Annotated in this window: 49 protein-coding genes and 3 pseudogenes (1 of these 52 only partly in view); 24 read left to right on the top strand and 28 right to left on the bottom strand. The window is 60.3% G+C overall.

Annotation, left to right across the window (positions count from 1 at the left end; translation table 11 throughout):
* The 3 genes from ABX75_RS20315 to fabF form a co-directional block, all read left to right on the top strand.
* Positions 1-786: the 3' portion of an efflux RND transporter periplasmic adaptor subunit gene (locus tag ABX75_RS20315; protein ID WP_047882547.1), read on the top strand. Its footprint begins 324 nt before the window's first position; only the last 786 of its 1,110 coding nucleotides appear in the window; the start codon falls outside the window, past its left edge; its stop codon occupies positions 784-786.
* The gene (locus ABX75_RS20310; RefSeq protein ID WP_034097293.1) at positions 783-3,866 is read left to right on the top strand and encodes an efflux RND transporter permease subunit; all 3,084 of its coding nucleotides are present in this window, start codon (positions 783-785) and stop codon (positions 3,864-3,866) included. Before ABX75_RS20315 ends, ABX75_RS20310 begins: the two co-directional genes overlap by 4 nt.
* 96 nt (positions 3,867-3,962) lie before the next feature.
* Positions 3,963-5,258 (top strand): beta-ketoacyl-ACP synthase II, encoded by a 1,296-nt coding sequence (gene fabF, locus ABX75_RS20305; protein ID WP_047882546.1) that lies wholly within the window; start codon positions 3,963-3,965, stop codon positions 5,256-5,258.
* 217 nt (positions 5,259-5,475) lie between these two features.
* Here the strand turns inward: fabF and ABX75_RS20300 are convergent, their stop codons facing one another.
* Entirely contained in the window at positions 5,476-6,264 is a 789-nt protein-coding gene (locus tag ABX75_RS20300) for an SDR family oxidoreductase (RefSeq protein WP_047882545.1), read from the bottom strand.
* 137 nt (positions 6,265-6,401) lie between these two features.
* On the opposite strand from ABX75_RS20300, the gene ABX75_RS20295 reads away from it, so the two are divergent.
* Positions 6,402-6,980 carry a TetR/AcrR family transcriptional regulator gene (locus tag ABX75_RS20295; RefSeq protein ID WP_047882544.1) on the top strand — a complete coding sequence of 193 codons (579 nt, stop codon included), beginning with the start codon at positions 6,402-6,404 and terminating at the stop codon, positions 6,978-6,980.
* Between the two features lie 112 nt (positions 6,981-7,092).
* Here ABX75_RS20295 and ABX75_RS20290 read toward each other — a convergent pair.
* Both ABX75_RS20290 and ABX75_RS20285 read right to left on the bottom strand, forming a co-directional pair.
* A pseudogene (locus ABX75_RS20290) lies at positions 7,093-7,278 on the bottom strand (general stress protein); the annotation flags it as partial.
* A 199-nt stretch (positions 7,279-7,477) separates the two neighbouring features.
* Positions 7,478-7,630 (bottom strand): annotated as a pseudogene (locus ABX75_RS20285) (general stress protein); the annotation flags it as partial.
* A gap of 344 nt (positions 7,631-7,974) precedes the next feature.
* On the opposite strand from ABX75_RS20285, the gene ABX75_RS20280 reads away from it, so the two are divergent.
* The 4 genes from ABX75_RS20280 to ABX75_RS20265 all read left to right on the top strand — a co-directional run bounded on the left by ABX75_RS20280 (position 7,975) and on the right by ABX75_RS20265 (position 9,731).
* Positions 7,975-8,196, top strand: coding sequence for a PLD nuclease N-terminal domain-containing protein (locus tag ABX75_RS20280; RefSeq protein WP_040267916.1), 222 nt, complete (start codon positions 7,975-7,977; stop codon positions 8,194-8,196).
* Between the two features lie 7 nt (positions 8,197-8,203).
* Complete coding sequence (locus ABX75_RS20275; protein WP_034097305.1) at positions 8,204-8,722, top strand: hypothetical protein; 519 nt, start codon at positions 8,204-8,206, stop codon at positions 8,720-8,722.
* Between the two features lie 9 nt (positions 8,723-8,731).
* Entirely contained in the window at positions 8,732-9,175 is a 444-nt protein-coding gene (locus ABX75_RS20270) for a DUF421 domain-containing protein (protein ID WP_047882542.1), read from the top strand.
* 64 nt (positions 9,176-9,239) lie between these two features.
* Positions 9,240-9,731 (top strand): CinA family protein, encoded by a 492-nt coding sequence (locus tag ABX75_RS20265; RefSeq protein WP_034137781.1) that lies wholly within the window; start codon positions 9,240-9,242, stop codon positions 9,729-9,731.
* Positions 9,732-9,808: 77 nt separating this feature from the next.
* Here the strand turns inward: ABX75_RS20265 and ABX75_RS20260 are convergent, their stop codons facing one another.
* From ABX75_RS20260 to ABX75_RS20245, 4 genes are all read right to left on the bottom strand, one after another.
* Complete coding sequence (locus ABX75_RS20260; protein ID WP_047882541.1) at positions 9,809-11,152, bottom strand: cytochrome c; 1,344 nt, start codon at positions 11,150-11,152, stop codon at positions 9,809-9,811.
* A 16-nt stretch (positions 11,153-11,168) separates the two neighbouring features.
* On the bottom strand, positions 11,169-13,406 hold the full coding sequence (locus ABX75_RS20255; RefSeq protein ID WP_047882540.1) for a molybdopterin cofactor-binding domain-containing protein: 2,238 nt from the start codon (positions 13,404-13,406) through the stop codon (positions 11,169-11,171).
* Positions 13,406-13,864 carry a (2Fe-2S)-binding protein gene (locus ABX75_RS20250; protein ID WP_047882539.1) on the bottom strand — a complete coding sequence of 153 codons (459 nt, stop codon included), beginning with the start codon at positions 13,862-13,864 and terminating at the stop codon, positions 13,406-13,408. Before ABX75_RS20250 ends, ABX75_RS20255 begins: the two co-directional genes overlap by 1 nt.
* Positions 13,865-14,062: 198 nt before the next feature.
* Positions 14,063-14,962 carry a LysR family transcriptional regulator gene (locus ABX75_RS20245; RefSeq protein ID WP_047882538.1) on the bottom strand — a complete coding sequence of 300 codons (900 nt, stop codon included), beginning with the start codon at positions 14,960-14,962 and terminating at the stop codon, positions 14,063-14,065.
* A 70-nt stretch (positions 14,963-15,032) separates the two neighbouring features.
* Here ABX75_RS20245 and ABX75_RS20240 point away from each other — a divergent pair, with 70 nt between their 5' ends.
* Positions 15,033-16,427 carry an MFS transporter gene (locus tag ABX75_RS20240; RefSeq protein ID WP_371264002.1) on the top strand — a complete coding sequence of 465 codons (1,395 nt, stop codon included), beginning with the start codon at positions 15,033-15,035 and terminating at the stop codon, positions 16,425-16,427.
* Entirely contained in the window at positions 16,424-17,698 is a 1,275-nt protein-coding gene (locus ABX75_RS20235; RefSeq protein WP_047882536.1) for a glucarate dehydratase family protein, read from the top strand. The genes ABX75_RS20240 and ABX75_RS20235 overlap by 4 nt, the downstream gene beginning before the upstream one ends.
* Positions 17,699-17,729: 31 nt before the next feature.
* Here ABX75_RS20235 and ABX75_RS20230 read toward each other — a convergent pair whose 3' ends face one another.
* The gene (locus ABX75_RS20230; protein WP_047882535.1) at positions 17,730-18,026 is read right to left on the bottom strand and encodes a hypothetical protein; all 297 of its coding nucleotides are present in this window, start codon (positions 18,024-18,026) and stop codon (positions 17,730-17,732) included.
* Between the two features lie 198 nt (positions 18,027-18,224).
* Between ABX75_RS20230 and ABX75_RS20225 the strand changes: the two genes are divergently transcribed.
* Entirely contained in the window at positions 18,225-19,001 is a 777-nt protein-coding gene (locus ABX75_RS20225; RefSeq protein WP_047882563.1) for an ABC transporter substrate-binding protein, read from the top strand.
* Positions 19,002-19,274: 273 nt separating this feature from the next.
* Here ABX75_RS20225 and ABX75_RS20220 read toward each other — a convergent pair whose 3' ends face one another.
* The 4 genes from ABX75_RS20220 to ABX75_RS20205 all read right to left on the bottom strand — a co-directional run bounded on the left by ABX75_RS20220 (position 19,275) and on the right by ABX75_RS20205 (position 22,972).
* Complete coding sequence (locus tag ABX75_RS20220) at positions 19,275-19,901, bottom strand: transcriptional regulator (RefSeq protein ID WP_034097321.1); 627 nt, start codon at positions 19,899-19,901, stop codon at positions 19,275-19,277.
* The gene (locus ABX75_RS20215) at positions 19,901-21,034 is read right to left on the bottom strand and encodes an FAD-binding oxidoreductase (protein WP_047882534.1); all 1,134 of its coding nucleotides are present in this window, start codon (positions 21,032-21,034) and stop codon (positions 19,901-19,903) included. Before ABX75_RS20215 ends, ABX75_RS20220 begins: the two co-directional genes overlap by 1 nt.
* The gene (locus tag ABX75_RS20210) at positions 21,031-21,966 is read right to left on the bottom strand and encodes an ornithine cyclodeaminase family protein (protein WP_047882533.1); all 936 of its coding nucleotides are present in this window, start codon (positions 21,964-21,966) and stop codon (positions 21,031-21,033) included. Before ABX75_RS20210 ends, ABX75_RS20215 begins: the two co-directional genes overlap by 4 nt.
* 67 nt (positions 21,967-22,033) lie before the next feature.
* Positions 22,034-22,972 (bottom strand): LysR family transcriptional regulator, encoded by a 939-nt coding sequence (locus ABX75_RS20205; protein WP_047882532.1) that lies wholly within the window; start codon positions 22,970-22,972, stop codon positions 22,034-22,036.
* A 108-nt stretch (positions 22,973-23,080) separates the two neighbouring features.
* Here ABX75_RS20205 and ABX75_RS20200 point away from each other — a divergent pair, with 108 nt between their 5' ends.
* A complete protein-coding gene (locus tag ABX75_RS20200) occupies positions 23,081-24,580 on the top strand; it encodes a CoA-acylating methylmalonate-semialdehyde dehydrogenase (protein ID WP_034097329.1) in 1,500 nt (499 codons plus the stop codon).
* 75 nt (positions 24,581-24,655) lie between these two features.
* On the opposite strand, the gene ABX75_RS20195 is transcribed toward ABX75_RS20200, so the two are convergent.
* From ABX75_RS20195 to ABX75_RS20175, 5 genes are all read right to left on the bottom strand, one after another.
* On the bottom strand, positions 24,656-25,654 hold the full coding sequence (locus ABX75_RS20195) for an HEXXH motif-containing putative peptide modification protein (RefSeq protein ID WP_047882531.1): 999 nt from the start codon (positions 25,652-25,654) through the stop codon (positions 24,656-24,658).
* Positions 25,655-25,667: 13 nt separating this feature from the next.
* A complete protein-coding gene (locus ABX75_RS20190) occupies positions 25,668-26,582 on the bottom strand; it encodes an acetamidase/formamidase family protein (RefSeq protein ID WP_047882530.1) in 915 nt (304 codons plus the stop codon).
* Positions 26,569-27,177 carry an ATP-dependent Clp protease proteolytic subunit gene (locus tag ABX75_RS20185; protein ID WP_034112971.1) on the bottom strand — a complete coding sequence of 203 codons (609 nt, stop codon included), beginning with the start codon at positions 27,175-27,177 and terminating at the stop codon, positions 26,569-26,571. Before ABX75_RS20185 ends, ABX75_RS20190 begins: the two co-directional genes overlap by 14 nt.
* 22 nt (positions 27,178-27,199) lie before the next feature.
* A complete protein-coding gene (locus ABX75_RS28645) occupies positions 27,200-28,108 on the bottom strand; it encodes an FkbM family methyltransferase (protein ID WP_177329700.1) in 909 nt (302 codons plus the stop codon).
* Between the two features lie 510 nt (positions 28,109-28,618).
* A complete protein-coding gene (locus ABX75_RS20175) occupies positions 28,619-28,927 on the bottom strand; it encodes a DUF6124 family protein (RefSeq protein ID WP_034112974.1) in 309 nt (102 codons plus the stop codon).
* Positions 28,928-29,544: 617 nt separating this feature from the next.
* Here ABX75_RS20175 and ABX75_RS29760 point away from each other — a divergent pair.
* Genes ABX75_RS29760 through ABX75_RS20165 form a run of 3 tightly spaced genes read left to right on the top strand, consistent with a single transcriptional unit; the run spans position 29,545 to position 31,316 of the window.
* On the top strand, positions 29,545-29,790 hold the full coding sequence (locus tag ABX75_RS29760) for a hypothetical protein (protein ID WP_236238502.1): 246 nt from the start codon (positions 29,545-29,547) through the stop codon (positions 29,788-29,790).
* 33 nt (positions 29,791-29,823) lie between these two features.
* The gene (locus tag ABX75_RS20170; RefSeq protein ID WP_236238503.1) at positions 29,824-30,393 is read left to right on the top strand and encodes an EamA family transporter; all 570 of its coding nucleotides are present in this window, start codon (positions 29,824-29,826) and stop codon (positions 30,391-30,393) included.
* Positions 30,393-31,316, top strand: coding sequence for a LysR substrate-binding domain-containing protein (locus ABX75_RS20165; protein WP_034137796.1), 924 nt, complete (start codon positions 30,393-30,395; stop codon positions 31,314-31,316). Before ABX75_RS20170 ends, ABX75_RS20165 begins: the two co-directional genes overlap by 1 nt.
* 1 nt (position 31,317) lies before the next feature.
* Here the strand turns inward: ABX75_RS20165 and ABX75_RS20160 are convergent, their stop codons facing one another.
* The 4 genes from ABX75_RS20160 to xylA all read right to left on the bottom strand — a co-directional run bounded on the left by ABX75_RS20160 (position 31,318) and on the right by xylA (position 36,499).
* Complete coding sequence (locus ABX75_RS20160; RefSeq protein WP_034097340.1) at positions 31,318-32,454, bottom strand: sugar ABC transporter permease; 1,137 nt, start codon at positions 32,452-32,454, stop codon at positions 31,318-31,320.
* Positions 32,455-34,011, bottom strand: a complete 1,557-nt coding sequence (xylG, locus tag ABX75_RS20155; protein WP_047882528.1) for a D-xylose ABC transporter ATP-binding protein — start codon at positions 34,009-34,011, stop codon at positions 32,455-32,457. It lies immediately after the preceding gene.
* Entirely contained in the window at positions 34,008-35,009 is a 1,002-nt protein-coding gene (gene xylF / locus ABX75_RS20150; RefSeq protein WP_034097344.1) for a D-xylose ABC transporter substrate-binding protein, read from the bottom strand. Before xylF ends, xylG begins: the two co-directional genes overlap by 4 nt.
* Before the next feature lie 173 nt (positions 35,010-35,182).
* Complete coding sequence (gene xylA / locus ABX75_RS20145) at positions 35,183-36,499, bottom strand: xylose isomerase (RefSeq protein ID WP_047882527.1); 1,317 nt, start codon at positions 36,497-36,499, stop codon at positions 35,183-35,185.
* Between the two features lie 139 nt (positions 36,500-36,638).
* On the opposite strand from xylA, the gene ABX75_RS20140 reads away from it, so the two are divergent.
* Positions 36,639-37,835 (top strand): DNA-binding transcriptional regulator, encoded by a 1,197-nt coding sequence (locus ABX75_RS20140; protein WP_047882526.1) that lies wholly within the window; start codon positions 36,639-36,641, stop codon positions 37,833-37,835.
* Positions 37,836-37,987: 152 nt separating this feature from the next.
* Here ABX75_RS20140 and ABX75_RS20135 read toward each other — a convergent pair whose 3' ends face one another.
* From ABX75_RS20135 to ABX75_RS20125, 4 genes and pseudogenes are all read right to left on the bottom strand, one after another.
* A complete protein-coding gene (locus tag ABX75_RS20135; protein ID WP_047882525.1) occupies positions 37,988-40,396 on the bottom strand; it encodes a glucose/quinate/shikimate family membrane-bound PQQ-dependent dehydrogenase in 2,409 nt (802 codons plus the stop codon).
* A 175-nt stretch (positions 40,397-40,571) separates the two neighbouring features.
* Entirely contained in the window at positions 40,572-41,339 is a 768-nt protein-coding gene (locus ABX75_RS30075; RefSeq protein ID WP_371264003.1) for a methyl-accepting chemotaxis protein, read from the bottom strand.
* A gap of 93 nt (positions 41,340-41,432) precedes the next feature.
* Positions 41,433-42,515 (bottom strand): annotated as a pseudogene (locus tag ABX75_RS30070) (cache domain-containing protein); the annotation flags it as partial.
* Between the two features lie 144 nt (positions 42,516-42,659).
* Positions 42,660-43,550 (bottom strand): bestrophin family protein, encoded by an 891-nt coding sequence (locus ABX75_RS20125; RefSeq protein WP_034097352.1) that lies wholly within the window; start codon positions 43,548-43,550, stop codon positions 42,660-42,662.
* A gap of 238 nt (positions 43,551-43,788) precedes the next feature.
* On the opposite strand from ABX75_RS20125, the gene ABX75_RS20120 reads away from it, so the two are divergent.
* The gene (locus ABX75_RS20120) at positions 43,789-44,247 is read left to right on the top strand and encodes a metallophosphoesterase family protein (RefSeq protein ID WP_034097353.1); all 459 of its coding nucleotides are present in this window, start codon (positions 43,789-43,791) and stop codon (positions 44,245-44,247) included.
* A 6-nt stretch (positions 44,248-44,253) separates the two neighbouring features.
* On the opposite strand, the gene ABX75_RS20115 is transcribed toward ABX75_RS20120, so the two are convergent.
* A complete protein-coding gene (locus ABX75_RS20115) occupies positions 44,254-44,553 on the bottom strand; it encodes a helix-turn-helix transcriptional regulator (protein WP_047882561.1) in 300 nt (99 codons plus the stop codon).
* A gap of 90 nt (positions 44,554-44,643) precedes the next feature.
* Between ABX75_RS20115 and ABX75_RS20110 the strand changes: the two genes are divergently transcribed.
* Both ABX75_RS20110 and ABX75_RS20105 read left to right on the top strand, forming a co-directional pair.
* Positions 44,644-45,735, top strand: a complete 1,092-nt coding sequence (locus ABX75_RS20110; protein WP_034097355.1) for an NADH:flavin oxidoreductase/NADH oxidase — start codon at positions 44,644-44,646, stop codon at positions 45,733-45,735.
* 194 nt (positions 45,736-45,929) lie between these two features.
* A complete protein-coding gene (locus ABX75_RS20105) occupies positions 45,930-48,065 on the top strand; it encodes a TonB-dependent siderophore receptor (protein ID WP_034097357.1) in 2,136 nt (711 codons plus the stop codon).
* Positions 48,066-48,973: 908 nt separating this feature from the next.
* Here the strand turns inward: ABX75_RS20105 and ABX75_RS20100 are convergent.
* The gene (locus ABX75_RS20100) at positions 48,974-49,696 is read right to left on the bottom strand and encodes a FadR/GntR family transcriptional regulator (RefSeq protein WP_047882524.1); all 723 of its coding nucleotides are present in this window, start codon (positions 49,694-49,696) and stop codon (positions 48,974-48,976) included.
* 48 nt (positions 49,697-49,744) lie between these two features.
* Positions 49,745-51,481, bottom strand: coding sequence for an IlvD/Edd family dehydratase (locus tag ABX75_RS20095; RefSeq protein ID WP_034112990.1), 1,737 nt, complete (start codon positions 51,479-51,481; stop codon positions 49,745-49,747).
* 194 nt (positions 51,482-51,675) lie between these two features.
* On the opposite strand from ABX75_RS20095, the gene ABX75_RS20090 reads away from it, so the two are divergent.
* The 5 genes from ABX75_RS20090 to ABX75_RS20070 form a co-directional block, all read left to right on the top strand.
* Positions 51,676-52,998 (top strand): MFS transporter, encoded by a 1,323-nt coding sequence (locus ABX75_RS20090; protein WP_047882523.1) that lies wholly within the window; start codon positions 51,676-51,678, stop codon positions 52,996-52,998.
* A 16-nt stretch (positions 52,999-53,014) separates the two neighbouring features.
* Complete coding sequence (araD1, locus tag ABX75_RS20085) at positions 53,015-54,007, top strand: AraD1 family protein (RefSeq protein ID WP_040267945.1); 993 nt, start codon at positions 53,015-53,017, stop codon at positions 54,005-54,007.
* A 10-nt stretch (positions 54,008-54,017) separates the two neighbouring features.
* Positions 54,018-55,598 (top strand): aldehyde dehydrogenase (NADP(+)), encoded by a 1,581-nt coding sequence (locus tag ABX75_RS20080; RefSeq protein ID WP_034096885.1) that lies wholly within the window; start codon positions 54,018-54,020, stop codon positions 55,596-55,598.
* Between the two features lie 27 nt (positions 55,599-55,625).
* Positions 55,626-56,489 carry an SMP-30/gluconolactonase/LRE family protein gene (locus tag ABX75_RS20075; protein WP_047882522.1) on the top strand — a complete coding sequence of 288 codons (864 nt, stop codon included), beginning with the start codon at positions 55,626-55,628 and terminating at the stop codon, positions 56,487-56,489.
* A 36-nt stretch (positions 56,490-56,525) separates the two neighbouring features.
* Positions 56,526-56,907 (top strand): substrate-binding domain-containing protein (locus ABX75_RS20070; protein WP_047882521.1); only part of this gene is annotated, 382 nt, incomplete at its 3' end.

Below are 56,907 nucleotides of genomic sequence, written 5' to 3'. Positions count from 1 at the left end.
ATCGCCGCCAAAGCCCGAGCCAAGCAGACAGCCGATGACGAGGCGCGATACCGCAGCCTGGTAGCCGCAGGCGCTATTTCTGCATCGGCCTATGACCAGATCAAAGCCTCAGCAGATACCGCAAAGGCGCAGCTTAGCGCCGCTGAAGCGCAGGCTGACGTTGCCCGCAATGCTTCAGGCTACGCAGTGTTATTTGCCGACTCCGACGGTGTCGTGGTGGAGACGCTCGCCGAGCCCGGGCAAGTCGTCAGCCCGGGGCAGCCTGTGGTTCGACTGGCGCGCGCAGGTCAGCGCGAAGCCATCGTGCATCTGCCCGAGACGTTGCGTCCTGCCCCAGGTTCCACTGCGCAAGCGACGCTTTATGGAGATACCGCCAACGCAGTGACTGCGAAGCTGAGGCTGCTTTCCGACTCTGCCGACCAAGCCACGCGCACGTTTGAGGCGCGGTACGTGCTGGAGGGCGCGCTGACCAATGCGCCGATAGGTTCGACGGTTACCCTGCGCATCGCAGAAGGCGCCGCGCAAGCGCAGGCTTTACGAGTGCCCATCGCGGCCCTTTATGACCCAGGCAAAGGCACAGGCGTGTGGGTGATCGCCGGCTCACCGGCAAAAGTTTCTTGGCGCCCTGTTCAAGTGCTGGGGTTGAGCGACGATGCCGCGCGCGTGGCAGGCGATCTCAAGGTCGGTGAGCAGATCGTAGCGTTAGGCGCCCATCTGTTGCGCGATGGCGAAGAAGTGCGAGTGCCCTGGCAGGATCAAGCCAACGTTGCCGGGAGCCATCCATGAGCGAAGGCCGCTTCAATATTTCAGCGATCGCCGTTCGTGAGCGATCTATCACGGTATTTCTGATCTTTTTGATCGCGGTGGCAGGCACCCTGGCGTTCTTCAAGCTGGGGCGTGCGGAGGATCCGCCGTTTACGGTCAAGCAGCTGACAGTCATTACCGCGTGGCCCGGCGCAACCGCGCAGGAGATGCAGGACCAGGTAGCCGAGCCCCTTGAAAAGCGGTTGCAGGAATTGAAATGGTACGACCGCACGGAAACCTACACGCGGCCGGGTCTCGCTTTCACCATGGTGTCGCTGCTCGACAGCACGCCGCCGTCGCAAGTGCAGGAGGAGTTTTACCAGGCGCGCAAAAAACTCGACGACGAGGCCACCAAGCTACCGGCGGGTGTGATCGGGCCATTGGTCAACGATGAGTATTCGGACGTGACGTTCGCGCTGTTCGCTCTCAAAGCCAAAGGCGAGCCGCAGCGCCTGTTGGTGCGTGATGCGGAGTCGTTGCGTCAGCAACTCTTGCATGTGCCGGGCGTGAAGAAGGTCAATATCATCGGCGAGCAGGCCGAGCGCATTTTTGTGTCTTTCTCCCACGATCGGTTGGCCACTTTGGGCATTGCGCCTCAGGAGATCTTTGCCGCGTTGAATGATCAGAACGTACTGACGCCGGCCGGTTCGATCGACACCAACGGGCCGCAAGTCTTCCTGCGCCTGGACGGTGCCCTCGATAAGCTGGAGAAGATTCGCGATACGCCGATTGTGGCTCAGGGGCGCACGCTCAAGCTTTCCGATGTGGCGACTGTCGAGCGTGGTTATGAAGACCCGGCCACCTTTGTGGTGCGCAATAACGCAGAAGAGGCCCTGCTGCTGGGGGTCATCATGCGCGAAGGTTGGAACGGCCTGGATCTGGGCAAGGCGCTGGACGCCGAGACCCGCAAAATCAATGAGCACATGCCACTGGGCATGACCCTGACCAAGGTCACCGATCAAGCCGTCAACATCGACTCGGCCGTAGGCGAGTTCATGGTCAAGTTTTTTGTCGCGCTGCTGGTGGTGATGCTCGTTTGCTTCCTCAGCATGGGCTGGCGTGTGGGCGTGGTGGTCGCCGCTGCCGTGCCATTGACACTGGCGATCGTGTTTGTGGTGATGGCGGCCACCGGAAAGAACTTCGACCGTATTACCCTCGGGTCATTGATCCTGGCGCTCGGGTTGCTGGTAGATGACGCGATCATTGCTATCGAAATGATGGTGGTGAAAATGGAGGAGGGCTACGACCGCATCAAGGCCTCGGCGTATGCCTGGAGTCATACGGCCGCGCCGATGCTCTCCGGCACACTGGTAACGGCGGTTGGCTTCATGCCCAACGGTTTTGCCCAGTCCACTGCCGGTGAATACACCAGCAATATGTTCTGGATCGTGGGCATTGCGTTGATTGCGTCCTGGATTGTCGCAGTGGCTTTCACCCCTTACCTGGGCGTGAAGTTGTTGCCAGAGATCAAGCCGGTCGAGGGTGGGCATGCTGCTATCTACAATACTCCCCGCTACAACCGCTTCCGCCGGGTCCTGACACGGGTCATCGCCCTCAAGTGGCTGGTGGCTGGCACGGTTATCACGTTGTTTGTTGTAGCCGTTCTGGGCATGGGGCTGGTGAAGAAGCAGTTCTTCCCGACGTCGGACCGTCCCGAGGTGATGGTCGAGGTGCAAATGCCCTACGGAACCTCCATCGAACAGACCAGTGCCACCGCGGCAAAAGTCGAGGCTTGGCTGCAACAGCAGGAAGAGGCCAAAGTCATCACCGCCTACATTGGCCAGGGCGCGCCGCGCTTCTTCCTGGCGATGGCGCCCGAACTGCCGGACCCATCGTTCGCCAAGATTGTGGTGCTCACGGCCAGTCAGGAAGCGCGCGAAACCCTCAAGGTTCGTTTGCGTGAGGCTGTGGCTGCAGGGCTCGCCCCAGAGGCCCGTGTCAGGGCGACGCAAATTGTGTTCGGTCCGTATTCACCTTTCCCTGTCGCTTACCGAGTGATGGGGCCTGACCCGACCAAGCTGCGCGAGATTGCCGGGCGCGTACAAGCGGTCATGCAAGCGAGCCCGTTGATGAGGACGGTCAATAGCGATTGGGGCCCACTGACACCGACTTTGCATTTGCGCTTGGATCAGGATCGCTTGCAGGCGGTAGGGCTGACCTCCAGCGCAGTCGCCCAGCAGTTGCAGTTCTTGCTGACCGGCGTGCCGATCACAGCGGTTCGTGAAGACATTCGTTCAGTGCAGGTGGTGGGGCGCGCCGCGGGTGACATCCGCCTGGATCCGGCTCGGATCGAGGGGTTTACAGTGGTGGGCGCGGCGGGCCAGCGTATCCCTCTGTCCCAGGTCGCAGAGGTGGATGTGCGTATGGAAGACCCCATTCTCCGGCGCCGTGACCGTACACCGACGATCACCGTGCGCGGCGATATTGACGAAGGTCTTCAACCACCCGATGTGTCGGGTGTGATCGTCAAGCAATTGCAGCCGATTATCGACACGCTTCCCAACGGCTATCGGATCGAGCAAGCGGGTGCAATCGAGGAGTCGGGCAAGGCCGGCCAGGCGATAGTGCCGTTGCTACCCATCATGATTGCCCTGACGCTGCTGATCATCATCGTTCAGGTACGTTCGATCTCGGCAATGATCATGGTGTTTTTTACCGCACCGTTGGGCCTGATTGGCGTAGTACCGACCCTGCTGATGTTTCATCAACCGTTTGGTATCAACGCCCTGGTTGGTCTCATCGCGCTGTCGGGCATCCTGATGCGTAACACGCTGATTTTGATTGGGCAGATCCATCACAACGCCCAGGAAGGCTTGGATCCATTTCACGCCGTCATCGAAGCCACCGTGCAGCGGGCTCGTCCGGTACTGCTGACGGCGATGGCAGCGATCCTGGCATTCATCCCGCTGACCCATTCGGTGTTTTGGGGCACCCTGGCCTACACGCTGATCGGAGGCACGTTAGTCGGCACCGTTATGACGCTGGTATTCCTGCCGGCGATGTACGCCATTTGGTTCAAGATCCGTCCTGACAATGCAGGTCAAACCGAGCCAGCGAATTAAGTAAGCAAACCCAGTGGATGGGGCGCCATCCCGTCCTCTCGTCGTGCACCTCATCGCTGTAGCGTGGGTGGCGACTGAAAAAATGAAGAGGGTTCAATGAGTAATCTCGAAGCTCAAAAGCGAATCGTGGTCACCGGCGTCGGCATTGTCGGGCCTTTGGGGTGCGCAGTAGAGGAAGTCTGGAAGAGATTGCTGGCCGGGCGTTCTGGTATCCGCAACCTGCCCGACGACATTACTGAGGGTACGGGCATCGCAGTGGGCGGCCAGGTGCCGTCTCTCGAAGAGGATGCCATCGCCGGTTACGACCCGGAGCGCATCATCTCGGCCAAGGATCGCAAAAAGATGGATCGCTTCATCGAGTTTGCATTGGTGGCAGCGCACGAAGCGCTGGAGCAGGCCGGCTGGCATCCAACAGAGGTCACCGACCAAGCGCGGACGGCCACGATCATTGCGTCGGGCGTGGGTGGCTTCGGCGCGATTGCCGACGCAGTCCGCACCACCGATGCGCGTGGTCCTCGCCGACTGTCGCCATTCACTGCACCGTCCTTTCTCGCCAATATGGCGGCCGGGCACGTCTCCATCCGTCACGGCTTTAAAGGCCCGCTCGGCGCTCCCGTCACGGCCTGCGCCGCAGGGGTACAGGCCATCGGCGACGCGGCCAGAATCATCAGAGCCGGTGAGGCGGATATCGCGATATGCGGCGGTACCGAGGCGGCGATAGACCGTGTGACCCTAGGCTGTTTCGCAGCGGCCCGCGCGCTATCCACGGGGTTTGCCGAGCACCCGCAGGCAGCCTCGCGACCGTTCGATCGTGATCGCGATGGCTTCGTCATGTCCGAAGGTGCCGGTTTATTGGTGATCGAGTCACTGGAGCACGCCCTCAGGCGTGGGGCCAAGCCCCTGGCGGAGTTGGTCGGCTATGGTACCAGTGCGGACGCGTATCACCTGACGGCCGGTCCGGAGGACGGCAGCGGCGCACGTCGCGCCATGGAGCAGGCGCTGCGCCAGGCGGCGGTGAGCCCGGCCGACGTTCAGCACATCAACGCGCATGCAACCTCCACCCAGGTCGGCGACAAAGGCGAGTTGGCAGCGATTCGCTCGGTTTTCGGGAGCGGCGCCAGTGTCGCGATCAGTTCGACGAAGTCCGCCACCGGGCATCTGCTTGGCGCAGCTGGAGGTATTGAAGCGGTGTTTACGGTGCTAGCGCTTCGCGACCAAGTGGTGCCACCCACGCTCAATCTCAATCATCCCGATGAGGCAGCCGACGGCCTTGATCTGGTCGCCCTGAACTCGCGACAGTTGCCAATTACCCATGCGCTCTCGAATGGGTTCGGATTTGGCGGTGTGAACGCCAGCGTGCTGTTTCGCCGCTGGGCGCCGGAGGTTGAATAATGAACGCGGCGTGACGTGGCGAGGGTTTTGTCCAGTGGGCCGAAGCGATCTGGCCGCCGGGTTTGAGCACCCCGCGGCTTTTTCACGCCCTCATAGCCGCTCAGCACCTGTTCAAAGCCAATATCCGGGGCTTTGCCGTAGCGTTTGAAGGCCAGTGCTTTCAAAACTGCCTTGGGCCCGATGCCATTGAAGGAAATGAGCGGCTAATGACGTTTGCTCAGGACTGCGCCTGATACCGCTCGGCGGCGCGCGCCTGGCGGATATCCGAGAGCAGCCCCTGGCGCGCCTGATCCAGTTGGTCCCAACGACCTTCGACGTGCAGCGGCGGGATGGTCACTGGCTCGCGGCGGTCAAACCCCAGCAGCGCCGCGTCCACCAGCTCATCCACGTCCATCACTTCCGGCAGTGCGTTAATGTCGATGCCGGCGCGTTCCCAGATTTCGGTGCGGGTGGCGGCGGGCAGAACGGCTTGGATGTACACGCCCTTGGCGGCCAATTCCACGGTCAACCCTTGGGACAGGAATAGGACGAATGCCTTCGTCGCGCCATACACCGACATGCCGAACTCAGGCGCAAAACCCACCACCGAGCCCAGGTTGATGATCGAACCGCTGCCGGTCTGCGCAAAGCGCGGTGCCACGGCGGCGGCCAGACGCGTCAGCGCCACCACGTTCAGCGCGATCAATTGGTCGAGCGCCTGGGCACTCTGGTCAACGATGCCACCGGACTGCGCCATGCCTGCGTTATTGATCAGGATGCCGATACGGGCGTCCTCTCGCAGACGAGTTTCCAGCGCAGCGAGGTCGGCGGCCTGTGTCAAGTCGGCCTGAAACACCTCCACGGCCACGCCGTTTTCCTCGCGCAGTTGCGCGGCCAGTTTTTCCAGGCGCGCGTTGTCGCGAGCCACCAGCACCAGGTCATGGCCACGGCGGGCGAAGCGCTTGGCATAGGTAGCACCGATGCCGGAGGAGGCGCCAGTGATCAGAACAGCGGGGAGCGAAGTCATGGTGAGTATCCTAAGGAATGCCGCAGTGATGGAAAGTGTGCTAATGATTACGACTGAAATCTAAAAAAGTCAACGTTTTGATGTTGGTCGACATCAATGTATGCTTGCGGCCTGTACGGATAAGTTTCAGGTGGACGATGAAAGTCTCTAAACAACAGGCCCAGGCCAATCGCGCGCGCATCGTGCAAACTGCGTCCGCGCTGTTTCGCGAGCGTGGTTATGACGGTGTGGGCATCGCTGACTTGATGGCAGCGGCAGGGTTTACCCAAGGTGGGTTCTACAAACACTTCGAATCCAAGGCCGACCTGATGGCGCAAGCGTCGGCGTGCGGCCTGGCAGAGTCCGCCGCCCGCACAGCGGGGGCGTCAACCGAAGCATTCGTGAACCTTTACTTGTCGCGTGAACACCGCGATCAGCGCGCTACGGGGTGCACACTGGCGGCGTTATGCAGTGACGCGGCACGCAAAGAAGACGAGGTTCGCGCTGCATTTGCCGCCGGCATCGAGGCCCAACTGAGCGCGATGCACGCGGCAAAAGCCGACGGTGAAGAACAAGACCCGGCGACGACGCGTGCCGCCAACCTTGCGTTGATGGCACAGGTGCTGGGTGGGTTGATCATGTCACGGGCCTGCCCGGACGACTCGGCGCTGGCCGATGAAATCCTGGCGGCGTGTCGTGCAGACATCCAAGGGCACCAAGACGAGGAGCAATCCTGAGGACTAACCCCGGGCGCGCTGTTGCAGCGTGCTGAGCCGTTAGAGCCCGGCGTCAGCACACAGGCTTAGAGAAAAAAACAGGGGAGCGGCGTGGCTCCCCTGTATTGGCGCCTCAACTGCTGCGCCCGCCACCGTGGCTGTGTTCCCCTCCTTTACGTCCGGCTTGGGAGGCTTTTTCACGGTCGTTGGCAAAGTTGCCACCGCTGTGTTGGCCGCCTTTACTGCCGGCTTCGGCGGCCCGTTGTGGATCGTTCTTGAAGTTCCCTCCACTGTGTTGGCCGCCTTTGCTGCCCGCTTCGTTAACGCTTGTTTGGCCTTTTTTATCCTGAGTGCTCATTGTCATTTACCTCATGGTTATAAAGGTTATGCAGCTTTCATTAGTGAAGTTGCCTTTGGCGCACGCTAATCAGTTAAGCGTGCTGTTCAGTCTTGATGTATAGGCAAGCTTTAGAACGTCACGAAAGTTGCATTTGTATCGCGCCCGTGTGCTGGCGAACTTACGACGTGCGGCCGCCGCCATGGCTGTGCTGTCCGCCTTTGCGGCCAGCTTGGGCGGCTTTTTCGCGGTCGTTGGCAAAGTTGCCGCCGGACGCCTGGCCGCCTTTACGCCCGGCCTCGGCTGCGCGTTCATGATCATTGGCGAAGTTGCCAGGGTTTTTATTACTGGTAGGCATGATGCATCTCCACTATTTAATCAAGGTTGGTTATTTGAGTGCCCATCGCAACAACGGGCATTAACTCCGATAACGGCACTGACGGGAATGTTTGAAGAATTTTTGAAAATGGCGATGAGCGGTAGTTGCTCAAAATAACTTGTACAAAATGGTCTTTTTAATGCCGCTTCGTATAAGTTTTTAATGTGTCGGTGTGGTCTTTGATATTGAACTGATAGCTGTTATGCCGCTTCGCTTAGTTGCCGCTTCGCTTGCATTTAGAGTGAACCTGTACACTCGGTGCAGGGCCTAAACGTGCATCACTGAATAGGAGGTGCCGTATGCAAACCACTTATTTCTGGGCAGGCGTGGCCGTCATTCTGGTATTGCTCGACCTGTGGATCATCAACAGCGTCTGGCGCAGCAGCAAAACCTCGCGCACTAAGCTGGGATGGACCGCATTGGTGATCCTGCTGCCGTTTGTCGGTGCGGTTATCTGGAGCATTGCCGGTCCGCGGGGTGTGACCAAGGGGCCGTCGTCACCCGAACACAGCAAAGGTTGATAACGACATGGAGAGCGGAGAGCCTCAGGGCGAACTGTGCAGTCGCCGTGACCCGGTGCGCGAAGACATGGCTCTTCAGCGCAAAGTCTGGCGCTTCGAGCGTTGGGGCTGGTACGGGTTGCTGCTGTTGGTGGCGTTGACCTTGGGCGGCTTGTTTTCAAAAGGGCCGCTCAGTGAGGCCCAGGTGCACAGTGCCGATAGTCAGGTGCGCGTGGAGTATCAACGCTTCCTGCGTAACGGTGCATCCGACACGCTGGTGATCCACTTACGCGGTCAACCCAACACCGCGCTTGAGGCGCGCATCGAAGGCGAGTTGCTCCAAGGGTTCAACGTCGAGATGCTGCAACCACAACCGCTCAAGGCCAGCGCGGCGGGTCAGGGGGTCAAGCTGTGGGTACTCAGCGACGCAGATGGCCAGGCAGTTTTGCGTCTGAATCTGCGCAGTGACGGCGTAGGCCGTTTCGACACTCAAGTGGCGCTGGGCGCAGGGGCGGCGCTGCAATTTTCTCAGTTCATTTATCCCTAGGGGGTACACATGGATTCAGTGTTGCGCGCCGCCGCCATTTACCTGGTACTGATGGTGCTGTTCAAAATTGCCGATCGGCGCTCCCTGGCCGAACTCACCACCTTCGATCTGGTGCTGCTGATGGTCATCGGCGAGGCCACCCAGCAAGCCTTGTTGGGCGATGATTTTTCCCTGACCAATGCGGTGTTGGTGATTGCGACACTGATCGCCATCGACATCGGGTTGTCCCTGATCAAACAACGGTTCACCTGGTTAGCCCGGGTACTCGATGGCGGGCCAACGGTGCTGGTGGAGCATGGCCGTTTGCTGCCCGAACGCCTCAAGCGTGCCCGGCTGGATGCCGAGGATGTATTGGAGGCCGCGCGCTCTGCCCAGGGCATCGTCGAACTGCGGCAGATCCGCTTCGCCATTCTTGAACGCAACGGCAAGATCTCCGTGATTCCTTATGAGTGACGCCGTCTAGCTCTATCAGCGCACGCAGTGTGCGGGCCGAAGACTTTTGCAAGGAGGAAAGACCATGTCCATCGCCGCAGCCACCATTGACTGCCTGAAACAACACCGCTTGCTGCTCACCACCGCCGAGTCGTGCACGGCCGGCAAGATCATTACGTTGCTGTCCCAAGTCGAGGGCAGTGGTGCATGTATCGAGTGCGGGTACGTGGTGTATTCCGAGGAGGCCAAGCAACGCTTATTGGGCGTCAGTGCCTACACCATCAAGACGTTCAACCTCACCAGCTGCGAAGTGGCCCGCGAAATGGCCCAGGGCGCCTTACGCGACAGCCCTGCCCAGGTGGCTGTTGCCACTACCGGCCTGCTGGGGCCTGACAGCATCGACGGCATTCCACCGGGCACCGTGTGCTTTGCCTGGGCTTATCACCTCAACGGCGCGGTCAAGGTATTCAGCCGCAAGGAACGCTTCATCGGTTCGCGCGAACAGGTGCAGGTGCTTGCCGCTGAATACGCGTTGAAAGGCGTGGTGCGTTTTCTGGATGAGGCAGTAGGCCGTTAGGCGCGGCAGTGCTGCGGCCTTGGCGGGCAAGCTTTGCATCTGCAGAGCTTGCCCGCTCGTTGGTGTGACGCCGCAGATCAGCGCATCTGCAAGATGATCGGCGTGCTGCTCGCCGGATCGGTGTGCTCGCGCAGTTTGCCCACGTCCTTGGCCTCGACCGCGCTGCCGTGGTTGCCCCAGGTGCTACGCACGTAGGTCAGCACTTCGGCGATGTCCTGGTCGGACAGTTGCTCGCGGAAGGCCGGCATGCGATAGGCGTCCGGAACGCCGGCGGCTACTACGCGCTGGGCGCCGTTGAGGGTGATGTTGATGGCCGAGGCGGTTTCTGTGGCCAGGGCCGAAGTGGCGCCCGCCAGTGGCGGCATCCAATCGGGCTGGCCTTTGCCGTCCAGGCCATGGCAGGAGGCGCAGCGGGTGGCGTAGGTGTGGGCTCCGGGAGCATCCGGGCGGGCGTTGGCGGCCACGGCCTGATAGGCCCAGGGTGCGCCGTCGCGCTGTGGGTCGCCAGGCAGTGACTTGAGGTAGCGGGCAATGGCCGCCAGGTCGTCGTCGCTCATAAACTGAGTCGAGTTGTTGAACGCTTCAGTCATCGAACCGTACACCACCGCGTGCTGGTTGCGGCCGGTCTTGAGGAACTGCACGATCTGCGCCTCGCTCCAGCGGCCCAGACCGGTGTTAGGGTCCTGGCGCAGACTGGGGGCGTACCAGCCGTCGAGCAAGGCGCCGGCGAGGAACGGCTTACCGGCTTCGTCCAGCGCTTTCTCATTGAAGGCCAGGCCGCGCGGGGTGTGGCAACTGCCGCAATGGCCGGGGCCCTGGACGATGTAGGCGCCACGGTTCCACAACGCATCCTGGGCCGGTTTGGCCGCATAGGGGGTGTTTGGCGCGAACAGCCCGTTCCACAGCGCAATCGGCCAGCGCATATTCAGCGGCCAGGGGATGTCGCTGGGGAGGTTGGCCTGGTTGGCCGGTTGTACGCCCTTCATAAAGAAGGCGTACAGCGACCGCACATCATCGTCACTGAGCTTGGCATAGGAGGGGTAGGGCATGGCCGGATACAGCCGCCGCCCGCCCGGCGCTACGCCGTGACGCACCGCGCGGTCGAAGTCGGCGAGGCTGTAACGGCCGATGCCGTGGGTAGGGTCCGGGGTCACGTTGGTGGCGTGGATATTACCCAGCGGCGTGGCCATTTCCAGGCCGCCGACGAACGGTGCCTTGCCGGGCAGGCTGTGGCAGGCCACGCAGTCGCTCAGGCGCGCGACGTACTCGCCACGGCTGACCAGGGCAGGGTCAAATTCGGCGGCTGGCGCCTGCTCGAACGCGGTAACAGGTTGGCGGGTGACATACCACGCCAGCGCGCCGGCGGCGACCAGGCAGGGCACGGCCAACCAGCCGAGGGTTCTTGCGAATCGGTTATTCATGGGCGGTCTCGGTCGGTCAGCTGAAAGTGTGTCGGCTCAATGGCAGGCTGCGCACGCGCTGGCCAGTCAGTTGCGCCACGGCATTGACCACCGCTGGCGCCACCGCCGGTAGCGGAGGTTCGCCGATGCCGCCCATTTTTTCGCCGCTTTCCACGATCTTCACATGCACCTGGGCCATCCGCGAAGGTGGCAGGATCGGGTAAAGGTCGTAATTGCGCGCCCGTGGCTTGCCGTCCACATACACCGCTTCTTCCAGTAAGGTTTGCGACAGGCCCAGGGCCACGGCACCGTTGACCTGCGCCTCGACGATGGCCGGGTTGACGATGCTGCCCGGATCGATGGCTTCCCAGATGTGATGGACCTTGACCTGGCCTTTGTCGATCGACACCTCGGCGATCACCGCCGCATGGGAGCCGAACGGCGAAGCCATGGCCACGCCCCGCGCGCGGCGGGTGCCGTCTTCGGCGGTGTAGGGGCCGCGCTTCCAGCCGCCGGACAACTCGGCCACCGCCTTGAGCAGCGTGGTCAGGCGCGGATTGTCACGCAGCAGGTGCAGGCGCAGGTCGTACGGGTCGCGGCCGCCTTTGTCGGCCAGCTCGTCGAGGAACGCTTCGTAGAAGAAGTCGTTGAGGGAATTGCCCACCGAACGCCAGTAGCCGAGCATGGCCGGGCCTTTGACGTAGATCTGCGCGATGCGCTTGTTGGGGATCGCGTAACTCTTGCCTGACAACCCTTCGAGCGCCGTGGGGTCGAGTTTGTCGCCCTGTTTGCCGGCAATGGCTTCAGTAGGGCCTTCGGTGGCACTCACTGCTTCGATGGCCACGGGCAGGCCGTCGGCGTCCAGCGCGGCGCGGAACTTGACCACCGCCACCGGGCGCAAGACATCGCGCAGGAATTCTTCCTCACGGCTCCAGATCAACTTAACCGGGCGACCCACCGCCTTGGCCAGCGCGATGGCCTGGGGGTACGGGCTGGCCGAGTCATACAGGAAGTGCCGACCGAAGAAACCGCCCAACAGCGGCGAATGCAGATGAATGCGCTCCGGCGCCAGGCCGGTGCGTTTGGCAATGTCAGCGCGGAACATGTCTGGCGCCTGGTTGGGCAGCCAGATATCCAGCGAACCGTCCGGGTTGAAGCGCGCCAGCGCCGACGGCGGCTCCAGTTGCGCGTGGTTGACATATTGGTTGTGGTAGGTCGCTTCGACCTTGGTTTTGGCGCTGGACAGCGCGCCGGCCACATCGCCTTCGTTTTCATCGTCACGGGCCGGGCCTTGCTGGGCCGCGAGGAAATCACGGTAAGCGTCGCTGGAAAAATCCGCCGGCATCGCTCGCACCGTTGAGTCGGCAGTCGGTTCCTGCCAGTCCACTTGGATCGCTTCCACCGCGCGCTTGGCATGCCACCAACGCTCGGCCACCACCGCCACCGCGCCGGGTAATTGATGCACGGAATGCACGCCCTTCATGGCCTCCACCTGAGCCTGGTTGCGCAGGCCGCCGACCGTCATGCCCAGGCGCGGCGCGTGCTGCACGGCGGCATGGAGCATACCGTCGACTTTCAGGTCGATGCTGTACTGGGCCTTGCCGGTGGACTTGTCATAGGCGTCCACGCGTTTGACCGGTTTGCCGATCCAGCGGAATTGGCTGGGGTCGCGCAGGGTGACGCTGGCCGGGTCGGGCACCGGCATGTCCAGGGCGCGGCCGGCCAACTCGCCGTAGCCCAGCGAGCGGCCGGACGCGGCATGCACCACGCGGCCTGGCTGGGTGGTCAACTGTGCCACCGGCACGCCGAGCTGTTCGGCGCCGGCCTGCAGCAACATGGCGCGGGCGAGGGCGCCAAGGCGGCGCATGGTCGGGTAACTCATGCGCACCGACATGCTGCCGCCGGTGATGCGCATGCCGTTTTCCATCACCACATAGGCGTCGCCGGGTGGCGCGGCTTCGACGATGAAAGTGGCGGGGTCGGCGTCCAGCTCTTCGCCGACGATTTGCGCCATGGCGGTATGGGTGCCTTGGCCGCCTTCCATGAACGGGCTGAGCAGGCGCACGCTGCCGTCGGGGCGTATCTCCAGAAACGCCGGCACCTGGGTGCCGCGCTCGGTGCTTGCGCCGGCAGCGGCCTGGGCTCTGGACGCGCCCAGCGGCAGGCCGAAACCAATGACCAGCGCGCCGACGGCGGTACTGGCCAGAAAACGCCGGCGGGACAGGTTGATCGGTTCGCCGAGGGGCAGGCCGGGGATCAGTTCAGGCGTGTTCATCAGGCGTGCTCCTTCCCGGTGGCCAGGTCCTGCACGGCGGCGTGAATGGCGTTATAGGTGCCGCAGCGGCACAGGTTGACCATCGCCGCATCGATCTGCTCCACCGTGGGCTCCGGGGTGTGCTTGAGCAGCGCCGTGGCGGCCATCACCTGCCCGGACTGGCAGTAACCGCACTGCGCCACTTGATGCTCGACCCAGGCGCTGACCACGCGTTTGCCGACCTCATCGGCTTCGATCGCTTCGATGGTAGTGACCTCACGGCCCACTACCCCGGCCACCGGCGTCACGCACGCACGCACCACGTTGCCGTCCACCAGCACCGAGCAGGCGCCACATTGAGCCAGACCGCAGCCGTACTTGGTGCCGGTCAGCCCCAAGTCATCGCGGATCACCCACAGCAACGGCGTGTCGGCGTCGGCATCGACCTGGTAGGTCTTCTGGTTGATTCGTAGCTCCATGGCTGGCTCACCTGCTGATCTTCGGTTAGGGGTACGGTTTTTCTTATAGGGAGGGCGATAGATCGCCCATCGTCGAACTCTAGTCGACTGCGCCAGGGCTATCTATCCGAGCACCTGAAAGTTCGGAGGATCAGGCAAGTATTCGAGAGGATTGGATGACTGTCGGCAGTCGATGTATTCGTGCCGGTAGCCTCGCGTTCAGGCCCAACCCTCGCGCACGGCGGTGCGGATGCCCTCCAGCAGCATTGCGAATGCCGGGTTGTCGTTGTCTTCGCGCCAGATCAGGTGCAGCTCGCTCTGCGCCCCTTCGCCTAGATCAATGTCGCGGAACACCACGTTTTTGAACACCACGCTGCTGGCGCAACGCGGTACCAGGGCCAGGCCCATGCCGGCATTGACCAGGGCCAGGATGGTCAGTGAGGAGCCCAGCCATTGCACGTAGTCCGGCGCGACGCGCGCCGAGCGCAGCAGGCCGGTAAGCAGTTCGTTGAACGGCGGGTAAGCGGCGTGGGCGTACATCAGGAAAGGTTGCGCATCCAGGTCGTGGACGCTGACCGACTCGGCCTGGGCCAGGCGATGCGCGCTCGGCACCGCCAGCACAAAGGGCTCGCGCACCAGGCATTCGGTGGCGTAGCCCGGTTCCAGCAACGGCGCGCGCACGATGCCCAGGTCGATGCGCCGTGCGCGCAGGGCTTCGTATTGTTGATAGGTATTCATCTCCGACAGGTCGATTTTGACCTGGGGCTGCTTGAGCCGCGCTTCGGCAATCACCTTGGGCAGAAACTCATACACCGCGCTGCCGACGAAGCTGATATTGACCGTGCCAATGTCGCCTTCGGCGAAGCGTCGCGCGGTGATTGCCGCTTGTTGGGCGCGTTCGAGCAGGTTCTGCGCTTCGATGAAAAACGCCCGGCCAGCGGCGGTGAGGGTGACGCTGCGGGTAGTACGCGCAAACAACGCCACGCCCAAATGATGCTCAAGCAATTGGATCTGCCGGCTCAGCGGCGGTTGGGTCATGTTCAGGCGTTCGGCGGCGCGGCGGAAATTCAGCTCGGTGGCCACCGTGGTAAAGCAGCGCAGTTGCGTCAACTCGAACATTGATCTAATCCCGGTATCAATCCCATGCCAAGTTAGATTGGACGGGAACAATGACCGGCGTCCATGATCAATGCGTCCCTACAAAAACAATCATCGGGAGTCGCCCTTGGATACCTTCCACAATCCGCCGGACCCCGCCGTGCTTGCCCGCGCGGCCGCCAAGGTCAAGCGCCATGTGCTGCCGCTGTTCGTGGTGATGTTTATCGTCAACTACATCGACCGGGTCAACATCGGCTTTGTGCGCAGCCACATGGAGACCGACCTGGGAATTGGCGCAGCGGCCTACGGTCTGGGGGCCGGGTTGTTCTTCATTGGGTATGCGATTTTCGAAGTGCCCTCCAACCTGTTACTGCAACGCTACGGCGCACGGGCCTGGCTGACGCGCATCATGTTCACCTGGGGCGCGGCCGCGATGGCCATGGCCTTTGTACAAGGCGAAACCAGTTTCTACGTGCTGCGCTTTGTACTCGGCGCCGCCGAAGCGGGGTTTTTTCCCGGCATCATTTATTACTTCACCCAATGGCTGCCGGCCGCCGAGCGTGGCAAGGCCATGGCGATTTTTTTGAGCGGCTCGGCCATCGCCTCGGTGATTTCCGGGCCGGTGTCGGGCGCGCTGCTGGGCGTGAGCGGCCTGAGCCTGCACGGCTGGCAATGGATGTTCCTGATCGAAGGGTTTGCCTCCATCGTGCTCTGCGGGTTCGTGTGGTGTTGGCTGCAGTCCCATCCCCGCGAGGCGAGCTGGCTCAGCGCGCAGGAAAAGCATGCATTGGTCAGCGCCATCGACCATGAGCAGCAGGCCCGTGAAGCCGCCCAGGTCAGTCGTCCATCCCTGTTCAAGCTGCTGGCCGACAAACAGATCGCGCTGTTTTGTTTCATCTACTTCTCGATCGCCCTGACCATCTACGGCGCCACGTTCTGGCTGCCGAGCATGATCAAAAAAATGGGCGACCTGGGGGACTTCCAGGTGGGCTTGTTCAATTCGATTCCGTGGTTGATTTCCATCGTCGCCATGTACGGTTTCGCCTCCCTGGCCAGCAAGTGGAAGCACCAGCAGGCTTGGGTCGCACTGATGCTGGTGATCGCGGCGCTGGGCATGTTTATGTCGACCGTTGGCGGGCCGGTGTTCGCCTTTGTTGCGATCTGTTTTGCCGCGATTGGATTCAAAGCCGCCTCGGCGCTGTTTTGGCCCATCCCCCAGGGTTATCTCGATGCGCGGATCGCGGCAGCAGTAATCGCCTTGATCAATTCGGTGGGCAACCTCGGAGGTTTTGTTGCGCCCACCACCTTCGGCCTGCTTGAGCAGACCACTGGTTCCATCGAGGGTGGGCTGTACGGCCTGGCAGCGACCTCGCTGGTGGCGGCGGTGCTGGTGTTTTTTGCCCGAACCGCGCCGCACGGCGGTGTGCCGCCGACGTCCGCCCATCATCATGCCTTGCGTCCAGGCCCACAGGGAGCCGCCTCTTGAAAATCGTCCGCGTCACCGTCACCCCGATTGCTTTTCGCGATCCGCCGTTGCTTAACGCCAGCGGTATCCATGAACCCTTTGCCCTGCGCTCGATCATCGAAGTGGAGAGTGACACCGGCTATATCGGCCTTGGCGAAAGCTACGGCGATGCCCCGGCGCTGGCGATCCAGCAACGGGTGCAACCGCAGTTGATCGGGCTCGATCCGTTCAACCTCAGCGGCCTGCGCGCTATCGTCCAGGCCACCGTCGCCGCCCACGCACCCACAAGCCTGCCCGGAGCCGAACTGGCACCGGGTTCCCACGCCAGCAAAGCCGTGAGCAATGCTTATTCGGCGTTCGAAGTGGCCTTACTCGACTTGCAAGCCCATGCCTTGAATGTGCCACTGGTGGACGTGCTGGGTGGGGCGATCCGCGAACGCATCCCTTTCAGTGCCTATGTGTTCTTCAAATACGCCGAGCATGTCGATTCGCCCTACGCACCCGACCACTGGGGCGAGGCGCTTAATGAGCAGCAGATCGTCGCCCAGGCCCGGCACATGATCGACAGCTACGGTTTCAAAAGCATCAAACTCAAGGCCGGTGCACTGGACCCCGAGCATGAAGTGGCGTGTATCAAGGCGCTGAAAAAAGCCTTCCCAGGCGTGCCGCTGCGCATCGACCCGAATGGCAACTGGTCCCTCGACACGGCAATCCGCATGGCCGAGTTGCTGGGCGACGACCTGCAGTATTACGAAGATCCAACCCCCGGCCTCGATGGCATGGCCGACCTGCACAAACGCACCGGGTTAGCGTTGGCGACCAACATGGTGGTCACCGACTTTGATGAGTTTCGCCGCAGCGTGGCGCAAAACAGTGTGCAGATCGTGCTTGCGGACCACCATTACTGGGGCGGCCTGCGTGACACCCAGGTGCTCGCCAGGATGTGCCAGACCTTCGGCCTGGGCGTGTCGATGCACTCCAACTCGCACCTGGGCATCAGCCTGATGGCGATGGCCCATGTGGCGGCTTCGGTGCCCAATCTTGACTACGCCTGCGACACCCACTACCCCTGGCAAGAGCCGGACGAGGAGGTGATCAAGGGTGGCAAAGTGCCGATTGTCGACGGTTGTGTGCAGCTCACCCGCGCCCCCGGCCTGGGTCTTGAGCTGGACCATGACCAGTTGGGCAAGCTGCATGATCAGTACCTGAGCTGCGGTATCCGCCAGCGCGATGACGTGAAACAGATGCAGCGCTATCAGCCGGATTGGAAAGCCGTCAAACCCCGTTATTGAAGTTGGTCGCTTCGTTTGCCCGACCGCGCAGTCATGTGCCGTCGGGTTTTTTTTGCTCCGCGGTTTTGGTCGGACGCGGGTCGGCACGTTCCTGCTCCATGGCGCGGCGAATGCGCATCAGGTCCTGATATGCCTCGGTGCGCTTGGCGTCGGCCACTTGCTTGGCCTCGGTAAAGCGCAACCATGCGGCGGCATCCGCCAGGCTGGTGCCGATAATGTCGTAGGCCGCCTGCTCCAGGCGGTCGGCTTCGAAAAACAGTTCGGTGTTTCTTGCCAGCTGTGCATCCCAATCGGATGGTGCCGACGCTTCACGCTTGTTCGCTGCCATGACGCTTGCCTCCAGGTCGTCCTTGAGTATTGAGGCAGCGGCGGGCCTGATCGTTCAAATTAGTACAGGGGAGGGGAGCGACGAGGTGGATTTGACGGGTTGTACATAAAAGTCCAGTATGGATTTATAAGTACAAAAGCAATGCTGCATTTTTTCTTCACTCTTGCCAAAACCCACAACAACTTGCGAGATACCTCCATGAAGAAACGCGCCCTGATCCCCGCCCTGGCCCTCAGCCTGTTTGCGTCCAGCCATGTGCTGGCCGCCGAGAAGACCCTGCGTATTGGCATCGAAGCGGCATATCCGCCGTTTGCCTCCAAGACCGAGGAGGGCAAGATCGTCGGCTTCGACTACGACATCGGCAATGCCCTGTGTGCGCAGATGAAGGTCAAGTGTGTGTGGGTCGAAGGCGAGTTCGATGGCCTGATTCCTTCCCTCAAAGTGAGGAAAATCGACATGGCCTTGTCGTCCATGACCATTAACGAAGACCGTAAGAAGTCGGTGGATTTCACCCACAAGTACTACTTCACTTCATCGCGCCTGGTGATGAAGGACGGCGCGGTGGTGGATGACCAGTACGCCAGCCTCAAGGGCAAGACCGTCGGCGTGCAGCGCGCCACCACCACCGACCGTTACGCCACCGAGGTGTTCGAGCCCAAGGGCATTAACGTCAAGCGTTACAGCAATAACGAAGAAATCTACATGGACCTGGCGGCGGGGCGCCTGGATGCGATCTTTGCCGACACCATCCCATTGAACGACTTCCTGCAGATGCCGCGGGGCAAGGGCTACGCCTTTGTCGGCCCGGAACTCAAAGACCCGAAATACGTGGGTGAAGGCGCGGGAATCGCGGTGCGTAAGGGCAATACCGCGTTGGTCGGCGAACTCAACAGTGCCATCGACGGGATTCGTGCCAGTGGCGAGTATCAGAAAATCTCACAGCAGTACTTCAAGTCGGATATTTACGGCGACTGAAAGACCGCCATCGGGGGCAAGCCCCCTCCCACAGGGTATGGCTGATGCCCGGTGCTCTAAGTGTGGGAGAGGGCCTCCTTCCAAAGGCAATTCCCCTTCCACAGGGTATGGCTGAAGCCCGGTGTTCCAAGTGTGGGAGAGGGCAGGCCTCCTCCCACAGGCAATTCCCTGTTCCACAGGGTATGGCTGGTGCCTGGTGCTCCAAGTGTGGGAGGGGGCTTGCCCCCGATAAATGTCAGTCACCACTGCAATCAGGCCCGTTACCTCATTCGATCAGCCCTTGAGCTCCTTCAAGTGCTTGTAGACCGTGGCCCGCCCCATGCCCAGCACATTGGCCACGTAGTTCGAGGCGCTCTTGCCCTTGAACGCGCCTTGGGCGTGCAGCGCCAGTACCAGTTCGCGTTTGTGGTCGCGGGTCAGCAGGTTCAGGCTCAGTTGACGTTCGCGCAGCCAAGCGTGGAGGAAGGTGTTGATGCGCTCCTGCCAGTCATCGCGAAACAGGGCGTCCGGCTGCGGGATCAGTCTGCTCGGCGACAGGAACAGGTCCAGCGCAGCCTTGGCGTTTTCGAACAGGGAAATATTCAAGTTGATGCACAGCACCGCCAACGGACGATCCTGGGCGTCACGCAGGACAGTGCTCAGGCTGCGAATTTTCTGACCGTCCCAGTTGAGCTTCTCGTACGGGCCGATATTCACTTCGCTGATTTCCTCGCTGAGCATGTCCTCCAGCGCCGAGTCATCGCCGATGGCGCGTTTAGACAGGTTGTTGGCGATGTAATCGACCGTTTGAGTGCGCAGGTCATGCAGCACTACTTCGGCATGGGGGAAAAACAGCGTGGCGATCGCATCGGCAATCGCACGGAAATTCTGCAGGGCTTTGTCGTGTTCGGCGGTGTTCATCAATGGGGCTCCAGGCGGGCGGGGGAGAGCATATCAGCGTCCAGACCGAAGCGGGTCAGTGCCTGGGGCAGCGGTACTCCGCGCACCAGTGCCGCGCTGGCCTGGCCCATGGCCGGTGAAGTCTGAATCCCATAACCGCCTTGCGCCGCGACCCAGTACAGCCCCGGTACCTGGGAATCGAAGCCGCTGAGCAGATCGCCATCGTGCACAAAACTGCGCAGCCCGGCCCAGGTGCGAGTGGGGCGGCGGATGCTCAGGGTGGTGGCTTCTTCGATCTGGTAGATGCCCATGGCGATATCCAACTCTTCGGGCTGCACATCCTGTGCCTGCACCGGGTCGGCATTGGCCGGCGAGCCGAGGAACATGCCGGCGTCGGGTTTCATGTAGAAGGCTTCGTCCAACGCTACCAGCATCGGCCAGGCATGACTGTCCACACCGTCGGGGCCGGCGAAGATAAACGCCGAGCGGCGCTTGGGTTGCAGGCCGATGGACGCGGCGCCGGCCAGTCCGCCGATATGGTCGGCCCAGGCGCCGGCGGCGTTGATGATGATCGGCGCGGTGAAGGTGGCGTTCTGGGTGCTGACCTGCCAGAGCCCGGTACTGTCGCGCCTCAAGCCCAGCACCTCGCTGTCGGTGCGCACGTCGCCGCCATTGCGCCGGATACCGCGCAGATAGCCTTGGTGCAGGGCGTCGGTGTCGATGTCACTGGCGGTGGGGTCGTAGATCGCGCCGTGGACTTTTTCCCGCCGCAGGATCGGTAACATCTCACAGGCTTCATCGGCGCTCAGTTGCACGACCTGCGCCACAGTGGCCTTGGCGCTCAGATATTGCGCGTTCAATTCGGCCGGGTCGCCGCTGAAGTCCACGGTCATTTCGCCCCGTGGCGTGAGCAGCGGGTGTTCACAGAAACCGGCAGGCGGATGGTCGAAAAAGTCGCGGCTGGCCAGGGTCAGCGCGCGCACTTGCGGGGTGCCATAGGCGGCGGTATAGAGCGCCGCCGAACGCCCGGTGGAGTGATAGGCCGGGTGGCTTTCACGTTCCAGCACGATCACCTTGCCGTGGGGCGATAACCAGAAACCCGTGGAGGCGCCGGCAATGCCACCGCCGATGATGAGGTAGTCCGCGTGGTTCATAGCTGTCTCCAGAGGGCATTGGCCAGGGCGATGTCTTCCAGGCCCAGGCCGATGGAACGGAAGAAGACGTGGCGATCATAGGTCGGGCGCGGCACCAGGTCACTGAGCAGCTCGGGTAGGTCGCCGAGCACCATGCGGGGGTGCCAGCCGTGCTGTTCGGCGGCGATCAGCATTTCGCCGGCTGCGGTGGGGGTGGTCTGGCGATAGTCGCAGAACACCTGCATGCCCGTGAGGCTGTGGGGCGGCACCTCATGGGCGCGCGGGGCATTGGTGCTGATGGAGGTGATCAGCGCCGGTTTGGTCAGGCGTGTCGGGTCGAGCACGGGGCCTGCCGAGGAGGTACACAGCAGGATCACATCGGCGTCGTCCACGGCGGCCTCGCAGCTGGCGGCGATGCTCAGGCGCGGGTCCAGGCAGTGGAGGGCGTCGTGATTGGCCGTGACCGCGCTGGGCGAAAACAGACGGATGTTCTGCCAGTCCCGCAGGTTCTTCACATACTGCACGTGGGCCTGGGCGACTTTGCCGCTGCCGATAACCGCCAGGCGTTGGGCGTGCGGTGCGGCCAGTGCGTCCACCGCCAACGCCGTAGTGGCGGCGGTGCGCGCGGTGGTCAGTTCGGCGGCGTCGCACAACAACAACGGCTGGCCGGTGTGCATCGACATCAGCAGCGTCCACGCCGTTACCAGTGGCCCTTGTTCGCGCACGATGTAGGGCGAAGTCTTGACCCCATACACACCCTCATTGGCCAACACACCGAGGTAGTTGATGAAGTCACCGGCGCCGTGGGGGAATTGCACAAGCTGCTGCGCTGGCTGCACCGCGTGCCCGGCAGCCAGATCGCGGAACAGCGCGCGCAGGATTTGCGGTATGTCGAGGCGGTCCAGGTGTTCGCGGGCCTGAGTCTGGTCGATCACAAAAGGAGGAGTGAGCATGGGGGTCTCCGACGTAAACTAATTTGTCCATTATGGACTTTTAGTTCTTTCTGGCAACGGATAAGTTTTACCCTTTGAATGCAAACCCACCGGATAGCCTGTCTTTCAGATACCCCACCAACGCACTTACCGACTTGGGCACATGGGGTGAGTACGGGCGGATCAAATAGATTTCATCGGCAAACGCGCCCTTGAGCGTCCAGCCCTTGAGCACCTGTACCAGTTTGCCGCTGGCCAGCGCGGCGTGGGCGCTGAAGTCCGGGAGCAGGGCGATGCCCAGGTGGTGCAGGGCCGCATCGCGCAAGGCTTCGCTGTTGTTGGTGGCGAAGCTGCCAGCGATGGGCACGGTGATGCGTTCGATGGTTTTGTGGTTGCGTTCGAAGGTCCAGGCCGGTTGGTCGGCACCGCGCGGGTAGAACAGGCAGTTGTGCGCCGACAGCTCGCCGGGCTCGCGCGGTTCGCCGTGGTGTTGCAGGTAATCCCGGGTGGCCACCAGCACCGAGCCGGTGTCGCACAGCTTCCAGGCCACATGGGTTTCCGGCACCTGAAAACCATGACGTACCGCCAGGTCATAGCCTTCGGCGGCGAGTGAACTGAGGGCATCGGACACGTCCAGTTGGATACGCACCTGTGGGTATTGCTGCAGGAACCCCGACAGGTGCGGCACCAATTGCTGGCGAGCAAATGCCACTGGCGCGGTGAGGCGCACCAGGCCGCGGATCTCTCCTGCGGCGTCGCGCACCGACGAAAAGCTGCGAGCAATCTGTTCGTAGGCACTGCGCACGTCACGGGTCAATGAACGCCCTGCATCGGTCAGCCGCACACTGCGGGTGGTGCGCGTCACCAGGCGGGTGCCGGTGGCTTTTTCCAGGTCGGAAATACGTTGGCTTACGGCCGACTTACTCACCCCCAGACGCGCGGCGGCGGCGGTGTAGGTGCCGTGTTCTTCCAGCACGGAAAGCCAGTGTATGTGGGTCCACAATCCTTCGATCTCGGATTTTTCCATGGCTGTATTGTTCGCCTATAAGGACAATAAGTTCTGGATTCTGCTCTGGTTGGGAACAAAGCGAAAGCCTAAGGTGTGTACCAACGCTAACCACCTGGATCGACTGCCATGACCCACACCATTGAGCACTACATCAACGACCAGCGCGTTTCCCGCGATGATCGCTACCAGGATGTCTACAACCCGGCCACCGGCGAGAAAACCGCCCGCGTTGCGCTGGCCAGCCACCAGACTGTGTCCGAAGCCGTCGCTGCCGCCCAGGCCGCTTTCGCCGGCTGGGCCGACACCCCGCCGATCCGCCGCGCCCGCGTACTGTTCCAGTACCTGCACCTGCTGCGTGAACGCAAAGACGACCTGGCGCGGATCATCGTCGCCGAACATGGCAAGGTGTTCACCGACGCCCAGGGCGAAGTCGACCGTGGCATCGATATCCTCGAATTCGCCTGCGGCATTCCCAACCTGCTCAAGGGCGAGCATTCCGACCAGGTTTCCCGGGGCATGGACAACTGGACTATGCGCCAACCCCTGGGCGTGGTGGCGGGCGTTACGCCGTTCAACTTCCCGGTGATGGTGCCTATGTGGATGTACCCCATCGCCATTGCAGCGGGTAACACCTTCATCCTCAAACCCAGCCCCACCGACCCGAGTGCGTCGTTGTTCATGGCCGAGCTTCTGCGTGAAGCCGGCCTGCCCAAGGGCGTGTTCAACGTGGTGCAAGGCGACAAGGAAGCGGTGGATGCACTGATCGAACACCCGGACGTCAAGGCCGTGAGCTTCGTCGGCTCTACACCGATTGCGCAGTACATCTACGAAACCGGCGCGCGGCACGGTAAGCGCGTGCAGGGCCTGGGCGGCGCGAAAAACCACATGGTGGTAATGCCCGACGCCGACATCGAAAAAACCGTCGACGCCTTGATGGGCGCCGCTTACGGCAGTGCCGGCGAACGCTGCATGGCGATTTCCGTGGCGGTGCTGGTGGGCGATGTGGGTGACAAAGTTATCGCCGCCCTGACCGAACGCGCCAAGCACCTGCGCATTACCGACGGCCGCGACCTTAAAGCCGAAATGGGCCCCATCGTCTCCCGCGCAGCCCTGGAACGCATCAGCGGCTACATCGAACAAGGCGTGCAAGCCGGCGCACAACTGCTGCTGGACGGCCGCGACTACGTGCCCAACGAACCGGGCCTGGAAAACGGCTTCTGGCTCGGCGCGACACTGTTCGACCACGTGACCAAAGAGATGAGCATCTACCGCGAAGAAATCTTCGGCCCGGTACTGGCCTGCGTGCGCGTGAATGACTTCGCCGAAGCGGTAAAACTGGTTAACGACCACGAGTTCGGCAACGGCGTCAGCTGCTTCACCCGCGACGGCCACATCGCCCGCGAATTTGCACGACGCATCGAAGTGGGCATGGTCGGCATCAACGTCCCGATCCCGGTGCCGATGGCCTGGCACGGCTTTGGTGGTTGGAAGAAAAGCCTGTTCGGCGACATGCATGCTTACGGCACTGAAGGCGTGCGCTTCTACACCAAGCAGAAGTCGATCATGCAGCGCTGGTCGGAGAGCATCGAACAGGGTGCTGAGTTTGCGATGCCGGTTTCCAAATAAATCAAGGGTTCAGGAGGTGCTATGTGGGAGGGGGCTCCTCCCATATAGTCCATACGTTCATGTAAGTTGTATTTCTTATATTTCCAGTTCGCAATCCTCGACCATTTGCAGGCAGCCATTGTAAATTTCCTTGCCGTAAACGGTTAATTTGGCATTTTTCGAGATGACCCTGGCCGTTTGTGAGAATTTTGTCTTGAATGACGCGGAATTTCCACGTTCATTATAGTTGGTCTTGATATTTTCGAAGTTTAGGCTGTGCGGCGAGTGGCGATGAACTTGGTCAAAAACGTATATTGTTCGTGCAAGCACAAACATAGCATGAAATATTGCGCTTAATGGGCGCCTGTCATTTCTAAAAGGTGTGTAATAAAGCTGATCAGAATGATTGTTGAAAAGAGGGTCGGTGGTCCAGTGTGCGTATAATAAATTGTGAGCGGCTTCATGAGTGATATGTTCAACATATCTCGAAACATCATCTTTTTCTATTTGCTGACTGATATAGATGAGCCCCAGCGTATTGAAATTTGATCCCGCTCTGATGTTTCCAGAACTAAATATCCTTATTTCATTAATGATGAATTCAATTTCGGTATAGAGTGACGGGGCAGAGATTTTAATGATATCAAGTGCTGATTCGATCATGAGTTTTGTGGGGGCGCACTGTTCGGGTTGGTTAAATGCAATAGGCAAGAAGTCATCATTATCATAAGTTTGCCTTATGTCGGAAAGAATAGCGTTCAGGCAAATAGAATCCTGAAGGTTAGGTGATTTCAAAAAGGGATGTATAGAAAGTTTTGCATAGGTAGTGTGCTCGTTCATTTCAAGTATGTTGCGTGCAATAGTTTTGTAGTGGCTGTGTTGATTTGTAAAGTAATTTACAATTGCATGGTGAGCTGCAAAGAAAAACGGAGGTGCTTTTGTGATGTTTCGAGATTCATGTATTAAAGAGGCAAAAGGGCTTTTGTTAAGATCGTTTTTCTGTAGTAAGTAGTCAAAGCTTTCCCATAGACGTTCTGAAATATTAAAAAATAAATCCTTAGCTATGTCTACATCTGGGCTTGTGATGGTTTTCATAGAGCGCTCCCAGTTATTTTTTTGAGAAATATTTTGCCTCTATACCGATCGATACAATATTTGGTTGTCCAAGTTTTATGATTTTTAATGTGCTTCCATGAGCTAATAACAGCCTGCTCATATCGTCACTGATACCCGTAAGAGTTAGGGCTTCATAGCCTTGTGAAAAAGCTTTGATTATCCCGTCTTCTATGGTTGGTCCGATGCCGAAAAAATAAACGAAATCGTCTGCAATGACGTGTAGATCTTTGTGTATTGGTGTGAGGCAAAGGTGGGCTGAAAATTTTATCTCGGCTGTGATCTCTATGCCTGTTCCACCAATTTCGCCATCGGATTGGCAATAGTGAACGTCTCCTATATAAAATTCAGCATTGTCATTTCTTATGGGGAGAAAAATTATTGCTCCCTGTTTGAAAAGGTTACAATCGAAATTGCCGCCATATTGGTCAGCATCCAACGAACTAATGGTAGCTTTACCAAGATCGTCAGCACTTCTTAAACAACCGATCATCAAAGCCTTTTTCAACGCAATTGAGCGAGCAATCTGATTGTCTACAATGGGATAGCAAAAATCGTCTTCGATTTTCCAGAAAATGACGGGTTCGCCAACAACATTTTTCTTCAATGTTCCAAGCAAATAGCTGGGGAGGGGGCCGCAAGATGAAAGGCCAATGTCACGGGTGTGCGTAATTTCTTCGATATTTAATGTGATGACATCGCCATGTTTTGCCCCTTTCAAGCTGAACGGACCAGAAAGTGGATTCAGAAAGTTAGTGCATTTATCTAGTTTGTCATCATAGCCTAAATTGTCGACAGTCTTTATAGAGTAGGATTTTTTCTGTTCTAAGATTATTGCGCTTTTCGAATTCTGGCCGAAAGATGAAAAGTATAGCTCTTGGTGAAGTCGAAAAGTTTTAAAGGATTTCATGTTCGGAGATCACTACTTTGTGGACCAGTCCATACTCCACTGACTCTTCAGCACTTAACCAAAAATCGCGCTCTGTGTTTTCTTTGATTTTTTCTATCGTTTGACCAGTGGCTTTTGAGAATATTTTGTTAAGTCGCTCCTTCATGAAACTAATTTCTTTTGAGTAGGCGCTGAAGTCTTCCGCCCTGCCGTGAAAGCCACCCGACGGTTGATGGAGAAGAAAACGTGTATTGGGTAAAGAATATCTATTTACCTTGTCGGCGGCTACATAGATCAGCGCCCCGGCGCTAGCAACCCAGCCGGTGCCTATTGTGAAAACTTTTGGCTTGATAAATTTTATAGCGTCATAAATCATATCCCCTGACTCAACATGTCCACCTGGGGAGCTTATAAAAACAAATATAGGGTCGTCGCTTATATAAGATAGCGCATGAAGTTGTCTGACCGTGTTGTAGGCTAGGGTGTGATTGATTTCTCCCGTTATAAATATTTTCCTTGAGGCCACTAAGCTGTCTGTGATCTTGGCCGGTTCACTTGTTTTAAAGAGCTGGTCTTTTTCAGGGTTTTCTGGTTCGGAGTTGAATAAGTCTGTCATTCTTATATATCCCCATGAGAATTCAGTTGTAGTTGATTTGTTGCGCTAGTTTGGCTAGATACGTGTTTTCCTCAGTGCTTGCCTTAATAGTCGTGTTTGTGGAGTTAGATATGAGTAACGAGTACTCTGGAAAATGAGTTGAACCAAATAGTTGGTCATGAATTTTTAAGCAGTGAGCTGAGAAATCATAAGATTTATATAGGTCGTGAAATATACAAGCGAGTTTTATCAGTTTTCCCGGTTCTCTCCAAAAAGTTGTGTCAGTTAAGTCGTGGAAATAGAAAGCGTCTGCCCAAAGCCACTGGTTTATCCCATTTATTGGAGAGTTATTTATTTCAATTCCCCTTGGTGAGCGCGTCCCGTATCCTGTAAAACAGTGAAAAGCAAATTTATTGTTGGATAAAAAAGCATCGACGTCACGAAACAAAGGCTGTCCTTTGTATTTCTCTATAAATGAAACCTCGATGTGAACTCCCAAGAGGTTGGATAAGTTTCGCTTTCCATGTTGTAAAACATCCAATTCCGCTCCTTGGACGTCTATGCTGAGGAAATCAAAGTGATCATCTTGAAAGATATCGTCCATTTCATCGACATGTACGCTGATACGGTCTTTTGTTTTGTAAAAATATTCCATTCCGGAGTATCTTGAAACAATCTCTATATTTGGAATTAGTAGTGATGAGCATGAGGGCAATTTGCAGATATTTAAATAAGAATATCCTTTAGTGCCCAGTGTTAAATTATAGATCCTTGCATTTGGTAATTTTTTTAGTAGGTGATTTGTGCTGCTGTCGGGCTCTACAGCAGTAACGTTGCATATATCATGTTTGATCAAGTTTTCATATATAGGAGCTTCTCCTGGCGTTAGCCGGGCACCAATATCAATGACGCTTATTTTTTCTCCGGATAACCAATTTGAAAAATCTAGCATGTCGCACTCCTGGCAAGCGAGGGCGGCACCTCGTATAAGCATGCCGCTCTTGATTAAGGCGGTGCAGGCTAGTTGACCACCGCCAATACTACTTTTCCATTTGCGCCGTTGAGGCTAAATACCTTAGCCAGATCGACTTCGTTAACAGTTTTTTCATTACTCATAACGTATCTCCTTTGCTTCAGTATAGTGAGTGCGCTGCGCCATTAATCTATAAGCCCAAAATACACATCGGTCAAAGTTTTTCAAAAAAATCTGAAATTTCCTAGGATTGAATTTGTTATTGAAGGAAGCTTCCTACTTTCAGAGAATTTTCCTACGAATTCATTGGTCCGGGAGTTCAGACTTTTCGCTGTTTAGTCTGGTGTTTTAATGTCGGTCATCGAGTAAATATATTTTTGTATTAAAGGGGGGCGTGGAATGCCGGTAGTGTTAACTGGTTTTAGCGAGAACGAAGCGATGACGCTGAGTAGGCACGAGTTTACTCGCGCTTACTCAGTGCCTAGTTATTTAAGCTTTTGGCTTAACTGCACCTAAACATTCGATTGATCGATCCACTGTGGCCTTGGCGAATTCCAGCAAATGCCACACGGCGAAAACCTTCGCCCGTTCCGGGCTCTGCAATTGCTCACCGCAATCCAATGCAGTGGCAGAAGCGCTATCGAGCAAGCTGGCGGTGTAGAGCAGGGCGTCTTCGAAGCTCAGGTCTTCGTTGATGGAGTGAAAGCCTTGGGTCGGGAGGTAATGGTCGATGGCGCGGTTGAAGGCGGCGCGGTCTTTGGCGGGATCGAAGGGTGGATCGGGGACGACTTTGTTCATAGTGAAGCTCCTTGTGTAAATAGGAGCCAGCACCTGTCGCGACTAAACGAAAGGTGGCGGCTGTACGCAGGTTAGTCGACCGGCCACAAGGAATCCGGCGCACCCGAAGGTGCCCTGCGCACAGCCACCATAAAACTTCATGTGACCATGCGCCTTGTGCATTCCGGGCGACTAAACCCGATCACTGGTGAGCAGTGACGGACCGCAGACTAGCCATCGATTCCAACACGCACAAGGCGGCGAGGATTGTCTAGGAAACGTCCTGCAATTAAAAGGGACGCGGCTTGCTGGCCCTTTACAAACCATGACTCGATGTCATCGAAGAGCGTGTGATGGTTTATATCTGTAGGAAAAGTCTTCGATGATGGAATTTGATGGCAGTGCTGATGACGTTTCGCTTTTGCAGGTGCGGTGGGCTTAGTTAAATATCAGCGTGACGCAAGCGCGGTATATGCAGAACTGATGGAATTTGCGGATGTTCTCGATGAACTAAAACGCGATTTCTATTTTGAAAATAGGGGCATGTCAGAAGAAGAGCCTTTATTTAAAGCGCCCATCTTGAGCTTTTCCCATGAAGGTATTCCTTCTCCCTCGATACCACCCAAAAGCCGAGCCCCATGGACAACGCCAGCATTGCCATCACCCTGGTCTTAATCTCCGCCTTCATGCACGCCACCTGGAACGCCGTTGTCCGTGCCGGCAGCAGCCGTTTCATGACCTTGGCCATGGTCGATGGCACGGCATTGCTGATTTGCCTGGCGGCGCTGCCGTTGGTCAACGTGCCCAACCTGGAGGTGTGGGTGTATGTGCTGATTTCGGTGATGCTCAATACGGTGTATCGATTATTTTTGATCAAGGCGTAGGAAACCGGCGACTTCGGTTAGGTGTACCCGGTGATGCGTGGCGTGCCGCCAGTGCTGGTCGCGCTGTTTTCCTACGTCCTTTTGCATGAACAGTTGTCGTTCCCGTCGATGACGGGTGTGCTGCTGATTTGTGCAGGGATCATCAGCCTGGCGTTTGTACGCGGGATGACTGCGCAGATGTTCAAGCCGATACTGATGGCCGTGTGTGCGGGGGTGTTCATCGCGTCCTACACGGTGGTGGATGCCAAAGGTGTAAGAGCCAGTGAGACGGTGCTGCAGTACATCATCTATCTCACGGTATTCCAGAGCATTCCGATCCCGCTGCTGGCGTTTTTCAAGGCGCGATCGGCGCTCATCCAGGCAGTGCGCGGCCACTGGCGAGTGGGTGCGATGGGCGGGGTTTTCTACGTGTCGTCTTACGGTTTGGTCCTGTTTGCACTGTCGCTGGATGCGGTGGCCAGGGTCTCAGCGCTGCGGGAGACGAGTGTTATCATCGGCGCCATCATTGCCGCGCTGTTCTTCCGAGAGCGGTTCGGCTGGCGACGGATGCTGTCGGCGTTCGTCATTGTTTGCGGGATCGTCCTGATCAAAGTGAGCACCTGATGGCCCAGCGTCCGCCACCCACTCCTATGCTTCAAGCCTTTGTCAGCGCGGCGCAAACCGGCAGTTTCGCGCGTGCTGCGTCTGAGTTGAATCTCACAGCCAGCGCCATCAGCCATCAAATCGCAGGTCTGGAAGAATGGTGGGGAGTGCAGTTGTTCGAGCGGCATTCGCGGGGAGTCAAGCTCACGCCTGCGGGAGAGACCTTACTGCCGGTGGCGGATAGCTTTTTCAAAGCGCTGGATGCGGTGCTGCAGTCGCTTAGTCCGAGTAAATCACAGCCGCTTCACCTCTCGTGTACCTCCTCCCTGTGTGCAACCTGGCTGATTCCACGAATGCATGGTGCTCACGCCGAAGCTGCATTGAATCTTGATCTGGTCTTGACCAGCGTGGACATCAGTCGCGCTACCTTAAGCGTTCATCCGTTCGATGTCGCTGTGGTGATGGGTGATGGTGACTACCCGGATCATCATGTCGAACTGCTGATGCGCGATGCGGTGTTCCCGGTATGTTCGCCGCAATTCAAACGCGTGAATGGTGAGATTGCGCTGGAGGACATCGCGCGGTACCCGCTGATTCACCGAGTCGACGATCAGGTATGCCCAGGATGGGAGAGCTGGTTCGCCTTTCACGGGCTGGAGGCACCGCCGTATCACCACGGGCCGCGTTTTCCAGATTCCAGCCTGGCCATCAGTCTGGCAGTGAAAGGCGGCGGGATTGCGCTGGGCAGGACGGCGCTGGTGCATGACCAATTGAAAGACGGTGAACTGGTTGCGTTGAATGCCCCCACCATGATGTCCCCTGCGGCGTACTACATCATTTGTCGAAATGGACGACAATCAGAGCGCGATATCGCCCGCTTGTTTGATTGGCTCAAGGCCCAGGCACATCAGTTCATTGACCAAGTGCGGGGCTCTGGCGCTTGATTCAGCGCCGACCCGCCCGCGTACTCACATCCACCCACACCGCCAACACCAAAATGCTGCCTTTCACAATCATCTGCCAGTAACTGTCCACGTCCAGCATCGACATGCCGTTGTCCAGGCTGGTAATCACCAGCGCCCCCAGCAATGCGCCATATACCGTGCCGGAGCCGCCGCGCATTGATGTGCCGCCGATAAAGCAGGCAGCGATGGCGTCCAGTTCGCCCATGTTGCCCGCCGACGGTGAGCCCGCCGCCAAACGTGCGGTGTTGACCAGGCCGGCGAGGGCGCACATGACGCCCATGATGCCGAAGATCCACAATTTGACCGCCTGCACGTTGATGCCCGACAGCCGCGTGGCTTCCATGTTGCTGCCCACCGCATACACGCGGCGGCCGAATACGGTCTGGCTGGTGACGTAGCTGAACACGCCGAGCAGCACTAGTAACAGCAACACCGGCACGGGAATGCCGTCGTAGCTGTTGAGGGTGGTAACGAACCCGGCCAGCACTGCGCCGATCACCACCACCCGCAGCACGTCGCGCATCAATGAGTGCGCGGCCAGCCCATGCAGTGCGCGGTTGCGTCGTTGTTTCCAGGTCAAGAAGAGTGTGAGGGCAAACAGCAAAAGCCCCAGCCCAACCCCCACGGTATGCGGCAGATAGCCCTGGCCCACATACACCAGCGATGGCGACACTGGCGCGATTGTGGTGCCGCCGGTGATCCCCAGCAGAACCCCGCGAAACGCCAGCATGCCGCCTAAGCCGACGATAAACGACGGGATGCGCAGGTAGGCCGTCATATAGCCGTTGGCCAGGCCGATCATCAGGCCGCACAGCGCCACCAGGCTCACATTGGCCAGCAGCGGAATGTGGTAGACCACGTCCAGGATCGCCGCCAGCCCACCCAGCAAGCCCAACAATGAACCCACCGACAAGTCGATCTCGCCGCTGATAATCACCAGCACCATGCCGCAGGCCAGGATGCCGGTGATGGACATCTGCCGCAGCAGGTTGGACAGGTTACGCGGCGTGAGGAAGCCGCCCTCGGTCTGCCAGCTGAAAAACAGCCAGATCACCGCCACGGCAATCACCAGGGCGAGCATTTTGTAGCGGGTGAACAGCTGTTTGACCTGATTCATCTACGCGGTTTTCCGATTGTTATTGTTTTGGCTGAGCGCGGCGGCGAGGACCTGTTCCTGGGTGAGCCCCTGGTTGATGAAGTCGCCGCGCAACTGACCGTCGCCGATTACCAGCACGCGGTCGGACACCCCCAGCACTTCGGCCAGTTCCGAGGACACCATGATGATCGCCACGCCTTCGGCGGCCAGCGCCCCCATCAGCTTGTAGATTTCATACTTGGCGCCCACGTCAACCCCGCGCGTGGGCTCGTCGAGGATCAGCACTTTGGGCTGGGTCATCAGCATTTTCGCCAGCACGGCTTTTTGCTGATTGCCGCCGGACAGGCTGGTGATCGGCAAAAACGGGCTGGCGGTCTTGAGATGCATGCGCGTGATCTGCCGGTCGATACTGCCCAGCTCGGCCTCGGCGTCGATGCGGGTCAGGTGCGCGTAGGTGTCGAGCACCGCCAAGGTGATGTTCTGGCCCACGCCGAGATCGGGGATGATGCCTTGGCGCTTGCGATCTTCGGGCACCATGCACAACCCGGCGCGGATCGATTTGAGCGGCGTGCGCGTATCGATCAGCTCGCCGTCCAGCCACACTTCGGCGCTGTAGCGGCCGGGGTAGGCACCGAACAGGGCTGATACCAGTTCGGTACGCCCGGCGCCCACCAGCCCGGCAATACCGAGGATTTCCCCGCGCTTGAGCGCAAAGGAAATATCGTCGACGCGTTTGCGCTTGGGGTTGTCCAGGTCGTAGCAGGTCACGTGGCGCGCCTCGAACATCACCTCGCCGACGTCATGGGGCTCGGTGGGGTAGAGGTTGCTCATCTCGCGGCCGACCATCTGGGTGATGATGCGCGGGATGTCCATATCGGCCATGGCCGTGGTTGCGATGTGCTTGCCGTCGCGGATCACCGTGATGGTGTCGCACACCGCCGCCACTTCATCGAGTTTGTGGGAGATATAGACGCAGGCCACCCCCTTGGCCTTGAGGTCGCGGATGATGTCCAGTAGCACCTCGATTTCCGAGCGGGTCAGGGCCGAGGAGGGCTCGTCGAGAATCAACAGGCGCGCCTGTTTGTTCAGGGCCTTGGCGATTTCCACCAGTTGCTGGTAACCGCCGCCGTACTGCGACACCGGTAGCGCCACGTTGATGTCCGGCACTTTGAGTTCACGCATCAAGGCTTCGGCGCGGTGCAGCATCGCCGGGTAGTTCATGCGTCCACCCGGCAAGGTCAGCTCGTGCCCCATAAAGATGTTTTCGGCCACTGACAGATCGGGCACCAGGGTCAACTCCTGGTGGATGATCACAATGCCGGCGGCCTCGGTTTCGCTGATGGACTGCGCCTTGAGCGGCTGCCCATCCCAGAGGATTTCCCCCTCCCAGGTGCCGTGGGGATAGACCGCCGACAGCACCTTCATCAAGGTAGATTTACCGGCACCGTTCTCGCCGCACAGGCCGACACATTCCCCCGGCCGCACCTTGATGTCGATACCGTTCAGCGCGTGGACACCGCCAAAGGTTTTGACGATGCCGTTCATTTGCAGCAGGTAGTCGGCAGCCATGACGGTCATTGCCCGCCGATCTGCTCTTTGGTGTAGAAACCGTCCTTCTCCAGCAGGTCGATATTGGCCTTGGTCAGTGGAGTGGGCGTGAGCAGGATGGTGTCGACCTTCTTGCTGCCGTTGTCGTATTGCGAGCTGTAGGTGGGCTTCTCGTTACGCGCCAGTTGCACCGAGAGCTTGGCCGCTTCGGTGGCGATCAGCTTGAGGGGCTTGTACACGGTCATGGTCTGGGTGCCGTCGATCACGCGTTTAACGGCGGCGAGGTCGGCGTCCTGGCCGGAGATCGGCACCTTGCCCGCCAGTTTCTGCGCGGCCAGGGCCTGGATCGCACCGCCGGCGGTAGCGTCGTTGGAGGCGACAATCGCGTCGATTTTGTTGTTGTTCCGGGTCAGGGCGTTTTCGACGATGCTCAGGGCTTCGGTGGGGTTCCATTCCTTGACCCACTGCTGGCCGACTACCTTGATATCGCCCTTGTCGATGGCCGGTTGCAACACCTTCATCTGGCCTTCGCGCAGCACCTTGGCGTTGTTATCGGTAGGCGCGCCGCCGAGCAGGAAGTAATTACCCTTGGGCGCCGCCTGCAGCACGCCGCTGGCCTGCATCTCGCCGACTTTTTCGTTATCGAAGGAAATGTAGGCGTCGATGTCGGCGTTGAGGATCAGGCGGTCATAGGACACCACCTTGATCCCGGCCTTCTTGGCTTCGGCGACCGCGTTGGTCAGAACCGTGGCGTTGAACGGCACGATCACGATCACATCGACGCCACGGGAAATCAGGTTCTCGATCTGGGAAATCTGCTTTTGCTCGTTGGCATCGGCGGACTGCACAAAGACTTTGGCATCGAGTTTTTCCGCTGCTGCCACGAAATAATCGCGGTCGCGGGACCAGCGCTCCAGGCGCAGGTCGTCGATGGAAAAGCCGATTTTCGGATGGGCCGGGTCGGCCATCACCGGCAGGGCGAGCAGGGCCAGGGCGGTGGCGAGCAGGGTACGTTTGAATGACTTCATGGTGGTGCGTCCTTTTATTGTTGTTGGAAAGACACTGGGTGAAGACTTTAGGCGAACACTATAGGTGTGGCTAACCGGCGTGTCGTGGTAAGCCGGGATTCTGTGGTGAACAGGACTTTTGTGGTGAATGCGCTTGTGAGGGGCTCACCACAATAAGCCCGCTCACCACTCTGTCACCGATAAATAAACCGGTTGACCACCCCCTCCAGCATCTCTTGCCGACCACTCACGGCCTGCGGGTTCAGCCCGTGGGCAAACGCATGTTCGGCCAGGGATTCCAGGCTGAACTCACCGGCCAGCACGGCTTGGCCCAACGGCTGTTGCCAGCCTGCGTAGCGTTGGTCCTTGAACTGCTGCAACCGATCGTTCTGCACCATGGCCGCCGCGCGTTCCAGCGCCAGGGCCAGTACATCCATGGCGCCGACATGGCCGTGGAACAGGTCGATTTCGTCGAGGCTTTGGCGGCGTACCTTGGAGTCAAAGTTATAACCGCCGTTCTTGAAGCCGCCAGCCTTGAGGATTTCATAGGTGGCCAGGGTCATTTCCTCGACGCTGTTGGGGAACTGGTCGGTGTCCCAGCCGTTCTGCGGGTCGCCACGGTTGGCGTCGATGCTGCCGAAGATGCCGAGGGACACGGCGGTGGCGATTTCATGGTGGAAACTGTGCCCGGCCAGGGTCGCGTGGTTGGCTTCGATATTGACCTTGATCTCATGCTCCAGGCCGTATTCGTGCAGGAAGCCGAACACCGTGGCGCTGTCGTAATCGTATTGATGCTTAGTCGGCTCCTGGGGCTTGGGCTCGATCAGCAGGTCGCCCTTGAAGCCGATCTTGTGCTTGTGCTCCACCACCATGCGCATAAAGCGCCCGAGTTGTTCGCGCTCGCGCTTGAGGTCGGTGTTGAGCAAGCTTTCATAGCCTTCGCGACCGCCCCACAGCACATAGTTGGCGCCCTTGAGCCGCAGGGTGGCGTTCATCGCGCTGAATACCTGGGCGGCGGCGCAGGCGAATACTTCCGGGTCAGGGTTGGTGGCCGCGCCGGCCGCGAAGCGCGGGTGGCTGAAGCAATTGGCGGTGCCCCACAGCAGCTTGATGCCGGACTGTTCCTGATGGCGCTCCAACTGATCGACCATCTGCGCAAAGTGTTCGCGGTACTCCTTGAGCGAACTGCCCTCGGGGGCTACGTCGGTGTCGTGGAAACTGTAGTAATCGATGCCCAGCTTGGAGAAGAACTCAAACGCAGCCTCGGCCTTGCCCATGGCCACTTCCATCGGGTCGCCGTTGCGCTGCCACGGGCGCTTGAAGGTGCCGACGCCGAACATGTCCGCACCGGGCCAGACAAACGTATGCCAATAACAAGCCGCCATGCGCAGGTGCTCGCGCATCGGTTTGCCGAGGATCAGTTTGTTGGCGTCGTAGTGGCGAAAGGCGAGGGGGGTATCGCTGTCGGGACCTTCGAAGCGAACCTTCTCGACACCGGGGAAGTACGTCATGGCGTGTTCCTTATTGTTCTGGGCGGTGTCTGGATACTAGCAACGGCACCTGGCTCGCTAATTATGAAAATCACCAAGCGATGGTGCGATTTTGAGTGGCGGGGGCTACCCTGTGGCGACTGGCCTGAGGACAACAACAATGAAAACCCTACCGCCCGTGCACCGCATTGCCTTGCTATTCAACGGCAGCAAAATCTACGACCGTGGCATCATCGCCGGCATCGGTAATTACCTGAGCAGCACCCGCGCATCCTGGGATTTGTTCCTGGAAGAAGACTTTCTGTGCCGGCTCAAAGGCATCGAGCGCTGGCAAGGCGACGGCATCATCGCTGACTTCGATGACCCGCTGATCGGCGAGGCCCTGGCCCACAGCAAGTTGCCGTTGGTGGCGGTGGGCGGTTCTTATGAGGATGCAAGCGCCTATCCCAAGGGTATTCCCTACGTGGCCACCGACAACCATGGGTTGATGAAGCTGGCCTACGAGCACCTGATCGAGGCCGGCTTGACCCGCTTTGCCTGTTTCAGCCTGCCACCGGCCCAGGCCAATCGCTGGGCCCAGGAGCGGGAAAAAGCCTTTCGCCGCTTGATGCAACGCGATGGCCTGAACGTCGAGGTGTATCGCGGCCTGGGCACCAGCGCGCCATTGTGGGACAGCGCGGTGGAACAGCAGATTGCTTGGTTACAGAGCCTGCCCAAGCCCATCGGCATCATCGCCGTCACCGACGCCCGCGCTCGGCAACTGCTGCAAGCTTGCCTCACCGCCGGTATTGCGGTGCCGGAAGAAGTGGCGCTGATCGGCATCGACAACGACCCGCTGACCCGCACCCTCACGCGGGTGCCGCTGAGTTCGGTAATCCAGGGCACGGAAACCATGGGCCGCACTGCCGCCGCGCTTCTTCATCAGATGCTGCACGGCAAACCTTGCGCCGGTACGCAGATTCTGGTGCCTCCGGAGGCAATCAACGTGCAGGCCTCCAGCTTGCATCAGCCTTTGGGCAATCCGTACGTGATGCAGGCGCTGCTGTTTATCCGCCAATACGCCTGCCAGGGCATCAAGACCGCACAAGTGGCGGCCTATGTCGGCGTGTCGCGTTCATCCCTGGAGTCTCACTTTCGCAAGGAGCGCGGGTGCAGCGTGCATGATGAGATCTTGCGCTTCAAACTCGCCGCCGCCGCCAAAGGCCTGGCAAGCCACGAACGGGCGATTGCCGACGTGGCGGCGCAATGCGGCTTCACATCGGCGCAGTACCTGCACACCGTGTTTCGCCGTGAATTTGGTTGTACGCCGCGGGAGTACCAGCGAGGCGAGGAGTGTGCGTTGCCCGTGCCTGATTAGGGCCTGACATACGCTGCTGAACCTGTGTGGCAGGTGGGCTTGCCCTAATGCCAGTCGCCCTACTCAGTATTAACTGAAAAAACCGGCTCAAAATGTGGGAGGGGGCAAGCCCCCTCCCACATGTTCAAGCAGTGCCGGAGCGCACGCAGGCGTTATGGCAAGGCGTAGGCGATCACATAGTCGCCCCGGTCGGTGGACTGGCGCGCGCCGCCGGCAGTCACCACGACGTATTGCTTGCCGGTTTTCGGCGACACGTAGGTCATCGGGCCGCCCTGGCTGCCGACGGGCAGGCGGGCTTTCCAGATTTCTTCGCCGTTGCCGCTGTTGAAGGCGCGCAGGTAGAAGTCCTGGGTACCGGCGATAAAGATCAGGCCGCCCTGGGTCGACAGCGTGCCGCCGAGCGTCGGCAGGCCGATCTTGATCGGCAGGTGCATACGGATGCCCAGCGGACCGGTGTCTTCCACGGTGCCCACCGGCACTTGCCAGGCGATTTTCTGCGTTTTCATATCAATGGCGGTCAGGGTGCCGAACGGCGGCGCCTGGCAGGGGATACCGGCCACCGACAGGAAGCGGTTTTTGTTCACCGCATACGGCGTGCCCTTGAGCGGTACTGCGCCCATGCCGGTGTTCAGCGCTTCGCCACCGGACGCGGCCTGGGCCTTGTTCTGCGACGGGATCATCTGGATCCACAGGCCCAGGCGCATGTCGTTGACGAAGATAAAACCATGCACCGGGTCGGTGGAAAGACTGCCCCAGTTCATGCCGCCCAGGGAACCGGGAAAGCTCAGGGATTTATCCGTGCCCGGCGCGGTGTACAGGCCGTCGTAGCGCATGCCCTTGAAGTCGATGCGGCACAGCAACTGGTCATACGGGGTGGCGCCCCACATGTCCGATTCCCTCAGGGTTTGCGCGCCGATCTGCGGCATGCCCACGGATTTGGGTTGGGTTGGCGAATAGGGTTCGTTGGGGATATTGGCGGCCTTGACTGGCACGTCCTTGACCTCGGTCAGCGGCTTACCGGTGGCGCGGTCGAGCACGTAGATTTGCCCGGCCTTGGTGCCGATGACCACGGCGGGTACGGCCTTGTCGCTGCCCGGCGGGGTGAAGTCGATCAGGCTCGGCTGCATCGGCAGGTCGAAGTCCCACAGGTCGTTGTGGACGGTTTGGTACACCCACTTTTCGGCCCCGGTGGAGGCGTCCAGCGCCAGGACGGACGCGCCGTATTTATGGTTGAGCGCGGTGCGCTCCACGCCATAGATGTCGGTGGACGAACTGCCCATCGGCAGGAAAACCGTGTTCATCTGCGGGTCGTAGGACATCGGCGCCCAACTGTTGGGCGTGCTGCGCACATAAGTGCTGCCAGCGGCCGGCGCTTGTTTGTCGTCGGGGTTGCCCGGGTCGAAGGCCCAGCGCATGTGCCCACTGATTACGTCGAAACCACGGATCACGCCGCCGGGCATATCGGTCTGCACGTTATCGGCGACGCGGCCACCGACCACTACGGTGGTCCCGGCGATCAGCGGGGCGGAGGACAGTTGGTAGTAACTGTCCGGCACATTGCCGAGGCCGGCTTTGAGGTCCACCTGGCCATGGGTGCCGAAGCCTTCGCAGAACTGGCCGGTGTCGGCATCCACGGCAATCAGGCGCGCATCGATGGTGTTGGTCAGCAAACGGCGCTGGCACTGCGCACCGGCTGGAACGCTGGCGGCGATGATCGGCGAGCTGTTGGGTTGGGTCGGCTGGGCGATGGGCGCGCTGGCGTCGAAATAAGCCAGGCCCCGGCATCGTTGCCAGACTGCCGACTGCGCGTTGATCTGGTTTTTCCACAGCTCTTTGCCGGTGTCGGCGTCCAGGGCGATCAGGTTGTTGTGGGGCGTGCAGATAAACACCTTGTTGCCGATCTGCAGGGGTGTCAGTTGGTCTTCGGCACCGTTGCCGTCGCTGATGGCCACATCGCCAGTGCGGTAGGTCCAGGCCACTTTGAGCTTGTCGATGTTGTCGCGGTTGATCTGATCCAGGGCGGCAAAGCGGCTGCCGCCCTCAGTGTTGCCGTAGTGCGCCCAGTCTTTCTGCGCCTCGGCCGGCACCACCGGCGTGACACCCGGGCCCGCACCCGTTGGCGCCACGCTCGGGTGCGCGACAAACATATTGCCCGCCGCCACCGCCACGCCCACCGCCAATACCGCCGCGACACCATACGCGCCGCGCGCCGGCTTGCTGGCCAGCAGCGGATACGCCAGCGCCACCACCAGGCCGATCACTGCGAACATGAACAATCGCGAAAACAGCGGCCAGAACACCAGCCCCACCTCTGCCACCGCCCACACGGCAGTGCCGATCAGAAACGCGGCGAACAGCCACGCGCCGGCCGGTTTGCGACGGGCAATCAACAGGCCGGCAACCGCCATGGCCACACCGCCCAGCAGGAAATACCAAGAGCCACCGAGGCTGACCAGTTTGGCGCCGCCGACGGCCAGCGCAAGGCCGAGCAGGGCGATGATCACGCCCAGGCCCAGCAGGAAGAATCTAGAGACGCCAGCGGCGCGCGATGCTCGTTTCATGTCGAAAGGACTCGAGTGAGAGAGGGCAGAGGCGCAATGTTAGCAAGACAAGTAACTAGTTAGTACATTTTTGCTTGGCAGTTGAATTTAATGGCCATTGCGAGGGCTCGGGCATGAAAAAGCCGCTTGTTCCGTCAGAAACAAGCGGCTTTATTGATCGCCTTCGGTGCTTTGGCTAGAACTTGAAGCGACCCACCAAGCCTTTGAGCTGAGCGGAAATATCGGTCAAACGGCCCGAGCCGGTCTGTGCCGAGTGTGCGAAGCCTTCGACCAGTTGCGCATCGGCATGGATCTGCGCGATGTGGCGGTTGATCTCTTCGGCGACTTGGTGCTGCTCTTCGGCGGCGGTGGCGATCTGGGTGTTCTGGTCGCGGATCGAGTCCACCGAGCCGCGGATCTTGTCGAAGCTGTCGCGGGCCTGCTGGATGCGTTCCACGCTGGTATGGGACACCAACAGGCTGCCTTGCATCTGCTGCGTGACTTCCTGGGTGCGGCGGGCGAGGTTGCCCAGCAGGCTGTCGATCTCGCCGGTGGAGTCGGCGGTGCGGCGGGCGAGGGCGCGGACTTCGTCGGCGACCACGGCAAAACCGCGGCCCTGATCGCCGGCCCGGGCGGCTTCGATGGCGGCGTTGAGCGCCAGCAGGTTGGTCTGTTCGGCAATCGAGCGGATGGTATCCAGGATGGTGTTGATGTTTTTACTGTCCTGCTCCAACTGCTGCATGGTCTGGGTCGACTTCTGCAAGTCTTCACTGAGCCGCAACACGCTGCCGGTGGCTTCGCCGATATGTTGCTGGCCGTCATGCACGTCGCGGTAGCCTTCGTCGGCGCTGGAAGCGGCGGCGCTGCAAGAGCGTGCGACTTCGTTGGCGGTGGCCACCATCTCGTTGAACGCGGTGCTCACCAGTTCCACTGCTTCGCGCTGGCGCCCGGCGGCCTGGTTCATATTGTTGGCCACTTCGCTGGTGTCGGCGGCGGCGCTCTGCAGATCGGAGGATGCGTTACCGATGCGCTGCACCAGTTGCGCGATCATGCCCAGGAACTGGTTGAACCAGCCGGCCAGGGTGGCAGTTTCGTCTTTGCCCTGCACCTTGAGTTGACGGGTAAGGTCGCCTTCACCTTCGGCGATTTCCTGCAGGCCGTCGGCCACGCCGCGAATCGGCCGCACGATGACGCTGGCAAAGCTGGCACCGACAATCGCGAACACCACCGCCAGGGCTGCGGCGATGGCGGCGATCAACCAGGTCAGGCTGGTGGCGCCGGCCATCACTTCGTCGCGCTTGATCAGGCCGATAAAGCGCCAGCCCAGGTCTTTGGAACTGACCACGTTGGCCATATAGGCCACGCCGTCGATGTCGATCTGGGTCACGCCGTCGCCGCGTTTGGCCAATTCGGCGTAGTTGGGGCCCAAGTCGGCCAGAGGCTTGAAGTTGTGCTTGGCATCGCTGGGGTCCACCAGCACGTTGCCGTTGCCTTCCACCAGCATCAGGTAACCGCTGTCACCGAGCTTGATGTTCTTGACCAGTTCGGTCAGTTGCTTGAGCGACACGTCCAGGCCCACCACGCCCAGCACATTGCCGCTGGTATCGGCCACGGTATGCACGGTGCCGATCAGCACCACGTCGTCCGGCGCCCAGTAGTACGCGCCAGTGCGCACCGTGGTGCCAGGCGCGGCAACCGCCGCCTTGTACCAGGGGCGTACGCGCGGGTCGTAGTTGGTCAGCTTGGCGTCGTCGGGCCAGCTGGCGTAGCCACCGTCGGCGAGGCCGAGGGACAGGTAGGCCGTGGTGGGATGGCTCTTGGCGAATTGATCGAAGATCGCCAGCAGCTCTTTATTGGTTGGGGTCAGCGGGATTTGCGCAGCGTCGGCACTGGCATAGCTCTTGAGATCTTTGGCCGCGACCACGCGCGGGTCCTTGGCCACGTACTCGACGTTCTGGCTGATGCCGTCGAAGAACTGCTTCATGCCATTGTCGATCTGGCGGATTTCCCGTCCGCTGCTGTCGAGGAAATTGGCCTGAGCCCCCTCGCGCAGATTCAACACTACCAGTACCGCTACCAGGATGACCGGCACGCACGCGATAGCCGCGAACGCCCAGGTCAGCTTCTGCTTGATATTCATGACTTTCACCCGCGGGTATTTATAGTTTTGGCAAGGCAAACAGTAGTGCTGAGCGTCGCAGGGGTTGTTATGAAGGGTGGGTCCTTGCGTACGTACCCTCTTTATCGACCGAGAGGGCACGCACTTTAGGGCGCGTAGGTGGGTTCAGCCGATCAAATTGTCGGCCAGGGTGTCGCGGCGCATCGATTGCAGGTTTTTCTCGATGGTTTCGCAGATGGCTTCCATCTGGATTTGGTGTTCGCTGGAGCGGAACGGGCTTTGCAGGTCGGTGCCGATGCGTTCGATAGCCAGCAGCATAAAGCCCACCACCGTGGAGGCCAGCGGGGTGAACCAGCCCAGGGATTCCACCAGACCCACCGGTACGATCAGGCAGAACAGGGTGATAAACAGACGCGGGAAATACACGTAGGGGTAGGGCAGCGGCGTGTTGGCGATACGCTCCATGCCGCCCTGGGCGTTGGACAGGTCCACCAGGGTCGATTCCAGCCGCGCCAGGCGAATGCTGTCCAGATGCCCGGCCTTGTATTCGCGGGCCAGTAACGCCGCCGAACCGGTAAGGATGTCATTGGCGAAATTATTGGTCGCACCGTTGCGCGCAAACTCATCGGCAGGGATGAACGCGCGCACTTCATCGGGGCACGGCTGGCCCCGCAGGTGCGCGGCCAGGCAGTTCACATAGGCCACATGCCGGCGCAACAGCGTGGATTTGATCGGGTTGACCTCACTGCCCGGGTCGTCCAGCAGGGTCAGCACCTGGCGCGCAAAGCTGCGCGAATTGTTGACCATCGCGCCCCACAACGTGCGGGCCTCCCACCAGCGGTTATAGGCGCTGCTGTTGCGAAAACTGATCAACACCACGAGTGCCGAGCCCAGCAGGGTCAGGGGCATCAGCGGCAGGTTGATCTTGGCTGTGAGAAACAGCATGAAGTCCACCGTCACGGCGACGTCCCACAGCAACAGCCAGAACAACGACCAGCCGACGTAGCCCATGGTCTTGATGACCAGGCGGTACTTTTTGATGATGGCGGCTTTCAAATGACAACCTCGCGGCGAACGGTAAGCAACAGTGCCTTAGCTCGGACGCCGACAAGCCCGTTAGGTTCGCCGCAACCTGAAACGTTTAAGCCGCCGGGCGCAACAATTTTGGTAGCGATGGCAGCAGGTTTGAGATCGCGGCCTGGCTGAATGTGTGGCACGCCTGCTCACTTGTCAGCCTCTAAGAGTTGTGTAGATACCTATGTATGCTGAGTCAAACCTTCGAGAGTGAGCCCCTATGAAGATCGGCGTAATTTCCGATACCCACGGCCTTCTTCGGCCCGAAGCTGTGGCGGCCCTGCAAGGTTGTGAGCAGATCGTCCATGCGGGCGACATTGGCAGTGCCGACATTATCGAGCAACTGGCCGGCATCGCGCCGCTGCATGTGGTGCGTGGCAACAATGATCAGGATGCGCCATGGGCATGCCAGGTGCCTGATCATCTGCACATTACGCTCAACGGCTGCCCAACTTTGCTGGTGCATGACGTCGCCGATGTCCCGGCATTGCTCACGCCTCACACGCGCCTGGTGATCACCGGGCATTCGCATAAACCGTTGATCCAGTGGCGCGGTGAAATCCTGTATGTAAACCCAGGCAGCGCGGGGCGCCGGCGTTTCAAGTTACCGGTGACGCTGGCGCTGCTTGAAATAGACGAGGGCACTATCGACGCTCGCTTGGTGTCACTGCTGGAGTGAAGCGGCTTATTGCTGGGCAAGAATGGACGCGAGCAAACCAGGAAAGCGGCTTTCAAGCTCATCCCTGCGTAACGAGTTCATATGGGTGGTGCCCACGCTGCGGGTATTCACCAGGCCGGCGTCGCGCAGCACGCGGAAGTGGTGGGACATGCTCGACTTGGGCCGCCCGCCATCCAGTTCGCCGCAGGTGGCTTCTGGCACGCCGGCCAGGCATCGGACGATCTCCAGGCGCACCGGATCACTCAGGGCGTAGAGCACGCGTTCGAGTGTGAGGTCTTGCAGGGGAGGGTGTTTGAAGGCTCGCATGAAACGAATCATAACAGGGGGGTATCGCTGAATACTATTGTTCGATTACCATCGAACTATCGAATCAGTCACCTGCTCTTGGAGTTTACGATGTCCGCTCTATTCGAACCCTTTACCCTTAAAGACGTCACCCTGCGCAATCGCATCGCTATTCCTCCAATGTGCCAATACATGGCCGAAGACGGCATCGTCAACGATTGGCACCATGTTCACCTGGCAGGCATGGCGCGCGGCGGTGCGGGACTTTTGGTAGTGGAAGCCACCGCAGTGGCCCCGGAAGGCCGTATCACCCCAGGCTGTGCCGGCATCTGGAGCGATGCCCACGCCGAAGCTTTTGTGCCCATGGTCAAAGCCATCAAGGCCGCAGGTTCGGTGCCAGGCATCCAGATCGCCCACGCCGGACGTAAGGCCAGCGCCAATCGCCCGTGGGAAGGCGATGACCATATCCCTGCTTCCGACGCCCGCAGTTGGGAAACCATCGCGCCGTCTGCGATTGCGTTCGGTGCCAACCTGCCCAACGTGCCGCGCGCCATGACCCTGGAGGACATTGCCCGGGTCAAACAGGACTTCGTCGATGCCGCGCGCCGTGCCCGCGACGCCGGTTTCGAGTGGATCGAACTGCACTTCGCCCACGGCTACCTGGGCCAGAGTTTCTTCTCGGAACATTCCAACCAGCGCACCGACGCCTACGGCGGCAGCTTCGACAATCGTAGCCGCTTCCTCCTGGAAACCCTGGCCGCTGTGCGTGAAGTCTGGCCGGAAAACCTGCCGCTGACCGCGCGTTTTGGCGTGATCGAGTACGACGGCCGTGACGAGCAGACCCTCACCGAATCCATCGAACTGGCGCGTCGTTTCAAGGCCGGCGGCCTGGACTTGCTGAGCGTCAGCGTCGGTTTCACCATTCCGGACGCCAACATTCCGTGGGGCCCGGCTTTCATGGGGCCGATTGCCGAACGTGTGCGGCGGGAAGCCGGCATACCGGTGACCTCCGCGTGGGGCTTCGGCACCCCGCAACTGGCTGAAGGCGCGTTGCAGGCCGGTCAGCTGGACCTGGTGTCGGTGGGGCGCGCGCACCTGGCCGACCCCCATTGGGCGTATTTCGCCGCCAAAGAATTAGGCGTGGAGAAATCCGCCTGGACCTTGCCGGCGCCTTATGCGCATTGGCTTGAGCGCTATCGCTAAGGTCCTGGCGAGGTAATGGAAGCCACTCAATCGAGTGGCTTTTTTACGTCCGGCCATTGAGCTGATACACAGCGGATACACGAAAAATAACGAATGAGAATAGATATCAAACACGAATGACTTGATATACCATTCGCGGCGAATTCTTGGCAGGTTTGCCGTCCCATCTGGCTCATTCACTAGGCTGAACACCCATGCGTCGTACGCTGATTTCCCTGTGTGTCCTTCAGGCGTTTTCCCCTTTTACCTGGGCGCAGGAGGTCACCACGCCATCCGCCAGCCTTGAGTTACAAGCGACCACGGTCACTGGCGAAGGGGATTACGAGACGGCGCAAGGTCCCGTCAAGGGCTACCACGCCACGCGTTCGGCCAGTGCGACGCGCACCGACACCGCCATCCACGAAACACCGCAGTCCATCAGCGTGGTGTCCAAGGACGTGGTCGAAGACCTCGGCGCAACGCGCCTGCAAGATGCTCTCGACTACGCCGGCGGCGTAGGCCGCGCCAACAACTTCGGCGGGCAGGGCCTCACCACGTTTACCGTGCGCGGCTTCACCACCGGCGAGTTCTACCGTAACGGCTTCCCGATCAACCGTGGCTACCCGAACATGCCGGACGCCAACACCATCGAGCGCCTGGAAGTGCTGCGCGGCCCGGCCACCATGCTGTACGGCCGTGGCGATCCGGGCGGCACCTTCAATGTCGTGTCCAAGCAACCGCTGGCCGAACGCACGGTGACCCTAGGCAGCCAGTTGAACGACCAGGGCATGCAGCGCGGCACGCTGGACGCCTCCGGCCCGCTGGACGAAGAAGGCCGCCTGGCCTATCGCCTGAACGTGGTGGGCGAGGGCGGCGACACCTTCCGTGATCATGTGTCGACCGAGCGCTACGGCGTCACCCCGGTCCTCACCTGGCAGGCCAACGATGACACCAAGGTGATCTTCGAAGGCGATTTCATGCGCAATAACCATCCGCTGGACCGTGGCCTGACGCGCTTCCCCAACCAGGCCGGCACGCCGTCCCGCGACACGTTCTGGGGTGACAAGGACGTGGGCAAGCTGCACAACGACAACAACATGGCCCAACTGCGTTTCGAGCATATGCTCAACGACAGCTGGACGTTGGGGGGTGGGTTTCAGTGGTTGGATGGGACGTTGCAGGGGAATGCCATCGAGGCTAACGGCCCCGGTAGCCTGAGCGCCGACGGCCGCACGCTGCAACGCAACTTCAACTACCGCAAGCTGGAATGGACCGACAAGGACTACCAACTCAATCTGACCGGGCACTTCTCCACCGGCGGCCTCGATCACACCTTGCTGACCGGCATCGAGTACGAGGACTACGATTACCAGTCGATCATCCAGCGCTCCAGCGCCGCCGCCGGCACCTACCCGATCGATATCTTCAATCCGGTCTACGGTCAGACACGCCCGCCGCTGACGCGCACGCCGACCCACGACAAAGAAAACCTCAAGACCTACGCGGCTTTCGTGCAGGACCAGGTGTCGCTGACCGAGCGCTTGAAAGTCCTGGCTGGTGCGCGTTTCGAGCGGTTCGAGCACGACTACGAAAGTTATGTGACGGGTGTCAAACCGTGGCAGGCCGCGGACAACGCCGTGACTCCACGGCTGGGTGTGATCTACGACCTGACCGACACCGTCGCCGTCTACGCCGACGCCGCACGCTCGTTCAAGCCCAACACCGGTGCCAGCCGTGAAGGCGGAGGTTTCGCGCCGGAGAAAGGCAAGTCCTACGAAATGGGCATCAAGTGGGAGGCCCTGGACCGTCAGTTGAGCGTTGACGCGGCGATCTACCAGATCGAGAAGAAGAACGTGCTCACCACCGATCCCGTGGATTCCACCTTCAGCGTCGCCGCTGGCCAGGTCCGCAGTCGCGGTTTCGACCTTAACGTTGCCGGCAATCTCACCCCCGAATGGCGCGTGATCGGCGGCTATGCCTATGTGGACGCCGAAGTCACCCGGGACAATACCTTGCGCAGTGGCACGCGCTTGCTGAATATCCCGCGTAACAGCTTCAGCCTGCTCAACGTCTACGAATTCCAAGACGGCGCACTAAAGGGCCTGGGCCTTGGCGCCGGCGGTAAATACGTCGATGAACGCGCGGGCCAGACCGCCAACAGCGCGTTTTCCATGGGCGCCTACACCGTCGTCGACCTGCTCAGCTACTACAAGGTCAACGACAAGATCCGTCTTAACCTGGACGTGAAGAACCTGTTCAACCGCGAGTACGAAGAGGGTGCGTTCGGCAATATCTACGCGTACCCCGGCGCGCCGCGTACGGTGCAGGTCGGCATTGCCTACACCTTGTAACGCCGTCTTGTCGGCTTGCAATGGCATATGGGCGTAACCAGATAGTTGGAGCTAAGTGTGGGAGCGGGCTTGCTGGGTTGAGGCTTGCTGTGGTGAGCGGGCTTGCCCCGCGCTGGGCCGCGAAGCGGCCCCATTCCAGGCGATGTGGTTTAGCTGACACACCGAGGTGCCTGGGTTTGGGGCCGCTTCGCAGCCCAGCGCGGGGCAAGCCCGCTCACCACAGATTTATTTCAGCCTTTGAAACGTGTGTAGATATCTATGGCTATCGGGGCCAAATGCACCGAGTTGCCGGGTGATGGCCCAGAGGAATTTAACTGTGGGAGGGGGCTTGCCCCCGATGGCGGCCTGACAGCCGACCAGGAAGTTGGGTCAAACCGAGTACATATCCGTTGCTGCGTTCACGGCGGCTAAGCCGGCATCCCTGCCGGCTTACCCCCCAAATCAATGCCGAATTCCGGCCAGCGTGGTTAACGGGGCGCCTGAGATCAAAAGCAAAGCAAGAGCAAGAGCAAGAGCAAGAGCAAGAGCGGCTCGCTTCGCATCGTGGTTAGGGTTGGCGGCTGCATATCTTCGGTGACATAGCCTGAGAACATGAGGTTCTCGTGGTGAGCAGGCTTTCTGGGGGGGCCGGGCTTGCTGTGGTGAGCGGGCTTGCCCCGCGCTGGGCTGCGAAGCGGCCCCATTCCAGGCGATGTGGTTTAGCTGACACACCGAGGTGCCTGGGTTTGGGGCTGCTTCGCAGCCCAGCGCGGGGCAAGCCCGCTCACCACAGAGTTATTTCAGCCTTAAAACCTGTGTAGGGATCTATGGCTATCGGGGCCAAATGCACCGAGTTGCCGGGTGGTGGCCCAGAGGAATTTAACTGTGGGAGGGGGCAAGCCCCCTCCCACCTGTCCTTTCACTTGGCTTTAGAGCGGGGTGAGTACATTCATTACCGTATCCAACGCCACCCGCGTGTCATCCAACTGCACCAGCGACGCATGCCGCGCGCCCAGGGCATCGCGGTTCTGGATGGCGGTGAGGATGGCTTTATGCCGAGGCAGGCTCAGGCCCTGGATGTCGGGGCGGCGGTTGGTGATGTTGATCGATTCGCGCAACGGCAGCGACAGCATGTTGCACATATATGCCAGCAGGTCGTTGCGGGTGGCGTCGGCGATGGCGCGGTGGAAGTCCAGGTCGGCCTGTAGCAGCTGTTCGTGGGTCTGCGCGGTTTCCATGCCGTGGTAGGCCTTTTCGATGATGGCGATGTCATCGTCGGTGGCGGTGCTCGCGGCCATGGCGGCGATTTCCGGTTCGAGGATGCGCCGCACACCGGCCAGGGTGTTGAAAAACTCGCTATGGGGCGTGGACTGCATCAACCAGGACAGCACGTCCGGGTCGAGCAGGTGCCATTTGAGCCGTGGCCGCACCACCGCACCCACCCGTGGCTTGGAGTACACCAGGCCCTTGGCACTGAGCACGCGGGTCGCCTCGCGCAACACCGAACGGCTGACCTTGTACTCCTCGCAAAGCGTGGCCTCCATGGGCAGGCGTTCTTCTGGCTTGAAGCGACCGGAAACGATGTGCATGCCCAAGTCCTGGACGATCTGGGCATGCATGCTCTTGCGCGGCTTGGACGGCTGGTGATCCATAACGGGCGGGATGCTCTGGCTTAAATTCGCGGCATCATAGCATCCCAATTAGTGGGAATGCCGTGGGACTTCCGCTCCACGGCAACCCACCAGAAAGTCAAAGTCGCAGCCTTGGTCCGCTTGCAGCACATGGTTGATGTATAGCTGGCGATAGCCGCCGACGATCAGGTCCTGTGGCGGCTTGAGGTCGGCCATGCGCGCTGCCAGCTCGGCGTCGGAAATGTCCAGGTGCAAGCGGCCGTTGGCGCAGTCCAGCTCGATCCAGTCACCTTCCTGCACCGTGGCCAAGGGCCCGCCGGCGGCGGCTTCCGGTGCCACATGCAGCACCACGGTGCCGTAGGCCGTGCCGCTCATGCGCGCATCGGAAATGCGCACCATATCGGTCACGCCCTGGGCCAGCAGCTTGGCCGGCAGGCCCATATTGCCGACTTCGGCCATGCCTGGGTAACCCTTGGGACCGCAGTTTTTCATGACCAGGATCGAGTTGGCGTCCACCTCCAGCTCCGGGTCGTTGATGCGCGCCTTGTACATGTCGAAGTTCTCGAATACCACCGCACGGCCGCGATGCTGCATCAATTCCGGGCTGGCCGCCGACGGCTTGAGGACTGCACCGAGCGGCGCCAGGTTGCCGCGCAGCACGCAGATGCCGCCGTCGGCGCGGATCGGGTTATCCAGAGTGCGGATCACTTCGTCCTGGCCGTAGATCGGCGAATCCTGGGTGTTTTCGCCCAGGGTCTTGCCGTTGACGGTCAGCGCGTTCGGGTGTGGGATCAGGTTGGCTTCGCCCAGGCGACGCAGCACCGCAGGCAGGCCGCCGGCGTAGTAGAACTCTTCCATCAGGAAACGCCCGGAGGGCTGCAAGTCCACGATAGTCGGCATACCGCGACCGATGCGGGTCCAGTCGTCCAGTTCAAGGTCCACGCCGATACGCCCGGCAATGGCTTTAAGGTGGATCACCGCGTTGGTCGAACCGCCGATGGCCGCGTTGACCCGAATCGCGTTTTCAAAGGCTTCTTTGGTGAGGATCTTCGACAGGCGCAGGTCTTCACGCACCATCTCCACCGCACGCATGCCCGACATATGCGCCAGTACATAACGGCGCGCATCCACTGCAGGAATCGCGGCGTTGTGCGGCAGGGACGTGCCGAGGGCTTCCGCCATGCAGGCCATGGTCGAGGCGGTGCCCATGGTGTTGCAGGTGCCCGCCGAACGGGACATACCGCCCTCGGCCGCGAGGAAATCATCCAGGGTGATGGTGCCGGCCTTGACCTGCTCACTCAGTTGCCACACCACCGTGCCCGAACCAATGTCCTGGCCCTTGTGCTTACCGTTGAGCATCGGCCCGCCCGTCACCACGATCGCCGGTACGTCGCAACTGGCGGCGCCCATCAGCAGGGCCGGGGTGGTCTTGTCGCAGCCGGTCAGCAGCACCACGCCGTCGATGGGGTTGCCGCGAATGGCTTCTTCTACATCCATGCTCGCCAGGTTGCGGGTGAGCATGGCGGTAGGGCGCAGGTTCGACTCGCCGTTGGAAAACACCGGGAATTCCACCGGGAAGCCACCGGCCTCGATCACCCCACGTTTGACGTGCTCGGCGATCTGACGGAAGTGCGCGTTGCACGGAGTCAGCTCCGACCAGGTGTTGCAAATACCGATGATCGGCTTGCCATGGAACTGGTGGTCGGCGATGCCCTGGTTCTTCATCCAGCTGCGGTACATGAAGCCGTTCTTATCGGCAGTACCGAACCACTGGGCGGAGCGTAGGCCGGGCTTTTTATCAGACATGATCGATTTCTCTTATTGTATGACTATATGTTCTCTCTGCGGCTAAACATAAGCGCAAAATCTTCCATTTGGAAGTGTTGTTTCGTAAATAGTACTACTATATAGTCGATCTCAACTGAGGTGTGGCCCTGGCGAGTTATCGCGAGAGGCGTCGCCCGAGCTTCTATAAAAACAACAATCGGAGATCGACCCCCATGAGCCAGGAACTGCGGCTTATTCGGCGCATCACGCTGAAACTGATTCCCTTCCTGATCCTGCTGTACCTGATCGCCTACGTGGACCGTTCCGCCGTGGGTTTCGCCAAGCTGCACATGGGCGCCGATGTCGGCATCGGTGACGCCGCCTATGGCCTGGGCGCGGGCCTGTTCTTTATCGGCTACTTCCTGTTCGAGATTCCCAGCAACCTGATGCTCGACCGCTTCGGCGCCCGGCGCTGGTTCGCGCGGATCATGATCACCTGGGGCACCATCACCATCGGCATGGCTTTTGTGCAGGGGCCGCACAGCTTCTATGTGATGCGTTTTCTGCTCGGCGCGGCGGAAGCCGGGTTCTTTCCCGGCGTGCTGTACTACATCACCCAATGGTTCCCGGTGCGCCATCGCGGCAAAATCCTCGGCCTGTTTATCCTTTCCCAACCCATTGCCATGATGATCACCGGCCCGGTGTCCGGCGGCCTGCTGGGCATGGACGGCATCCTCGGTCTGCATGGCTGGCAGTGGCTGTTCATCGTGATCGGCACCCCGGCGATCCTGCTGACCTGGCCGGTGCTGCGCTGGCTGCCGGACGGCCCCAAACAGGTCAAATGGATGAGCGAGGACGAGAAAGCCTGGCTCACCGGCGAGCTGGCCAAAGATCTGCAGGCCTACGGCCAGACCCGTCACGGCAACCCGCTGCATGCCCTCAAGGACAAGCGCGTGCTGTTGCTGGCGCTGTTCTACCTGCCGGTGACCCTGAGCATCTATGGCCTGGGCCTGTGGCTGCCGACCCTGATCAAACAGTTCGGCGGCACGGACCTGGTTACCGGCTTTATCTCGGCCGTGCCGTATATCTTCGGCATCATCGGCCTGCTGATCGTCCCGCGCAGTTCCGACCGTTTGAATGATCGCTACGGCCACCTTGCCGTGCTGTATGTACTGGGTGCCACCGGCCTGTTCTTCAGCGCCTGGCTCGGCGCGCCGGTGCTGCAAATGGCGGCGTTGTGCCTGGCGGCGTTCGCGATGTTTTCCTGCACCGCAGTGTTCTGGACCTTGCCGGGGCGTTTCTTCGCCGGCGCCAGTGCGGCGGCGGGCATTGCCCTGATCAACTCGGTGGGCAACCTGGGCGGTTATATCGGTCCGTTCGTGATCGGCGCGCTCAAGGAGTACACCGGCAACCTGGCCTCGGGCCTGTATTTCCTGTCCGGCGTGATGCTGTTCGGCCTGGTGTTGACCGGCGTGGTCTACCGCGTGCTGGAGCGCAAACATGTGCTGCCAGCCGACCAGTTCGCCGCCAGCGCCCGTGGTGCCACCCGTACTTAATTCAAGGAGAAAGCTGATGCGTTTAGTGCAGTTCGAACTCAATAACGGCGAGCGCCGGGTCGGCGTTGTCGATGGCACCCGGTTACGCGAAGTGCAGGGCGCCGGCAGCGTGCGCGAACTGGCGCTGGCCGCCATCGAAGCCGGGGCTTCATTGCAGCAGCAGGTCGACAGCCTGGGCTTGGGCGACAGCCATGACTACGCCGCGTTGCTCGCCGAACAGAAGATCCTGCCGCCGCTGGACCATCCGGACCCGGCCCATATGCTGATCAGCGGCACCGGCCTGACCCACCTGGGCAGCGCCGCCGCTCGCGACAAAATGCACCAACAGGCCGGCGACGAAGCCACGTTGACCGACACCATGCGCATCTTCAAATGGGGCGTGGAGGGCGGCAAGCCCGCCGTCGGTCAGGCGGGCGTGCAACCGGAATGGTTCTACAAAGGCGACGGCAGCATCGTGGTGCGCCCTGGCCAGGCGTTCCCGGTGCCACCCTTTGCCGAAGACGCCGGCGAAGAGCCGGAGATCGGCGGCCTGTACGTCATCGGCCACGACCGCAAGCCGTATCGTCTGGGTTTTGCGGTGGGCAACGAGTTCTCCGACCATGTCATGGAGCGCAAGAATTACCTGTACCTGGCCCACTCCAAACTGCGCAGTTGCAGCTATGGCCCCGAGCTGCGCGTGGGCGAATTACCCCAGCACCTGGCCGGTACCAGCCGCCTGCTGCGCGACGGCCAGGTGATCTGGGAAAACGAATTTCTCAGCGGCGAGGCCAACATGTGCCACAGCCTGGAAAACCTTGAGTACCACCACTTCAAGTACAGTCAGTTCCTCACGCCGGGCGATGTGCATATTCATTTCTTCGGCACCGCCACGCTGTCATTCGCCGACGGTATACGTACCCAACCGGGGGATGTGTTCGAGATCAGCCAGGCCGAGTTCGGCGCGCCGCTGATCAACAGTGTCGGCCAGGCCGATGCGGTATTCGAACCCGGCAACGTCGTCACCCTTTAAGGAGAGCACCATGACCCAGTTTATCGGCCACAACTACATCGGCGGCCAGCGCAGCGCCCAGGGCAGCACCAAGCTGCACAGCGTCGACGCGGCCACCGGCGAAACCTTGCCTCAGGTTTTCTTCCAGGCCACTCCGCAAGAGGTCGACGCCGCCGCCCAGGCCGCCGCCGCCGCGTACCCGGCGTACCGCGCCCTGAGCGCCGCGCGCCGTGCGCAGTTCCTCGACGCGATTGCCGACGAACTGGATGCCCTGAGTGATCATTTCGTCGAGTTGGTGTGCCGCGAAACCGCGCTGCCGGCCGCCCGCATCAAAGGCGAACGCGGTCGCACCAGCGGCCAGATGCGCCTGTTCGCCACCGTGCTGCGGCGCGGTGACTTCTACGGCGCGCGCATCGACAAAGCCCTGCCGGACCGCCAACCACTGCCGCGTCCGGACCTGCGTCAATACCGCATCGGCCTCGGCCCGGTGGCGGTGTTCGGTGCAAGCAACTTCCCGCTGGCGTTCTCCACAGCCGGCGGCGACACCGCAGCCGCGCTGGCGGCCGGGTGCCCAGTGGTGTTCAAGGCCCACAGCGGGCATATGGCGACGGCCGAATGCGTGGCCGATGCGATCATCCGCGCGGCCGAGGCCACCGAGATGCCCGCCGGCGTGTTCAATATGATCTTCGGCGGCGGCGTCGGTGAAGCGTTGGTCAAGCACCCGGCGATCCAGGCGGTGGGCTTTACCGGCTCGCTCAAAGGCGGTCGCGCCCTGTGCGACATGGCGGCGGCGCGCCCGCAACCGATCCCAGTGTTTGCCGAGATGTCGAGCATCAACCCGGTGATCGTGCTGCCCCAGGCCCTACAGGCACGGGCAGACACCGTGGCCCGCGACCTGACCGCCTCGGTGGTGCAAGGCTGCGGCCAGTTCTGCACCAATCCGGGCCTGGTGATCGGTATCGCCTCGCCCGAATTCAGCGCATTCACCCAGCAAGTGGCGCAGTTGATCGGCGAGCAACCGGCGCAAACCATGCTCAACGCCGGCACTTTGAGCAGCTATGGCAAGGGCCTGGAAAAACTCCTCGCGCACCCTGGTATCCAGCACCTGGCGGGCAATGCCCAATCCGGCAATCAGGCCCAGCCGCAGCTGTTCAAGGCTGACGCCAGTTTATTGATCAACGGCGATGAGGCACTGCAGGAAGAAGTCTTCGGCCCCACCACGGTGTTTGTCGAAGTCGCCGATCAGGCCCAGCTCAGCGCCGCATTGCAAGGCCTGCATGGGCAACTGACGGCGACGCTTATCGGCGAGCCGGGCGACTTGCAGCAGTTCGCCGAACTTACGCCACTGCTGGAGCAGAAGGTCGGGCGCATTCTGCTCAACGGCTACCCGACCGGGGTGGAGGTCTGCGACTCGATGGTGCATGGCGGTCCGTACCCGGCGACCTCCGATGCCCGTGGCACTTCGGTCGGCACCCTGGCCATCGATCGCTTCCTGCGTCCGGTGTGTTTCCAGAACTACCCTGACAGCCTGCTGCCCGATGCGCTGAAAAATGCCAACCCGCTGCGTATCCAGCGCTTGGTGGACGGCACGCCGTCGCGCGATCCGCTGTAAACACCCAACCCGCGTCCAGGAGGCTATATGTCGTTGAGCGCAGTGACCGCACACCGTGCGCAGTTGGGGGAGGGCCCGTTCTGGGACGGTCCGACCCAGGCGTTGTATTGGGTGGATATCGCCGGCAAACAGGCGCTGCGCCTGATGGATGGGCAACTGCGCGTGTGGCGGATGCCCGAGCATGTCTCGGCGTTCATCCCCTGCGAACGCGGCGATGCGCTGGTGACCTTGAGCAGTGGCGTCTACCGCCTGGACCTGGCCACCGAGGCCCTGACCCTGCTGTGCCAGGCCGATCCGCACCCCGGCAACCGTGGCAATGAAGCGCGTTGCGATGCCCAGGGGCGGCTGTGGTTGGGCACCATGCAGAACAACATCGGCGAGCAGGGTGAGGACCTGCCGATCACGCGGCGCTCCGGCGGCCTGTTCCGCGTGGACGCCGACGCCACGGTCACGCCATTGCTGCAAGGGTTGGGTATTCCCAATACCTTGCTGTGGAGCGACGACGGCAGCCAGGTGCACTTCGGTGACAGCCTGGACGGCACGCTTTACCGGCACGGCATTTCGGCCAATGGCCATCTGGAGTCGCCCACGCTGTGGTTCGGTCCGCATCCGCGTGGCGGGCCGGACGGCTCGGCGATGGACGCCGACGGTTATATCTGGAACGCCCGCTGGGACGGCGGTTGCTTGCTGCGGCTGACGCCCACGGGCGAGGTGGATCGAGTCATCGAGCTGCCGGTCAGCCGCCCCACCAGTTGCGTGTTTGGTGGGCCCGAACTCACCACTCTGTTTATTACCAGTGCGGCCAGTCCTCTGGATCACCCCTTGGACGGTGCCGTGCTGGCTATCGATGTCGATGTACCTGGCAAACCTTGCCATCGCTTTGCCGGTTAACCCAAGCGCTAACAACAATAACAAGGAGTCACCCGTATGAATCGTCGTCGTGGTATCCGTTCCCTGTGCTGCGCCGCTGTGGCGGTATCGGCCATGAGCTTGAGCGGGCTGGTGCTGGCCGCTGATACAGTCAAAATCGGCTTCCTGGTCAAACAAGCCGAAGAACCTTGGTTTCAGACCGAGTGGGCCTTCGCTGAAAAAGCCGCCAAGGACAAGGGGTTTGAGTTGATCAAGATCGCCGTGCCCGACGGCGAGAAAACCCTGTCGGCCATCGACAGCCTGGCCGCCAATGGCGCCAAGGGTTTTGTGATCTGCCCGCCGGATGTGTCCCTCGGCCCGGCGATTGTGGCCAAGGCCAAGCTCAACGATATGAAAGTCATGGCGGTGGACGACCGTTTCGTCGACGCCAAGGGCAAGT

Source organism: Pseudomonas sp. ARP3 (genome assembly GCF_001029595.1).
In the GTDB taxonomy this organism is placed as follows: domain Bacteria; phylum Pseudomonadota; class Gammaproteobacteria; order Pseudomonadales; family Pseudomonadaceae; genus Aquipseudomonas; species Aquipseudomonas rhodesiae.
Note: the sequence above shows the minus strand (reverse complement) of the source record. Positions and strands in the feature narration are given on the sequence as shown.

Bases quoted from the DNA above. Each gene is read 5' to 3' on its own strand.
- ABX75_RS20160 (WP_034097340.1), bottom strand. From the start codon at position 32,454: ATGAATCAGGTCAAACAGCTGTTCACCCGCTACAAAATGCTCGCCCTG.
- ABX75_RS20270 (WP_047882542.1), top strand. From the start codon at position 8,732: ATGGATTCAGTGTTGCGCGCCGCCGCCATTTACCTGGTACTGATGGTG.
- ABX75_RS20195 (WP_047882531.1), bottom strand. From the start codon at position 25,654: ATGAAAACCATCACAAGCCCAGATGTAGACATAGCTAAGGATTTATTT.
- ABX75_RS20245 (WP_047882538.1), bottom strand. From the start codon at position 14,962: ATGTTCGAGTTGACGCAACTGCGCTGCTTTACCACGGTGGCCACCGAG.
- ABX75_RS20080 (WP_034096885.1), top strand. From the start codon at position 54,018: ATGACCCAGTTTATCGGCCACAACTACATCGGCGGCCAGCGCAGCGCC.
- ABX75_RS20265 (WP_034137781.1), top strand. From the start codon at position 9,240: ATGTCCATCGCCGCAGCCACCATTGACTGCCTGAAACAACACCGCTTG.
- ABX75_RS20175 (WP_034112974.1), bottom strand. From the start codon at position 28,927: ATGAACAAAGTCGTCCCCGATCCACCCTTCGATCCCGCCAAAGACCGC.
- xylF (WP_034097344.1), bottom strand. From the start codon at position 35,009: ATGAAGTCATTCAAACGTACCCTGCTCGCCACCGCCCTGGCCCTGCTC.
- ABX75_RS20295 (WP_047882544.1), top strand. From the start codon at position 6,402: ATGAAAGTCTCTAAACAACAGGCCCAGGCCAATCGCGCGCGCATCGTG.
- ABX75_RS20170 (WP_236238503.1), top strand. From the start codon at position 29,824: ATGCGTGGCGTGCCGCCAGTGCTGGTCGCGCTGTTTTCCTACGTCCTT.
- ABX75_RS20310 (WP_034097293.1), top strand. From the start codon at position 783: ATGAGCGAAGGCCGCTTCAATATTTCAGCGATCGCCGTTCGTGAGCGA.
- fabF (WP_047882546.1), top strand. From the start codon at position 3,963: ATGAGTAATCTCGAAGCTCAAAAGCGAATCGTGGTCACCGGCGTCGGC.
- ABX75_RS20230 (WP_047882535.1), bottom strand. From the start codon at position 18,026: ATGGCAGCGAACAAGCGTGAAGCGTCGGCACCATCCGATTGGGATGCA.
- ABX75_RS20250 (WP_047882539.1), bottom strand. From the start codon at position 13,864: ATGGAGCTACGAATCAACCAGAAGACCTACCAGGTCGATGCCGACGCC.
- ABX75_RS20205 (WP_047882532.1), bottom strand. From the start codon at position 22,972: ATGGAAAAATCCGAGATCGAAGGATTGTGGACCCACATACACTGGCTT.
- ABX75_RS20100 (WP_047882524.1), bottom strand. From the start codon at position 49,696: ATGGATCACCAGCCGTCCAAGCCGCGCAAGAGCATGCATGCCCAGATC.
- ABX75_RS29760 (WP_236238502.1), top strand. From the start codon at position 29,545: ATGGACAACGCCAGCATTGCCATCACCCTGGTCTTAATCTCCGCCTTC.
- ABX75_RS20280 (WP_040267916.1), top strand. From the start codon at position 7,975: ATGCAAACCACTTATTTCTGGGCAGGCGTGGCCGTCATTCTGGTATTG.
- ABX75_RS20240 (WP_371264002.1), top strand. From the start codon at position 15,033: ATGCGTCCCTACAAAAACAATCATCGGGAGTCGCCCTTGGATACCTTC.
- ABX75_RS20300 (WP_047882545.1), bottom strand. From the start codon at position 6,264: ATGACTTCGCTCCCCGCTGTTCTGATCACTGGCGCCTCCTCCGGCATC.
- ABX75_RS20140 (WP_047882526.1), top strand. From the start codon at position 36,639: ATGAAAACCCTACCGCCCGTGCACCGCATTGCCTTGCTATTCAACGGC.
- ABX75_RS20095 (WP_034112990.1), bottom strand. From the start codon at position 51,481: ATGTCTGATAAAAAGCCCGGCCTACGCTCCGCCCAGTGGTTCGGTACT.
- ABX75_RS20090 (WP_047882523.1), top strand. From the start codon at position 51,676: ATGAGCCAGGAACTGCGGCTTATTCGGCGCATCACGCTGAAACTGATT.
- ABX75_RS20255 (WP_047882540.1), bottom strand. From the start codon at position 13,406: ATGAACACGCCTGAACTGATCCCCGGCCTGCCCCTCGGCGAACCGATC.
- ABX75_RS20260 (WP_047882541.1), bottom strand. From the start codon at position 11,152: ATGAATAACCGATTCGCAAGAACCCTCGGCTGGTTGGCCGTGCCCTGC.
- ABX75_RS20190 (WP_047882530.1), bottom strand. From the start codon at position 26,582: ATGAAATCCTTTAAAACTTTTCGACTTCACCAAGAGCTATACTTTTCA.
- ABX75_RS20225 (WP_047882563.1), top strand. From the start codon at position 18,225: ATGAAGAAACGCGCCCTGATCCCCGCCCTGGCCCTCAGCCTGTTTGCG.
- ABX75_RS20165 (WP_034137796.1), top strand. From the start codon at position 30,393: ATGGCCCAGCGTCCGCCACCCACTCCTATGCTTCAAGCCTTTGTCAGC.
- ABX75_RS20115 (WP_047882561.1), bottom strand. From the start codon at position 44,553: ATGCGAGCCTTCAAACACCCTCCCCTGCAAGACCTCACACTCGAACGC.
- ABX75_RS20110 (WP_034097355.1), top strand. From the start codon at position 44,644: ATGTCCGCTCTATTCGAACCCTTTACCCTTAAAGACGTCACCCTGCGC.
- ABX75_RS20220 (WP_034097321.1), bottom strand. From the start codon at position 19,901: ATGAACACCGCCGAACACGACAAAGCCCTGCAGAATTTCCGTGCGATT.
- ABX75_RS20075 (WP_047882522.1), top strand. From the start codon at position 55,626: ATGTCGTTGAGCGCAGTGACCGCACACCGTGCGCAGTTGGGGGAGGGC.
- ABX75_RS20135 (WP_047882525.1), bottom strand. From the start codon at position 40,396: ATGAAACGAGCATCGCGCGCCGCTGGCGTCTCTAGATTCTTCCTGCTG.
- ABX75_RS20215 (WP_047882534.1), bottom strand. From the start codon at position 21,034: ATGAACCACGCGGACTACCTCATCATCGGCGGTGGCATTGCCGGCGCC.
- ABX75_RS20200 (WP_034097329.1), top strand. From the start codon at position 23,081: ATGACCCACACCATTGAGCACTACATCAACGACCAGCGCGTTTCCCGC.
- xylG (WP_047882528.1), bottom strand. From the start codon at position 34,011: ATGACCGTCATGGCTGCCGACTACCTGCTGCAAATGAACGGCATCGTC.
- ABX75_RS20185 (WP_034112971.1), bottom strand. From the start codon at position 27,177: ATGACAGACTTATTCAACTCCGAACCAGAAAACCCTGAAAAAGACCAG.
- ABX75_RS20210 (WP_047882533.1), bottom strand. From the start codon at position 21,966: ATGCTCACTCCTCCTTTTGTGATCGACCAGACTCAGGCCCGCGAACAC.
- ABX75_RS28645 (WP_177329700.1), bottom strand. From the start codon at position 28,108: ATGCTAGATTTTTCAAATTGGTTATCCGGAGAAAAAATAAGCGTCATT.
- ABX75_RS30075 (WP_371264003.1), bottom strand. From the start codon at position 41,339: ATGAACCAGGCCGCCGGGCGCCAGCGCGAAGCAGTGGAACTGGTGAGC.
- xylA (WP_047882527.1), bottom strand. From the start codon at position 36,499: ATGACGTACTTCCCCGGTGTCGAGAAGGTTCGCTTCGAAGGTCCCGAC.
- ABX75_RS20275 (WP_034097305.1), top strand. From the start codon at position 8,204: ATGGAGAGCGGAGAGCCTCAGGGCGAACTGTGCAGTCGCCGTGACCCG.
- ABX75_RS20120 (WP_034097353.1), top strand. From the start codon at position 43,789: ATGAAGATCGGCGTAATTTCCGATACCCACGGCCTTCTTCGGCCCGAA.
- ABX75_RS20105 (WP_034097357.1), top strand. From the start codon at position 45,930: ATGCGTCGTACGCTGATTTCCCTGTGTGTCCTTCAGGCGTTTTCCCCT.
- araD1 (WP_040267945.1), top strand. From the start codon at position 53,015: ATGCGTTTAGTGCAGTTCGAACTCAATAACGGCGAGCGCCGGGTCGGC.